The following is a 57671-nucleotide window of genomic DNA, read 5'->3' on the forward strand; positions in this document are numbered from 1 at the left end:
CGGATTTACGGGGAGTTCATTTTTATTGAGGGAATAAGGTACTTGGTTTTCTTTATACGGAATTAACCATTTTAAATGCTTTAAAGATATATATACCGTTTTGTAAACTGGGCTATAAAAAACGATATAATCGTTCATTACACTTGTAACGTATCCATGTATCGGAGCACTTCCCGCCACATAAATTTCTGTAAAGATCCCTTTAGAAGTACTTAACACTTTTCTCAAAGAAATTGAAGGGGATTCCCTCTTAATTACAGAATCAACATCTGGTTTTGATATCTCTTCATCATATGGTCTTAAAAACTTATAATATTGTACATGATATAAAGATATATATACGTAGTCTTGTCCATTGTAAAGAACAACGATATCATTTCCTACATCAATTAATACACCTTTAAATCTTTTTTCACCGATTAATTTAACATATATATTTTCTCCAATACTTTTGTTTAACTCGTTCATCGTTATCCTCCTTTCTATGAATTTCTAAAAAATAATCAGGGGCAATGTTCTATCTTAATAGTAAGGAATTCCTTTTCATAATATCGCAATATAATTGTATCGATATAAGAAATCGTTCTTCCCTTCCAATCATAATGCCCCTCTTATTTATCAAACATTATTCTTCTTCATTCTTTTTACATTTAACTACTTGACTCACACTCTTAATATGATAAACAACCACATAAATAACTTCATCACCATTTACTAGTGTTATACATTCATCATGTACTTCACTTAATAAGCCTTCCACACACTCTGGTCCACCACGGTTAATTTTTACCCACTTATACTTCAAGTCACGTAATACATCGACAAAATTATCATCATCAGAGTAGAAACATGAGATATAGCAATCGCCACATTTACTTTCTTTCACTTTCTTAACTAGACTCTTCACATGTTTCAATTGGTAATATACTAATTCTCCATGAGGTAGTTGTAGTGTAAGGTAATCTCTCCCTAACGATACAAGTATTCCCACTCGACTTTCTGGTCCGCGAAGATTCACTTTTACATTCTCACCAACTAAACTTTTAATCTGCTCACAGCATAATACACTCTCCAAGTTTGTATCCTCCTTTCTTATTATCATTATCTTCTTGATTGTCTTTGTGCACGAGCTCGACTTGAATTATTGCTACTTTCATCACTTTTCTCATCGCTCTCTTCGCATACTGGTTCGTTATAACTAACACTTTTAATATGAGCTAGTGCTATTAATACAACTTCTTCTTTTATAATTAACGTTACGTAATCGTAAGAAACGTCTTGTAAAATCCCTTCAACTTTCTCTGGGCCACCACGATTAATTTTTACCCACCGGTATTTGAAGCTTAGAAGTAATTTTTCAAAATCTTCTGCGTAATCATATTCCAACCATCCACTATCCTCTTCCACACAATCTTTCGTATTTTTTGTAACACTTTTCAGATGACGAAGCTGATAGTAATAGTGCTCTCCTTTTTCATTCTTTAATACGAAGTAGTCCGTATATACTGATACTATTGTCCCTTTTTGAGATTCTGGTCCACCTCTGTTTACTCTTACATAAGATCCAATTAAATCTTTCAAAAAATCACAATGAAGTAAACTCACGAGAAAACCCCTTCCATTAATTTATAAGCTTTTGCACTGATAGTATATGTATCTGTACAGGTTACGTTCGCTATGTTTGTCCTAGGTAGAAAAAATATGCTTTTAACATGGTAGACTGCTACCTATCAAAATTTTACGGAACTCTAAGGGCTCTTTAGATTTTTGATAGCTTTAGACAAAAAAATCCCGTATGAAGTTACATTTCTGCATATCTTCATACGGGATTTCCCAAAGTTTAGTCTTCGTCTTTAACATCCATATCTTCTGGAATTGGTTCGTTTAATATTTCTTCCACTAATTGCTTATATTTCTCCATTTGTTCTAAATGTGTATTGAATTGTTCTTTATTTAACAAATATTGCTCTCCATCGAATAGCGCACGAACTTTCTTTTGCTGAATTAACTCTTCAACATACGATTTTGGTAAATTCAAATACTCCGCAGCCTCTTCTACTGTTATATACAATGTGTTCATTCCTTTATTATTTTTTCATATATACTGTATCTTACTTTACTTTATTTTTGTAAACAACTTAAAAAGATTTTGTAAATACCATTTAAAAAGCAGGTAGATGCATTCCATATATTGTATAATAATATAGTAAGTATTTTTTTAAATATATAATGGTATCACCCATTTACACAAAGGAGAGTTAACATTATGGCTACTCGTCACATCATTACAATGTTAGAAAAAACATTACAAGTTGAAACAGAAAACACAATTTCTCATTTAACAGCATCTTTATCTGATCGTATTCTTTCTCAAAGCGCAGCAATACACGAAAACAATTGTTATCATACAATTGGTGAATGGTACAAAAATCATTTCTTATTCCAACAAGATGATTTTCTGTGGGCTAAATATGCTTTCTACGACGCATATTGTGAGGCTATAAAAAAACAAGGTCATCTTACAAAACGCGTCCGTCAAATATTAGAATCATTAGCTCGAAAACATGGCAAACAATACATTGCTTCTATACTAAATATGCCATTTCCTAACGAACGAGCTACAGGAACAGCGTAATTTAATCATGTTCCGCATAAGCGAAGCATAGATTCATTGTTTTCTAGAATGATTTACAAATAAAATGTTCGTGTCATATGAACTGATGAAAACGGTGTCATTAAAATGATTGAAAATATAGTAAACAGGAAAAACCCCACTTACATCTCTCGTCATTCCAATAGAGAAGTAAATGGGGGTATACTTGTTCCTTTATCCAGCTATTTGTGGGCTGATAATCAGCGGGTGATAGCCTCCCACTGATTAAAGTTTCACTTTATTATTTCATCATCTGCTTAATCAATTCGCGATTTCTCTTCTTAAATACTTCATTATGAGAAGAAACCATTCCGTACTCACTTGCATCTGGCTGAATAAATTGTTTCGCTTTATTCACAGCATTTCCAGCATCTTGGAATGCTCCTGCAATTAAGTGCAATTTCCCTTCATGCTTTAAAATATCCCCAGCAGCATATAATCCATCTACAGAAGACTCACTATTTGCATTCCCTGCAATATAAAAATTATCTATAATCGCAACGTCTAACTCACTATTTTCTAATAATGTAATGTCACGTTCATATCCATGATTAATAATCACTTCATCAATAGGTAAATGAGAAACTTCACCTGTCTCATGATTCGTTAATTCTACATATTCAATCGTTTCATGATTATCACCAGCAATTAATTTTGTAATCGATGTATTAAAGAAACACTCCGCTGAGCTGTTCATTAGTTGTTTTACTTGTGCTTCATGACCAGATAATTCTTCTTTTCTATATGTTACATACACTTGTTTCGCGATCGGTTCTAATTCATTTGCCCAATCAACGGCAGAATTTCCTCCGCCGGAAATAATGACTGTTTTACCTTTGAAACGTTTCAAAGATTTAACTGTATAATTTAAATTTGATACTTCAAACCGCTCAGCACCTTCAATTGATAACTTTTGCGGTTTCAATATACCACTGCCAGTTGCAACAATAACAGTTCTTGAAAAATGTTCTTTTCCATCGCTTGTTTTTAACGTAAAAGTGCCATCTTGATTACGAATAATCGATTCTACTTTTGTATTTAATACAACTTCTGGCTTAAATGTTAGTCCTTGCTGTACAAGTTGTTCAATTAATTTATCACCTGTAACTGGCAATAGCCCTCCTACATCCCAAATCATCTTCTCGGGATAAACATGTATTTTTCCACCTAACTGTGGTTGAAATTCTATTATTTTCGTTTTCATCTCTCTAAGTCCACTATAAAAAGCTGAATAAAGCCCTGCAGGCCCTCCGCCTATCACAGTTACATCAAATAATTCTTCTCGATTCATTCGTGCTCACTCCTCAGCTACTAGTTATTGATTATCATTCTCGATAAAATATAACCTGTTTCCGCAAAATTTACAATCAAAATTGCTATTGACAATACATCTATATAAAATTATATTATTTAAAGAATCAATAGTGATAATCATTATCAATTTGCTAATTATTAACAAATTATTGTATACACATACCATTTATTTAAAGGAGACAGACGATGAAAAAGTTATTTATTTCACTAACAGTTCTTTTCGTTCTTGTTATGAGTGCTTGTAGCAATGGCTCTACGGACAAAAAGAACGATGCAAAAGATAGTAAATCAGAAACAATTACATACCAATCTGAAAATGGTAAAGTAGAAGTTCCCGCCAATCCAAAACGCGTTGTTGTATTATCATCATTCGCTGGTAACGTAATGTCATTAGGTGTAAATCTTGTTGGGGTAGATTCATGGTCTAAACAAAATCCGCGCTTTGATAGCAAGCTTAAAGACGTTGCTGAAGTATCAGATGAAAATATTGAAAAGATTGCAGAACTAAATCCAGATTTAATCATTGGTTTAGACAATGTTAAAAATGTTGATAAGTTAAAGAAAATTGCTCCTACCGTAACATACACTTACGGAAAAGTTGATTACTTAACACAACATATTGAAATCGGTAAATTATTAAATAAAGAAAAAGAAGCAAAAACTTGGGTAGATGATTTCAAGAAACGTGCAGATGCAGCTGGTAAAGAAATTAAAGCAAAAATCGGTGAAGATGCAACAGTATCGGTTGTTGAAAACTTCAACAAACAGCTTTATGTTTACGGCGATAACTGGGGCCGTGGAACAGAAATTCTATACCAAGAAATGAAATTAAAAATGCCTGAAAAAGTAAAAGAAAACGCATTAAAAGACGGTTACTACGCATTATCTACTGAGGTATTACCTGAGTTTGCTGGTGATTACTTAATCGTAAGTAAAAACAAAGATACTGATAACTCATTCCAAGAGACAGAATCATATAAAAACATCCCGGCAGTAAAAAATAATCGCGTATATGAAGCAAATATGATGGAATTCTATTTCAATGATCCACTTACATTAGATTTCCAACTAGACTTCTTCAAGAAGAGCTTTCTTGGTCAATAATACAAACATGAGGAATTCTTAATTTAAGAATTCCTCTTCCTTTATTCTATGAAAAGAAAAGATGTGAAACGAATGACAAAAGGTCACGACAATCCACGTTCCACGGCTTTTACATACAAACTAATTTTGAGCATAATGGCATTCTTTCTAATTTTTATGGTGGCAATGGTACTAGGGGCTGCAGATACTTCAATAAAAGATGTATGGTTAGCACTCACTTCCTCTGCTAAAGGAGACAAAATATCCATTATTCGTGAAATCCGTTTACCACGTGAAGTTGCTGCTATTTTTGTAGGGGCTGGACTTGCTGTTTCTGGGGCGATCATGCAAGGATTAACACGAAATCCACTTGCAGACCCTGGCTTACTTGGATTAACTGGCGGAGCGAATGCTGCGCTTGCATTGACACTTGCTTTCAATCCTTCCATAAGCTATCTTTACTTAACATTAGCTTGCTTTATCGGTGCTGCAATTGGCGCCATTATGGTATTTGGAATTGGTATGGTGAAAAAGGGTGGTCTTTCTCCTCTTCGAATTGTATTAGCCGGTGCTGCCGTTTCAGCATTTCTACTCGCAATTTCAGAAGGAATCGGCATTTACTTCAAAATTTCACAAGATGTATCACTTTGGACTGCTGGGGGCGTAATTGGAACAACTTGGAGTCAATTGAAGATTATTATTCCGGTTATTTCAATCAGTATATTTATCGCTATATTACTAGCCAAAAAATTGACAGTCCTTAGTTTCAGTGAAGAAGTTGCCATTGGACTCGGTCAAAAAATTATCTTTATTAAAACGATTTTATTTATCATTATTATCTTGCTTGCCGGCGCTTCTGTAGCACTTGTCGGAAATATGGCATTTATCGGTTTAATGGTACCGCATATGGTACGCCCAATTGTCGGTCCAGATTACCGCTTTGTTATACCGATGTCAGCAATTGCTGGCGCTTCCTTTATGCTGCTTGCAGATACAATTGGACGTACCATTAACGCTCCGTACGAAACGCCAGTTGCAGCTATCGTCGCAATTGTAGGATTACCATTCTTCCTATTCATTGTACGTAAAGGAGGAAGAACATTCTCATGATGCCATCTATTTTAAGAAAACAACGTCTTATCATACTCGCATTACTTATATTAACCGTTGCAACCATTGTAATTGGTATGGGACTCGGTTCAGCATCTTTATCTTATGACCGCCTCCTTCCAACACTAATGGGACAAGGAACTTTTAAAGAGGAATTTGTTTTATACTCTTTAAGATTACCTAGAATTGTCATTACATTATTAGCTGGTATGGCACTCGCTTTATCAGGTGCTATCCTGCAAGGAATTACCCGAAATGATTTAGCTGAACCTGGTATTCTCGGAATAAACTCTGGGGCCGGTGTTGCTGTTGCTATTTTCTTTTTATACTTCCCAATAGACGTAGGTTCGTTTCTTTACTTACTGCCAGTCGTTGGATTTATCGGTGCTTTCCTTACAGCCGTTCTAATTTACGTCTTCTCATATAGCAAATCAACAGGACTTCAGCCAATACGATTAACATTAACCGGTATCGGTTTTTCATTTGCATTATCTGGAGCGATGATTGTACTCATTTCATCTGCGGATCGTATGAAAGTGGACTTTATTGCAAAATGGATAGCTGGAAACATTTGGGGCGATGACTGGACATTTGTTTTAGCAATGCTTCCATGGCTAATCGTATTAATCCCATTTGTCTTCTACAAAGCAAATCGATTAAACATTCTAGCATTAAACGAACCGGTCGCAATCGGCGTTGGAATTGAAATTGAAAAAGAACGCAGATACTTATTGATTGCAGCCGTTGCACTTGCTGCTGCAGCTGTTTCCGTAACAGGAGGAATTAGCTTTATTGGGCTGATGGCTCCTCACATCGCAAAATCTTTAGTAGGTCCAAGACATCAAATCTTCATGCCAATCGCCGTTTTAATAGGCGGATGGTTATTACTACTGGCAGACACAATTGGACGGAATATCGTTGAACCTAGCGGTATTCCAGCAGGTATTGTCGTTGCTTTAATTGGTGCACCTTACTTTATGTATTTGTTGCTTAAGAAAGCGTAAAAACATCCTCACTTGTGAGGATGTTTTTTCCTTTCGTTTCCTTCTCCTAATCCTCTATTCACCATTCATATTTCCTTACCTCAATACAATTCCTAAACAAAATATTTTTGATTATAAACTCTATTAATGTTATATTATTACATATAATTATTACATTTTAAGGAGTATCATATAATGAAAGCTATTTCTATTATTCTTATCTTAATTGGAGTTCTCGGCATCTTTATGGGTGGAATGATGTTCGGAGATATCGGTATTGCTGCAATTATTGGCTCATTAGCAGCATTATTTTCAGGAATCGGTTTTTGGAAATTGGATTCGCAACTCAAAAATATATCTAAATAATAAAAATCCTAAAATGGCCGTGAAAGAATATATATTCTTTCACGGCCATTTTAATACACATTGAATAACATTTCCGTTAGATTTCTACTGCTGCCCATACCCTTCAAACTTCTTCGCCAAATTCTCCATCTCATCTTCTGGCAATAGCTTCGGTTCTCCGACGCTTTTCGTTTGATAATAAATTTGCGCACAGAACTCAATTTCTTCCGCAACAGTAAACGCCATTTTTATATTATTTGCACCAGCAATTAAACCGTGATTGGCAAGTAACACAGCACGGCGATCCATCATACCTTCAAAAGCAGCTTCTGCTAATTGCTTCGTACCAAATGTTTCATACGGCGCACAGCGAACATTCGGACCTGCAAAGGCAATTAAATACGATACCGCAGGAAGTTCCCATCCTAGTGATGCAATTGTCTTCGCATAAGGAGAATGTGTGTGTACAAGCGCATTTATGTCTTCACGCTTTCGATAATAAATAAGGTGCATATCTAGTTCACTTGATGGCTTTCTCGCTCCTTCTACCACTTCACCATCTAAGTTTAATACGACTACATCTTCAGGCTTTGTTTCATAATACTCTAAACCACTTGGACTAATTGCAACAAGTCCTTGTTCACGATTAAAGATACTAATATTACCGCCAGTCCCCTTTGTTAAACCGCTAGAAATCATTTTCTTTCCGTATGCTACAATTTCTTCTCTTTCTTTTTGTAATAACATATACATCCCCCTAAGTATGAAGCTTATGATGACTGGCTTTTTATCTATCTACTTATTGAAATAGCTTTTTTAAATTCTCCGTAAACGGTGCTTTCACAATTCCTTTTTCCGTAATAATCGCTGTTACATTTTCATGTGGCGTCACATCAAATGCCGGATTATATACTTTACTTTCTTTCGGAGCCGAATATTGTCCGAAACGATTAATCACCTCAGAAGCATCTCTTTCTTCGATTGGAATTTCTTTTCCTGTCAGTGTTTTCAAATCAATTGTTGGTGTTGGTGCCGCTACATAAAACGGAATGTTGTAGTATTTAGCTAAAATAGATACGCCTAATGTTCCAATTTTATTTGCTACATCACCGTTTGCTGCCACACGATCACATCCAACGATTACCGCATCAATTTTCCCTTGCGACATGACCATAGCTGCCATATTATCTGTAATGACCGTTACATCAATTCCCGCTCGCTGCAGTTCTAATGCTGTTAACGTTGAACCTTGTAATCTAGGGCGTGTTTCATCCGAATAGATTTTTAAGTCCCATCCTTTTTCTTTCGCTAAGTACATTGGAGCTGTCGCAGTACCATACTTAGTCGTTGCTAAAGCACCTGCATTACAATGCGTTAATACTCCCATTCCATCTTGGAATAGTGTTAATGCATGTTCTCCAATTTGACGGTTAATTTCTTCATCTTCTCTATGAATCTCTTTTGCTTCTTCTAATAATCTATCTTTCAACTGCGAGATTGATAGGTGCGCATTCTCTTCCGCTATACTTTCCATTCTTTCAAGCGCCCAAAATAGGTTTACTGCCGTCGGTCTTGATGTCGCTAAGTATGCACATACTTTTTTTACTTCAGCCATAAAACTTTCTACCGTACTTTCAGCAAATTCCTTTACCCCTAAATACACACCGTAGGCTGCTGAAACACCTATTGCCGGTGCTCCTCGTACTTTCATTACTTGAATTGCATCCCAAACACCCTCAGCCGTTTTAAAAGACTCATAGACTACTTCGTTCGGTAATACTGTTTGATCTAATAACACTAAAGCATCATCTTTCCACTGAATGGGTATTAATTGTTCTGCCATCATCTTCTCCCCTTACTTCGCACTATGCATTTGTTGTTTTAACGTTTCTACAAAACTGCTACCTGTTTTATATTGACTCGCTTGTAAAATAAATTTCTTCGCGGCCTGAAGACAAATTCGCTCCGCTCTAGCACGTGCTTCATCATCCTCAATACAAGTAATATCCTTTACTTTCGCTAATCCAACAATACGACGAATTAACTCAAGACCTGTCACTGCAGCTGTATCCTCTAATACAGATTGTAAATAAACTTCGTTAAAGCCTTCTTCCTTCGCCATAATCTCTGTCACATGAATATACCAAACATCTAAGAACTTCTTCTTAAATAAATCAATTACCTCTATCATTGTAGTTTGTAGCCAATCCATATACGTATCTTTCTCAGCTCCAGGCGGCATCGTTGCATCTGCATTCACCCAAGCGAACATTAAATTCGCCATTACATTCCCAACGTCATATCCCATCGGTCCATAAAAAGCAAACTCAGGATCAATAACCTTTGTAGAATCACTTTTCACAAAAACAGAACCGGTATGTAAATCACCGTGAATAAGCGCCTGCGCATTCGTCATAAAAGAAAATTTAAGTTTCGCTACTTCCATACGAAGCTCTTTGTCACTATAAATATGCTCTCTAATCCATCCTTCATTAAATTGAAACAATTCATTGCGCTTATTATGGTTTGTAAATGGCTCTGAATATACGAGATCCTCTGTAATCTCACATAACTCAGGATTTATATAACTCTTCACAAGTTCCTTCTTCTCTTTATGATTCATTACAACATCCGATGTTAATAGAAGAGTATTTACCATAAAAGTAGTTAAATCATCCGCCAGATTTGGAAACATTTGATGATTTATAAGTGCTGTACGTAATATTGTATGATCTGATAAATCTTCCATCACGCAGCAATTCATTACATTATCAAACAAATATACATCTGGTACAAGTTCAGGTGCTAACTCTCCCTCTAATCGTAAAACATCTGATTCTATACGAATTCGATTCGTGGACAACTTAAACTCATCTGAAATACGTGCTGTATCCCCAGCTTGCTTTACAATGACAGAAATGTTCTTCTGTTCATCCCAAACACGGAATACATAATTTAAATTACCATCACCTATTTCTTTGCACTGTAACCCCTTTGCATCCTCAAACTTAGATAATTTCTCTTTCACATATGCAATCACATCTGTAGCTTCCATTAAAAAATACTTCGTGAACTTAGACATGGTTTCCCCTCCACACTAATTGTAGGCGTTTTCTAAAAGCTATAAAAAAATAATAGGTTGAATTTTTTCATCCTATATTATGTATTCTTCTTTTTAAAAGATATATCTAGGTTTTATTATATCTTGTTAGCACTTTGAGTCAACGTTTCTAATTATCATTGCACTATACTTCCTGATTATATATTTGAGATGACAAAAATTGTTCACAAAGATTCCGATTCATTTTATTTTATTTATCACACAATTCTTTGTAAAATAGAAATAAGCAGTTCCTTTTCAAAACTACAACTTCTAAGAAATATTTCCTTCCTAAGAATTTATACTTACACCATATCTCTAACATACACACTACCGTTTCAAACACTCATTGAAAATTTATGACATAAAAATTACCTTTTTATTCCCTAACCACCTTAATTGAGAATAAATATTAATTAAATTGGTATAAAGTTGGTTTATTCTCTTGACAAAATAACCACTTCTATATGATAATTAATATCGAATTAGAATTATTATAGTTAATTAAAAAATATATTTTATGAGCACACTATTTTTTGATGCTCAAAACCAACATTTAGGAGGAATTTTAATATGTTATTAATCGGCACAGAAGTAAAACCGTTTAAAGCTAATGCTTACCATAATGGAGAATTTATCCAAGTTACTGACGAAAGTTTAAAAGGAAAATGGAGCGTAGTTTGTTTCTACCCAGCAGACTTCACATTCGTTTGCCCAACTGAACTTGAAGACTTACAAAACCAATATGCAACTCTAAAAGAGTTAGGCGTTGAAGTATACTCTGTATCTACAGACACTCACTTCACTCACAAAGCATGGCATGATAGCTCAGAAACTATCGGCAAAATCGAATACATTATGATTGGTGACCCAACTCGCACAATCACTACAAACTTCAACGTTTTAATGGAAGAAGAAGGTCTTGCTGCTCGTGGTACATTCATCATCGATCCAGACGGTGTTATCCAATCTATGGAAATCAATGCTGACGGTATCGGCCGTGACGCAAGCATTCTTGTTAACAAAATTAAAGCAGCTCAATACGTACGTAACAACCCAGGTGAAGTTTGCCCAGCTAAATGGCAAGAGGGTTCTGCAACACTTAAACCAAGCCTTGACCTTGTAGGCAAAATCTAAGGAGTTCGATCAAAATGATACTAGATGCAGATATAAAAACACAACTATCCCAATACCTTCAGTTAATGGAGAACCATATTTTACTTAAAGTAAGCGCAGGAGACGATAACGTATCTAAAGATATGTTATCTCTAGTAGACGAATTAGCTACTATGTCATCTAAGATTACAGTAGAAAAAGTTGAATTAGAGAGAACACCAAGCTTTAGCGTAAATCGCCCTGGTGAAGACACTGGCGTTGTATTCGCTGGTATTCCATTAGGACACGAATTTACTTCATTAGTGTTAGCTTTACTACAAGTAAGTGGACGCGCTCCAAAAGTTGAACAAAAATTAATCGATCAAATTAAAAACATTCAAGGCGAATATCATTTTGAATCTTATATCAGCCTAAGTTGTCATAACTGTCCTGATGTTGTACAAGCTCTTAACGTAATGAGCGTTCTAAACTCTGGTATTACACATACTATGATTGATGGCGCTGCATTCAAAGAGGAAGTAGAAAGCAAAGACATCATGGCAGTACCAACAGTTTTCCTAAATGGCGAATCTTTCGGAAGCGGTCGTATGACACTTGAAGAAATTTTAGCTAAAATGGGTAACGGTCCAGATGCATCAGAGCTTTCTGATAAAGATCCATACGATGTTCTTGTTGTTGGTGGCGGCCCTGCTGGTGCAAGTGCAGCAATTTATGCAGCACGTAAAGGCATCCGCACTGGTATCGTTGCTGAGCGCTTCGGTGGTCAAGTAATGGATACTATGGGCATTGAGAACTTCATCAGCGTAAAACGCACTGAAGGTCCTAAGCTAGTAGCAAGTCTTGAAGAGCACGTAAAAGAGTACGACATCGATGTAATGAATCTACAACGTGCGAAACGTTTAGAGAAAAAAGAACTTATTGAAGTGGAACTTGAAAACGGCGCTATTCTGAAAAGTAAGAGCGTAATCGTTTCTACAGGTGCTCGCTGGCGTAACGTTGGCGTACCAGGTGAAGCTGAGTTCAAAAACAAAGGTGTAGCATACTGCCCACACTGTGACGGTCCATTATTCACTGGAAAAGACGTAGCAGTTATCGGCGGAGGTAACTCTGGTATTGAAGCAGCTATCGACTTAGCTGGTATCGTTAAGCACGTAACTGTTCTTGAATTCATGCCAGAATTAAAAGCTGATGCTGTATTACAAGAGCGTCTTAACAGCTTACCTAACGTAACTGTTCTGAAAAACGTTCAAACGAAAGAAATCACTGGTACTGACAAAGTAAACGGTATTTCTTACATCGATCGTGAAACTGAAGAAGTTCATCACGTTGAATTACAAGGTGTATTCGTTCAAATCGGTCTTGTACCAAACACAGACTGGTTAGGCGAAACTGTTGAACGCGCTCGCGGTGAAATCGTAACAGATAAGCACGGAGCTACAAACGTACCAGGAGTGTTTGCTGCAGGCGACTGTACAAATAATCCGTACAAACAAATCATCATCTCTATGGGTTCAGGTGCAAACGCAGCTTTAGGTGCATTTGATTACTTAATCCGTAACTAATTATAAAAAAGCAGGTGCCTTAGCACCTGCTTTTTTATAATCCTAACGTATAAACTAAGAACCTCTCATTCCCATTCTTCTCATAAGCACCTGGCAATCTAACTTCTCTCTTCAACTCAAATGCAGTTTGATTCTCCAAGAAGAAAATATAATCTTCAGAAGGGTAGTATAAAATAATATCCACTTCTCTCTCCGCTTCTTCTACCGAACGTAAAATATTATTAACTACGTTCATAAACACTTGTATAGAAAATGGATTAAAGAAATAAAACCGGTTATCACGTGGATCAATCTCATATTCCTGTGCTAAACAACACTCAAATTGAATTTTATCCTTACTGTTTCTTACCTTGCGTGCATAGCGCTCACGGTTTTCCATTGCCTCTTTATAAAACTCTTCATTCATTTCAATTCCAACTGCTGAAGCACCGCACTTATGATGCATGTAAAAGTTTAATCGTCCTTTCCCGCATCCGAAATCTACAATTCGATCGCCACTTTTAATTTCGTATTGATTCAATAACTCATCCAATCCGCTATACGGCGTCGGTTCATAACGGTGGTAATGCATAGACTTATTAAACCCTTTTTGCTCGCCGACTGTTTTTATATGTAAAACTGCATCGTAATATTGTTCGTTCATTAATTTTCTCCTATTAAGAAATGGTACTTATTATTATACACCATGTACTGAATGCCCATTTCTTGTGGAATTAATTGATACGTGAAATGATATCGACTTAACGATAAATCACAACAAAAAAACAGGAGCTCTCTAGCCCCTGTCCTCTATTACTTTCAATACTGTTTGCTTCAATATCTCTACCCCATCCATAATACAACTATGATCAAACTTCATATACGGATGGTGTAATCCTGGTTGTAGGTTTGCCCCTAGTCCAAGCATGACCGCTTTTAAATGCGGTCTCTTCACTGTGTAATAATGGAAATCATCACTTCCTGTCGTGTAAAGCGGTCCTGTACATCCCTCTTCTCCATACACTTCAAGAATCCCTTTACGCATATAACGCTCCGCCTCTTCTGACACCTCTGCTCCTGGAGCGAGATCAATCCACTCATAAGAAAGCCTAGATCCCATTGATTCAGCTGACTTAATTACTTGTTCTATTTTTTGCTTTAATTCATCTAGTAATATGTTATTTTCTGCTCTTACATCTAAACTAAAATGCCCGTTACCTGGAATAATGTTTAGATTATCGCCACCAGCTTGGCATCTCGTCATCTTAACAGAATACGACGTCTGCGGCGGTAGCCATATATTTTTCAATCCAATATTGATCATCGAGATGACATCAATTGCATTTATCCCTTGATGTGGGCGTGCCCCATGTGCATCATCTCCGTGAATCATCCCCTCTAAAAATCCTGCTGCTCCGTGACGAATAGATGGGGCTGCTTGTTTCAATGATAATTCTTCAATCGGCCTTAAATGAACTCCGAATAGGAAATCTGCATCATCTACAGCACCTTTCTCTACCATCTTTAAGGAACCATTCCCTTTTTCTTCTGCTGGCTGAAAAATAAATCTAACTGTACCGCTTTTCCATCTCATATTTTTCAATTGTAAAATAAGTCCCATTACAATAGTCATATGAGCATCATGACCACACGAATGGTTCGCTTTAAACTCTCCATTTACCTCTTGCCATAGTGCATCCATATCAGCACGAATTGCGATAACTGGATTCCCACTTCCGATTTCAGCAATCACGCCCGGGCAATCATCAAATGTTTTATATGAAATTCCTTCCTCTTTCAAAAAGTCAGTAATATACGCTGTCGTTTCATACTCTTTCCAACTCACTTCTGGGTTTTCATGTAAATGCTGAAAAATTTCCGTTAAACGCTCTTGTAGTTCTAATGTTTTCAAAGCTTCATTCTCCTTCCCAAATTACAAACCATTCAGGTTAATTATACTTATGAAAAACAGATGTTTTTATGAACATATTGAATTTTAAGAAAAAAGTCAATTATTTATTTTAAAACACTTTAAAAGCTGATTCTGTATCTATATTGAAATTAAACGAACAACTAGAAGATTCCTTATTTTCTGTTTTTTAATTGACGCTTACACACCTTTTTAGTTATTATAACTTAATAAACGTCTATTTTACGACAATTCTAAAAATACAAACAAACATACGTAACAAGGAGGAGTTTTATGAAAAAAGAAATACCTTTTGGAATAGCGATTATCCCTATTATCATTACCGTTGCAGTTATGATGGTTACAATTGTTGTATTAAAACAAAGTCCTCACGTTCCACTTATTATTGGTACAACCGTCGCTTCTATTGTCGCTTGGCGTTATGGTTACAAATGGAATGATATTGAAGAGGCAATGTATAAAGGGATTCGTCTTGCATTACCTGCTATTGTCATTATTATTCTTGTTGGCTTAACAATCGGTGCTTGGATTGGCGGTGGAATCGTCGCTACAATGATTTTTTACGGTTTAAAACTTTTAACTCCATCACTATTTTTAGTATCCATTACCGTTATCTGTTCGATCGTTGCATTAGCAATTGGTAGCTCATGGTCTACAATGGGAACAATTGGTGTTGCCGGAATGGGCATTGGCCTAAGTATGGGAATCCCAGCTCCGATGGTTGCTGGTGCCATTATTTCAGGCTCTTATTTTGGCGATAAAATGTCACCGCTTTCAGACACGACTAACTTAGCCGCAGGGTTAACAAATACAGATTTATTCACACATATTCGTCATATGTTATTTACTACAGTTCCAGGTTTAATTATTACTCTTATCGTCTATGCTTTCTTAGGAAGAAACTTTGGCGCTAACAATATTGATGCGAAAAGCATCGATCAAACGTTACAAGTATTGCAACAAAACTTTGTTATTTCACCTTTCCTATTAATTATACCCGTAATCGTTATGGTATTGGTCGCTAAAAAAGTACCAGCTATACCAGCTATTCTCGCAGGTATTATTTTAGGATTTCTATCACAAGTCTTTATTCAAGGTGGTTCTGTCTCAGCATCTGTCGGTGCACTCCAAAATGGATTTGTCATAGACACTGGAAACAAGCTAGTAGACGAACTATTTAACCGCGGTGGCTTAGATTCGATGATGAACACAGTTTCTATGACAATTGTCGCTATGACTTTCGGTGGAGTGTTAGAACACACCGGCATCCTTCGCGCAATTGTAAATCAAATTTTAAAATTAGCGACATCATCAAAAGGGCTTATCGCTTCTACTATTGCTTCATGTTTTGCAACAAACCTTACTTGCTCTGAACAATATATTTCAATTGTTGTCCCTTCCAGAATGTATGCAAATGCATACACTGAAAAAGGACTACATTCTAAAAATTTATCCAGAGCGTTAGAAGATGGCGGAACATTAACTTCTGTCTTCGTTCCTTGGAATACGTGTGGTGTATTCATTCTAGCAACGCTTGGCGTAAGTGCATTTGAATATGCTCCTTATGCTATCTTGAATTTCATCGTACCTATTATCTCAATCATTTACGGCATAACTGGCTTCACAATTGTAAAACTATCAGACATTGAAAAAGCAGAACTACTAAAGAAACAAAAAGCTCAACTAGAAGCTTAAAAATAGCGGTAAATTCAGTTCATACATTGCGCGAGGACGCCCTTGTTGATAGGGCATTTCCTCGCCGCAAATATGAGCATACTCGTAATCAACTAATTTCTTTAACAACCTTTCTGTTGATCGGCGCGTCACTTGTAAGTACTCAGAAAGGTCAGCCGCTGTGAATTTCAATGATGGATGTGATTGACTAAACTGAATAATTTTTGACAAGTTGGCTGGACTAAGCTTCGTTTCCTTCGCTATTTTAACGAGTTCAGGATGATCATTTCTCAAACTTTGTACTCTCTGGTCTTTTGGGAACGGACCAAATAATTCTTTATCACTCGTTAGTATATAAAAACAACGGTCTATTGGATTATTTTTTGCGAAGCCTTGAGCGATTTTTGCATTTTGCTCCGCTTCTTTCACGGTTTTTCCGTAACCAAATCCAATAGCTATCCTGCCTTCTATACTCGTAAATACATTATCTATCATATTTGTTTTTATAATCGATTCGATATCACCGCGAGTTGTATACAAAATGAACGTCATGTCATCCACTTGTTTGAATGAACCACGTAATTCTTTTGAAATAACATCTAATTGTTCAATTAAACTCTTACGTAGTTCTAAAGAAGAAATCATACAAGCACCAACAGTAGCTGAATGGCTTTTTGCTAACTCAGCTTTTATTTTTGCATCTTTTAGCCCTTGTATAATGGATTGTGTCGGATCTATCATACGCTCTGAAGGAATACCTATTTTTTGAAGTTCATCGTAGACAGCATGAATACTAGTTAGAGCTAAATCAGCCTCTCCGGCTTGATATTTATCTACATGAAAATCGATGATTCTACTTATTTCATCTTTACTCCATAACATATTTTCATAATCCAACACTTGTGGATTTTCTTTTATACCGATATCGTGGAATACATTTGTAATAAATGAACGATCTACTAAATCAATTGAAATTTTATGTGGTTGAATCCCTTGATGATATATGATAGAAAGTAGTGAAGAGGCAATAGTTGTCTCACCTTGTTGTAAGTACGTACTTGGAATTCGTAATTGTTCTCTTATTTCTTTTGCCATATAATAAGGTAAAGCACCTGAGAAAAAGATGGCATCACAAGGCTTTAAACGCTTTAATAGTTCAGAAGATTCTGCCGGATGAAGGTAAATATATGGATCAATTTCTATTTCTTCTAGCTTATGCGCAATAGGTAAAAGATTCTTTATAAACTCTTTTGAACCGACAACTGCAATTTTTATCATCATTTTCTCTAACTCCTTATTATTAATTAACGACTATTTAACGTCAACTATATCAAATGTACAAAACTATTGTAAACAGGAAGGGGTCTTTATTCAATGAAAATTACAGCTATTCATCTTTACGCAATTCGTTTACCACTTCGCAATCCGTTTGTTATTAGTTATGGTTCTTACTCTGATATGCCTTCTATTATCGTCAAAATGGAAACAGACGAAGGCATTATCGGTTACGGTGAAGGCGTTGCTGATGATCACGTTACAGGTGAATCATGGGAAAGTACTTTTCATACTTTAAAACATACGCTAGCTCCTACTCTTATCGGACAAAATCCAATGAATATCGAAAAAATACACGATATGATGGACAATACAATTTACGGTGTTCCAACAGCGAAAGCTGCAATTGATATCGCTTGTTTTGATATAATGGGCAAAAAATTAAATCAACCTGTATATCAATTAATTGGCGGGCGCTACCATGAAGAGTTCCCTGTCACTCACGTTTTAAGTATCGCCGATCCTGAAGACATGGCTGAGGAAGCTGCCTCTATGATTCAGAAAGGTTACCAATCTTTCAAAATGAAAGTCGGTACAAATGTAAAAGAAGATGTAAAACGAATTGAAGCTGTACGTGAACGTGTAGGAAATGATATCGCGATTCGCGTCGATGTAAACCAAGGCTGGAAAAATAGCGCAAACACATTAACAGCACTTCGTTCATTAGGTCATTTAAACATCGACTGGATTGAACAACCTGTTGTCGCGGATGATATTGACGCAATGGCTCATATTCGTTCTAAAACAGACCTTCCACTCATGATTGATGAAGGATTAAAAAGTTCTCGTGAAATGCGCCAAATCATTAAATTAGATGCGGCTGATAAAGTGAATATAAAACTAATGAAATGCGGCGGCATATATCCGGCCGTAAAACTTGCTCATCAAGCAGAGATGGTAGGTATTGAATGCCAAGTTGGATCGATGGTTGAATCATCTGTTGCCTCTTCTGCAGGATTCCATGTCGCTTTCTCAAAAAAAATCATTACTAGCGTCGAGCTAACAGGACCATTAAAATTCACGAAAGACATAGGAAACTTACATTACGACGTACCATTTATTCGCTTAAACGAAAAACCAGGACTAGGCATTGAAATAAATGAAGATACATTACAAGAACTAACCGTTTTTCAAGACAGTGTACGCTAAAGGAGGACTCCTACATGACAGTTCTATATGAAGGTTCATTAAAACAAAATAACGAGTCATTTCACGTTACATTACTAACAAGAGAGCATATCGAACAAATTTTATCATTACAAAACGTTGTAGTTGAGGCATTAGAAGATAAAGATCGTTTACAACCACTTTCCCAAGAAGAATTTCAATACATTCTAGAAGGAAACGGCATGATGATCGGCGCTTTTATCGAAAACGAACTCATCGCATTCCGTGCCCTACTCGTCCCTCCTATCGACGACGAACATTTAGGACTTGATATTGGTCTATCAGAAAACGAACTACACCGCGTCATCTATCAAGAAATCTCAAACGTTCATCCGAACTGCCGAGGAAATGGTATGCAAAAAATATTAGCAAACGTCATCATGGACGAACTACAAAAAGAAGATGGCAAATACGATTACGTTTGCTGCACCGTAGCTCCTTTTAACATTCCAAGTTTAAAAGATAAGTTTGCACAAGGGATGGAGATTGCTGCACTGAAGGAGAAATATGGCGGTAGTATGCGGTATGTTTTTGTGAAGGAATTGCGTGGGGATAAGGAAAATGATTGGGTTGATATTAAAACGGTTCCGATGATTGATGCTGGTGGACAGCAGGCGTTGCTTTCGGAGGGTTATCGTGGGTATGAGATGGAGAAAACAGACGATACTTTCATCGTGAAATTTAGACGATGATTGCTACGCTCGAACAAGAGGAGATGTCACAAGGGACACCTCCTTTTTTCGAGCCGTTGAACAATTCTGCAGTAAATAAAATTATATCAACGATACTCCTTCCTAAACCGTCATCTTCCAACTAGATAAAGCTAACCAGTTCTCCATTTCCTTATAATCAGGCATTATCTTCCCGACAAGGCGCCAAAACGATCGATCATGATTTAAATGAACCATATGGCACATTTCGTGAACGACTACATAGTCAATTACCCGCTGTGGTGCCATGGCTAACTTCCAATTGAATGTTAGCTGTAAATTCGAATCACAAGTTCCCCACGTACGACTACTATCTGTAATACGAATAGAACGCGGTTTTGTTTTAAAGTTATTTTGATGTACTTTAATACTCTTCTCCACTAACGCCTTACACTGCTTATAGTAAAATCGTTTTAAAGCCTGCTGTATTTTCTCATCCTTAAGCTCTTTCACATAAATGTGGAGCTTATCTCCTTCAAAAATCGCATTGTCTTGTTCAATACTTGCATCTTGAGAAATCTGTATCGGATACGTGTTTCCTAAATACAGAAACCCCTCTCCTTGATCATAAGCCTTTTCCTGTGGACCACGCACTCTCTCCTGCATTTCCTTACGTGTTTTCTGAATCCAATCCCATTTCTCCTCTAGCAACTGGACTAAGTATTCAACAGGCGTCCCTTTCGGAGCTTGCACTTCCACATTTCCGTACGAATCTACAAAAAGACGCACAGACTTTTTCTTCTTATAAGTTATATGAAAATTAATTGTCTCACCTAAATATGTATGTACCATTTCATCACCTAGCGTATTATTTTTACAAATAAAAAAGAGTAGGATACGAACGTCCTACTCTATCTATTATATCATTTACTGCTTTAACGAACTTATTATCCTCTATACTTTACACCTAATCCCTTAATGAAATTCCTTGCGTATCTATCGCCGCACTCTTTGTAATTTTTATGGCCTTTTTTTCTTAACAGAGCTCCTAACTCTCCTTTTGTTACCGTAACGCCTACGCTATCTAATATATCAAGTACATCTTCACTCGTTAAAGATAGTGCGATTTTCATTTTCTTTAAAAGAAGGTTATTGGCACTCTCCTTACTCTGTACAGGTGCCGGTTGTCCTGGTTTTGGATCTTGCTTTCCTCTTTTTAAAGTAATAAATCCGTTTAAAAATGCCTCTAACATCATCATATCGCATGTTAGTACGTACTCATCTTCGATTACATCGTCATTTTCAGCTTCATGTTGCGGCGCTCTCTTTATTTTTGTAAGCATATCAACTACGTCTTCTTTCGTTACTTCCATCCCGCCAAGTTTAAAGATTTCCACCATATCTATATCTTTTATATCTAAAGCATATCTTACTCTTTTTAATATATCGTTGTTGCTCATTGCCATTATTTTGCCTCCTGAAATGTTGATTATAGTAATGCTTTTAGCATGTGTAAATTAATGTCGTTAAGTTACTACTTTAACATTTTAGGGGGAGGTTTTGTAGTCTTAGGTGGATTAATGCTTATGGGGATGATTTTCAAACAGCAACATATGTTGTTTAGGTACTTCGAATTATCCATTTTAACCCAATTAAATTATAATGATAATAGAATTAATATGGGAGGGAATCAATATTGAATTATCTAATTGGTTATAAAGATGCTGAACGAAACTTCGGACATGAGGACCCAATGCTAAGAGAATATACATATGGAGAGTCCGGATCTAATACCGAAAAGCTCCTAAAAGTACAAAAGGGAGATTTTCTATTCTTTCATAAAACAATACATAACAAGCGCTATATAACCGCATATTATGTGGTCGAAGAGGTCGCGCTTATAAAAGAGATCAAACAGAATCGGCTAATAATGAATAAATATGATAATCCTCACCTAAAGAAAGAGATAAAGCAACTGACACCAAGCGAATGTATTGCGTTTGGAAATCCTATTCAATCTAAAGTCCTTCAAGTTCCTTTGGAAATTACACCTGAATTACTAAGTAAATTATCAAGGCCCGCAAATCTTAATCCTAGTCAAACCTTGTTAAGTGCAATTTCTTCTGCTCTTCGCACTTGGAAAGAATTGAATCAATCTAATATTAATTTATTGTTAGATTTAATTGAACAAAATGAGTCTAAAGGTAGACTCACTAATAGAATTTTAACCGCTGAAGAAGTATTTCAAATTTTAGAAAGAGATATCGAAAAATTTATCATTTCTAACCCTGCAATACTTGGTGCAAACTATATAATTGAAAAATCACAGCATATCTTCTCAGATGAATCACGTTTAGATTTGTTACTAAGAGATACCTCTAATAACGAATTTATTGTAGTAGAAATTAAGAAAGGGCCTATTGATCGAAATGCTTTAAATCAAATTAAACATTATATCAAACTATGTAAAAAAGAGTTAAAATTACATACTGTAAAAGGTATTTTAGTTGGTAATGGGATAGCTCCTTCCTTTGAAGATGATATTAATAAAGCAAAAAAGGATGGGATAATCGTGCGAAATTACGGATGGGGATTTACGATTAATTAACACACTTGAAAATGGACTAGCCTGATATAGGTTAGTCCATTTCTTGTTATGCACCACTAATTTAGTGGGCAACTCAAACATGAATGTTACGCAAAATTCAGGTGAAATATATTGATTATGTTTACTTAGGTTTTACTTTTTATTTGTGGTACGGTTCACCGTAACTAATCTAAATAAGGTTATTGTTTATTATTTTCATAATTAAATTTAACAAAAAAGGTAGTGCCTTCCGATCCTGTTTGAATTTCTATTTTTGCATTATGACGGGCAGCAATGGCATAACATATGCCTAACCCCAATCCAGTTCCATTATCTTTGGTCGTGTAAAATGGAGTACCCAGTTTCTCTAATACTTCAGGCCTGATACCTTTTCCTTGATCCCGCACTGCAAGCACCACACAATTTTGACCTTCCTTGTAGGTGCTAATGGTTAGAACTTTCCCTGTGCTCATCGCTTCTAAGCCATTACGGTATAGGTTTATTAATAATTGTCGTATCTCATTACGATTTAAAAGTAATTCCGGAATGTCATTTGTATCGACTTGAATATATTTATTTTGATTCTGCGTATCAATCTTTATTAAAGGAATAATATCGTGAATAATTAAATTTAAATCTAACATCTGTAAATCCGATTTCCTTGTATTACCGATTGAGAGAAATTCAGTAATAATAGAATTGGCACGGTCAAGTTCTTCAATCATTAAATTAAAGTACTTATTATGTTCCTCATAGGTGTTCTCTTCTTTTAATAACTGCAAGAATCCTCGTACTGTTGTCATTGGATTTCTAATCTCATGGCTGATACCTGCTGCCATTTGCCCTATTAAATCTATGTTGGATAACCTTTTCAATTCCTGCTCATATTGCTTTTTTTCCGTTATGTTTTTAAAAATACAACAAATACCATCATCATACGGGTACGCAATAACTTCGTGCCAATATTCATCAGGGGTAGAAAGAAATTCGAAATGCACTGTAGTTCGCTCTGACATTGCACGATGAAGTTCCTTATACATAACTGTGTCGACGCTGCTCAGGAAAACCTCCCATATATTCTTGCCTAATACATCTTTTGCTGTTTTTCTTTGTAGAAAATATTGATGCTTATTTACGTACGTAAATTCCCATTTATTATTCAAAGTAAAGAATCCATCCGTAATACTTTCAATCACACTTGTAACTTTTTCATTAGCAGCAGCTAGTTCTCTCGTTCGCTCTTCCACCATGCTTTCAAGTTGATCCATATATAACAAGTTTGAAAACGTAGGAGCTGTTGCATCAACGATAGATTTTGCCAGTTGAATTTGAGAATTATCGTAATTGTGAGCTTTTCCCCCTTCGCCAACGACGATTGCCCCTAATACTTCTCCCATTGAAACCAATGGAATCATTAGTAAACCCTTACTATCTATATTTTTTGTTTGAATAACCTCTTGGATCTTGGCTTCATAGCTTTTCTCCATCCAATCTGCTTCTGTCCAATCACAGTCCGTGCTTAACTTCGTTGTCTTAATCGTTGTTTTGTCTAGCGGGTCGAAAAGGTGAGCAGCCATGTTTTTACTCTCTAAAACCTGTCCTAAGTAAAAAAAACATTTATCAAAACTCTCCTGTATCGAGGAACACATTGATAAATCACGGGTAACATTTAGTAACAGCTGCTTCTCGGCAATAAGGTTTTCCTTTTGTGTTAAATTATTTGCGTTTTGAATTGCGACCGCAGCCATATTTACATAAGCTTCAACACTTTGAATTTCTGAATCTGTTAAGTTCATTGGAATTCCATAATCAAATAAAAAAACCAGACCAAATAACTCTTGTCCAAATGAAATAGGCAGAGCTAATAAGGACTTAATTTTGAACGCATCAACTGGTCTCGGATCCGGCCGATGGTCCTTTGAGGTATCGGGGATATAGATGGTTTTTTTGGTTTCAATAACTTCTTTTGCCAGTAAGTCTATTTCAGGATCAATTACCTGCGTATCGAGCGTTACGCCATTTATGGTCTCTGGTTTTCCTGCAAACCCTCTAAATGTTCCATCTTCCTGGGGTAAATAGATTCCAACAGCCTCGCACCTAACAAGCTCCTCTGATATCGCCATTGTTACACGCTGCAATACTTCACGTAGTTCTAATTTTGTATTTATTATTTTTGTTATATTCGCGAGCCTAGAATATCTCGTCTGATCACTTAACATTCACATAGCCTCCAATTATAGGCATAATCAAATAAAGTGAAACTTTAATCAGTGGGGGTTTTCTTCTTCCCCCACTGATTATCAGCCCTCACCAATCGGGCGTTTACGGGCAGTGGATCCACCTAACTTCTTTGCCCCAGCCGAATCTTGAGGTGGGAGTTTTACTGCCCACAAATAGCGGGATAAACATGATAATATGAGTGAAAATCAAGACCAACCTGCCATTTTCAATTTTCTCCTGTATTCTTGTCTTGTCCTTATTTTACATAGAATACCTCACTTACTTATGATACGGCTCACCTTAATTAAAATGAAACAAACGCTCATAAAATCGCTATCTCCTATCCCCTCTAACTTTCAAAAGTTACACTGTTTCACTATCTCCATCCTTATCAACACTAGCCTCAAACTTATCAAGCAACGCACGCACCTCATCTGTTGATTTCGTGCTCATCAATTGATTTCTTAGTTCAGCAGCTCCAGGGAATCCTTTTACATAAATTTTGAAGAAGCGGTGAAGCCCTGTGATTGAACGTGGTAGTACTTCTGCATATTGATCTTGAAGATCAAGTTGTAGTCTTAAAAGATCTAGATGCTCTTTACTGCTATGTTCTCTTGGCTCTTTTTCAAAAGCAAATGGATTTTTAAAAATACCTCTTCCAATCATAACGCCATCAATGCCGTATTTTTCAGCAAGTTCCAGCCCCATTTTACGATCAAGGATGTCTCCATTGATTGTTATTAACGTATTTGGTGCGATACTGTCACGTAATTTTTTGATCTCAGGAATTAGTTCCCAGTGCGCATCTACTTGGCTCATTTCTTCTCTTGTGCGTAAATGAATAGAAAGGTTTGCAATATCTTGTTTGAAAATATGCGTTAACCAATCTTCCCACTCACTTAACTCTTTAAAGCCAAGTCGTGTTTTTACGCTGACAGGTAGTCCGCCCGCTTTTGCTGCTTGGATAAGTTCTGCCGCAACGTCTGGACGCAGAATAAGTCCACTACCTTTTCCTCTTGATGCCACATTCGGTACTGGGCAGCCCATATTAATATCGATGCCTTTAAATCCTAGTTCAGCCATGCCAATACTCATTTGACGGAAGTATTCGGGATTGTCTCCCCAAATATGTGCCACCATTGGCTGTTCATCTTCTGTAAAAATTAAACGGCCACGTACACTTTTCATACCTTCTGGATGGCAATAGCTATCCGAGTTTGTAAACTCTGTGAAGAATACATCTGGGCGACCAGCTTCACTTACTACGTGACGGAAAACAACATCTGTCACATCTTCCATTGGTGCAAGTACGAAAAATGGTCGTGGTAAATCACGCCAAAAATTATCTATCATTTCAAATTCAAATCCTCTCACTATGAATACAATTTCAAACTCTCGATTAAAAAATATAAGGCCAAATAACAACAGCACATTTGGACATTTATAATTTGTGAAAATCAGCAATATTTATTTTAACTAAAATCGTTGCTGAATGGTATTTTTATAAACTAAAAAGCAGGTGGTATAGATTTTTCTATATCAACTGCTTTTTTATTATACCAACTTAAGCCAAGCCACACACTCCACATGAGTCGTATGCGGGAACATATCAACAGGTTGCACTTCCTGCGTTTTATATCCGCCTTCTTCTAGTACTTTTAAGTCACGTGCTAATGTTGCTGGGTTACATGATACGTATACGACGCGTTTTGGCTTCATGTCGATGATTGTGTTTAGTAATGCTTCGTCACAGCCTTTACGCGGTGGATCTACGACCATTGTGTCAGCAATTACGCCTTCTTTGTACCATTTTGGAATGACTACTTCTGCTTCTCCTACGCCAAATTCAGCGTTTGTCATGTTGTTTAGTGCTGCGTTTCGGTTTGCGTCTTCGATTGCTTCTGGGACGATTTCAACGCCGTACACTTTCTTCGCTTTTTGCGCTAGGAATAAGGAGATTGATCCGATTCCGCAATAGGCATCAATTACTGTTTCGTTACCATCTAGCTTTGCGTATTCTAACGTTTTATCGTATAGCACTTTCGTTTGTTCTGGGTTTACTTGATAGAATGAACGTGCTGAAATCGCAAATTTGATGTCACCGATAAAGTCATAAATATATTCTGATCCGTACAGTACTGTCGTTGTGTCTCCGAAGATTACGTTTGTACGCTTCGTGTTTACGTTTTGTACAATCGATTTTACTTCAGGGAATTTCGCTGCGATTTCTTCAATGATTGCTTTTTTGTTTGGTAGTTCAGCTGTGCGTGTAATAAAGACAAGCATAATTTCCCCTGTTACTTGTCCGTAGCGAGCCATTACGTGGCGAAGTGTTCCTTTGTTACGCTCTTCGTTGTACGCCGAGATACCATGTTTCTCACAAATACGTTTCACTTCTTGAATTAATGTATCGTTTTCTTCCGCCTGAATTAAGCATGATTCCATATTAATGATGTCATGTGTTCCTTGGCGATAGAAACCAGCTACAAGCCCGCCTTCACGTTCTCCAATTGGTACTTGCGCTTTATTACGATATACCCACGGGTTTTTCATACCAAGTACAGGATGAACAGGAACATCGTTTAGTCCTCCGATGCGCTGCATAACGTCACGTACTTGTTTTTCTTTCGCTTGTAATTGTCCTTCATACGTTAAATGCTGAAGCTGACAACCTCCGCACTCGTTGTACACGGGGCATTCTGCATCTTTACGATATGGGCTTGCTTTATGAAGCTTCATTAAACGACCGAATGCGAAGTTTTTCTTCACTTTAATAATTTTAATTTGCGCTTCTTCACCTGGTAATCCGTTTTTAACGAAAATAGGATAGCCTTTTACTTTCGCAACACCGGCACCATCATGTGTTAAATCTTCAAACACTACATCTATAAATTCGTTTTTTTCAACTGGTGGCGTCATTTTTGTACTCATTTTCCGACCTCTCTTTTTCATAACACTGCGTTACATTTTATCATACTTATATGGTCTATTTCTATTGGAAGAAAAAAAGCTATTGACGATAGTTCTCTAGTAATGTTACGCTACTACTAATTTAATACGGACGATGTTACCTCATATATACTCGATAATATGGATCGAGAGTTTCTACCCGGCAACCTTAAATTGCTGGACTATGGGGAAAACTAATGAATATTAGCCTATGTGCAAAAAAGGACTCATATTGATTAGCTTTCTCTCATAGATGAAAGTGAATCCATATGGGTCTTTTTTTATTTTCATTTTTCTAAAAGGTCAGACATCTTACGTATGACATAAAACCTCTTCCTTTATTTTTAGTAATATAACGAGCGTTTTATGTACAAACTTTATACGAACTTCTGAAAGGGGCAACTACATGCAATATGTAATGAGCATTATCGGTATTCTTGTCGTTTTAGGTCTATGTTTTGCTTTGTCAAACAACAAAAGTAAAATCAACTTCCGTGCAATTGCTATTATGATTGGTTTCCAAATTTTAATTGGTTGGTTTATGTTTGGCACAAAGATCGGACAGCAAATTATCATCTTCATTAGTAAAGTTTTCAACAAACTAATTAAACTTGGTACGACAGGTGTCGATTTTCTCTTTAATGGAATTCAAAGAGATTTTGTCTTTTTCTTAAATGTATTATTAATTATCGTATTTTTCTCAGCACTACTTTCTATCTTTAGTTATTTAGGTGTTTTACCATTCATCGTTCGTGTTATCGGCGGTGCACTTTCAAAAGTTACTGGTTTACCACGCGTTGAATCATTCCACGCAGTAAACTCTGTATTCTTCGGTTCAAGTGAAGCGTTAATCGTTATTAAAAATGATTTACAACATTTCAATAAAAACCGTATGTTTATCATTTGTTGTTCTGCGATGAGCTCAGTTTCTGCCTCTGTAACAGCATCATACGTTATGATGTTAGATGCAAAATATGTATTAGCTGCTCTTCCGCTAAACTTATTCTCAAGCTTAATCGTTTGTTCATTATTAACACCAGTTGATACGAAAAAAGAAGATGAAGTGATTCAAAAATTTGATAGAACTTTATTCGGTGACAGCTTTATCGGTGCAATGATTAACGGTGCGCTTGATGGTTTAAAAGTAGCTGGTATCGTCGCTGCATTAATGATCGCCTTCATTGGTGTGATGGAAGTTGTGAACTATGTAATTAGCGCTGCTTCAGGTGCAATGGGACATGCTGTTACATTACAACAAATCTTCGGTTATATCCTTTCTCCATTCGCATTTTTAATGGGTATTCCAGCTCAAGATATTATCCCAGCTGGTGGTATTATGGGTACGAAGATTGTCTTAAACGAGTTTGTAGCAATCCTTGACTTAAAAAGCGCTGCTGCAACATTAGCTCCACGTACAGTTGGAATCGTTACAGTATTCTTAATTAGCTTCGCAAGTATTAGCCAAATCGGTGCAATCGTTGGTACAATCCGTGCCCTTTCTGAAAAACAAGGAAGCGTCGTATCTAAATTTGGTTGGAAAATGCTATTTGCATCAACACTTGCTTCTATTTTATCTGCGACAATCGCTGGATTGTTTATTTAATAAAAAATCACCTTACTCTTTTAAGTAAGGTGATTTTTTTGATTCTTTATGAAATCGAACGGAATTCAACTACTTCCTCTTTACTAATAAGCTTTCCTTCGTGTATACCTTTTACTGAAATATCAATAATGGATTTATTTTCTCCTTCAAGCTTACCTAAAGAAAATAAATAAATTAAATTTTGTTCTTTTAGCACCCATTGCTTACCATGCCAGGGCCCTGTTATCTTTTGGTCCAAAGATGTTTTTTCTTCTCCAACATACTGACATTCTCCAAACGGGGTTTTTACTATATTTTTCTCCGTATCAATTACTATATTTTGAAATAGCTCTAAGTTTTTACTTGAAACAATTTCTATCTCATGGTTACTTTTTTGCTTAAATTGAAGTTTCCCATAACTTGTATTAGATAAACTACTATTCTCAACGGCATTTCTAAAAAAATTATATTCTTCTTCTGTAATACCAAAATTCGGATGATAAGGCTTCACCTGCTTATCTATATGCCCCGATATATAGTTTACATACCACTCTTTATCATTTTTCACATGATCACTCATTTTTTTAGTAATAACCTCTACTTTTTTACGGGTATCACGATCCATTTCAATCGTCATAATATCCGCCGTAACTTCCGCATTCATAAGATGCGATGGAATATACTCTTCCACACTATTCGCTTTACTCGCTTCACTTTGACACCCGACTGCAAATAGCAGGGTGAGAAGAATATATACTAGTTTTTTATATTTCATTTCTGTTCTCCACTCCGTACATCATTCTCACTTAATTTGATGGCGGTTCTTATTATAAGCCAAAATCCTTATATTTTAATAAAAACTACTACCATATGCAAAATTGCATATTTACAAGCCTTTCTCTTACTTTAAAATTAGCTTAAAACATTTACCAAAATATACAAATTAGAAGTTTGGAATGTTATAATTTGTAAAAAAACATTGGAGGACTTTATGAAATTTCACGCCCTTTTCGATTTTTTACATTTACTAGTCTTGAGCATGAAAAGCTATTATGTATGGGGAATGCCTATCTATGTCTTCATTATTCCTCTTATTTTTGTAGTCGGTTATATTATTATCAATTCTAATAAAAAACGAAAGAACACACCGATTCAAAGTCACTAATCTATCCCCCTAATGGCTCCCCTAAAAATCATATTCCCCTCATTTTCTTCAAATGATATGATGATCAAGGGTATATCCCCACCACTCTTATAGCGGTGGGGATTTTGATGCAAATATGTAACATACTACACAATAGAAGGTGATTTTATGAGAAAATACGCAGCCATTGCTTTATGTACGTCTGCCATTCTAGCAGGGTGTAACACTAGCAATGTAAGTCAAGAACCTAAAAAAGAGAAACAGGTTCAAGAAGTTAAGAAACAAGAAGAGACTGTGCAAGAACAAGGGAAGATTTCTTATAATCCAATTACATACGAATCTACAAACACAATTATTCATATAACAGATATAAAAGATTCTTTAACCGAAGTACAATATACAATTTGGCGTACAGCTGATGGAAAGGAAAGTGCTAAATCTTTTTCTTCTAAAGAAAAGGAGAAACAATTTACACTTCCTTTTGATATAAAAGAATTTGAAGGAAAACGTGGTGAGTTCCAAATTGAAGCAACAGGAATAAAAGGAGATGGGAAAACGCTCCCGCTCACAAAAGCTACTATTACCTTCGAGCAAAAAGTCCCTGTTCTTATGTATCATGCAATTGACGATTATCACGGACAAGGCATTAAAGACTTATTCGTATCACCTGCTAACTTTGAAGCGCAAATGAAATATTTAAAAGACAACGGTTATACATTGTTAACGTTTGAACACTGGGGCGATATAAATAAAGTGAATAAACCTATTTTCGTTACATTCGATGATGGTATGAAAAATAATATGAATGCATTTCGTGTTTTACAAAATCTAAAAGATGATACTTTTAAACCAACAGCAATGGAATATATGATTGTTGATAACGTTGATGTAGAAGGCGCTCTTTCTACATCTGAAATAAAAGAAATGGTTGATTCCGGTATTTTCTCCGTGCAGTCTCACACAGCAACACATGCAGACTTACCGAAAATTACAAACTATGAAGAAGAATTAAAAGGCTCGAAAGAAAAGTTAGAAAAAATAACGGGTAAGCCTGTTATCGCAATTGCTTATCCATTCGGTCATGTAGATGATAAGGTTGTCGCAGAAACGAAGAAATACTATCAATTTGCAACGACAACGAAGCCTGGACAATTCATTACGAAAGGTGAACCGGATGAGTTGTTACAAATGAAACGTGTTCGTATACACCATACAACGACTGTAGAGCAATTTGCTTCTTCGATTAAATAACTAAGAGAGCTCAATATATTTTGGGCTCTCTTTTTACGCTATATTTATATATATTTTTTGAATTTTCTTGTATTATATATAGTAAGAAATCTTTTAAATTAAAGGAGATTATACATATGTCATTTGAACAAACGTTAGAGAAATATGCTGCCCTTGCAGTTAATGTTGGTGTTAATATTCAACCTGGACAAACTTTATCAATTAGCGCACCTCTTGAAGCTGTACAATTCGTACGCCTCGTTACAGAAAAAGCATATAAATCTGGTGCAAAACACGTATATGTGGATTGGAATGACGAGACGTTAACACGCTTAAAGTTCGATCTAGCTCCTGAAGAAGCTTTCTCTGAATTCCCTTCTTGGAAAGCACATGCTCGTGAAGAATTAGCAAAAGAAGGCGCTGCATTTATGTCTATTTATGCAGAAAATCCTGATTTATTAAAAGGTGTAGAACCAACGCGTATCGCAACAGCTCATAAAGTAGCTGGAGAAGCGATGAAAGTATACCGTGATTATGTACAAGCAGATAAAGTAAGCTGGTGTGTCATTTCTGTTCCTACGAAAGAATGGGCTGCGAAAGTATTCCCTGACGTAGCGCCAGAAGAACAAGAAGCAAAACTATGGGACGCTATCTTCAAAGCTACTCGTGCTGATTTAGAAAATCCTGTAGAAGCATGGAAAGAACATGATGAGACGCTACATACAAAAGTGGATTACTTAAATGAAAAACATTATAAAGCTCTTCACTATACAGGTCCTGGAACAGATTTAACGATTGAACTTCCAGAGAAACATGTATGGGCTGGTGCTGGTAGCTTAAATGAAAAGAACGTACCATTTATGGCTAACATTCCAACTGAAGAAGTATTTACAATGCCTCTTAAAACAGGTGTAAACGGCCAAGTATCTAGCACAAAACCGTTAGCATTTGCAGGTAACATTATCGATAACTTCACGTTAACATTTGAAAACGGACGTATCGTAGACTACAAAGCTGAAGCTGGTGAAGAAGCTTTAAAACATTTAGTAGAAACAGATGAAGGTTCTCACTTCTTAGGAGAAGTTGCTTTAGTACCTCATGACTCACCAATTTCAAACACAAACATTTTATTCTACAATACACTATTTGACGAAAATGCATCTTGCCACCTTGCAATCGGAAATGCTTATGCATTTAACTTAGATGGCGGTAAAACAATGTCTAAAGAAGAACTTGCTGAAAATGGTGCAAACGCTAGTATTACTCACGAAGACTTCATGATTGGTTCAGCTGAACTTGATATCGACGGTATTACTGCTGATGGCAGACATGAACCTATCTTCCGTAAAGGTAACTGGGCGTTTTAATAAAAATAAAAGGCTATCTTCCACGCTGGAAGATAGCCTTTTATGATGCTGATGACACTTTCAGTCCGATTACTCCTAAAACGATAAAGAGAATACAAAATACTTGGAATAAACTAATGTGTTCTTTAAAAAAGTACACACTAATAATTGTAATAAGTAATGTTCCAACGCCAGACCAAATTGCATAAGCAATGCTTAAGTTAATCTTTTTCACAACGATAGCAAAGACGCTAAAACAAATACCATAGCACACGAAGATAAGTACACTTGGAACGAGCTTTGTTAAGCCGTTCGATAATTTCATCGCAATCGTTCCAGCTACTTCAAAAATAATTGTTACGAGTAATAAGAGCCAATATACCATACTAGAATCTCCTTCTCTGTTACCTTATAGAGATTCTAGTATACTACTTATAGTCCTAACGAAATATATTTAATTTCTAAATATTCCTCGATACCGAAATGGCCACCTTCACGACCGATACCACTCTCTTTAAAGCCACCAAATGGTGCTTGTGCAACTGACGGAAGTCCGTCATTTAAACCGATAATACCGTACTCTAGCGCTTCGCTAATTTGGAATGCTTGACTAATATCTTTTGTGAAAATATATGCTGCCAAGCCGTATGGTGTATTATTTGCTCGCTCAATTACTTCTTCAACTGTTTTAAATTTCGCAACTGGTGCAACTGGTCCAAATGTTTCTTCAGTCATACAAAGCATCGTATCATTCGCCAACCCAATTACAGTTGGTTGAATGAAATGTCCATCTAGCTCTGTAACCTGTTGGCCTCCATATAAGAGTTCTCCACCTTTTTGAACTGCATCTTCAATATGTTCTTGTACTTTTGAAACTGCATTCTCATCGATAAGTGGTCCTACAGTAGTTCCGTCACCGAATCCGTCTCCGACTTTCAGTTGTCCTACTGCCTTTTGGAACTTCTCTACAAATACTTCGTATACCTCTTCTTGAACGAATACGCGGTTTGTACATATACACGTTTGCCCTGCATTACGGAATTTCGAACCAATTACCGCTTCTACCGCCTTATCTAAATCTGCATCATTCATTACGATAAATGGAGCGTGACCACCTAATTCTAATGAAACTTTTTTCATCGTTTGTGCAGCGCTAGCCATTAATTCTTTCCCAATTTCCGTTGATCCTGTAAAGGATACTTTTCGAACGCGGTCATCTTCCATCCACGTATCAGCAATTGCTTTTGCACTACCTGTTACAATATTTATTACACCTTTTGGAATGTCTGCTTCATGTGCTAATTCAACTAACTTCAATGCTGTTAACGGTGTTTGACTTGCAGGTTTTACAACTGCCGTACAACCTGCTGCAAGCGCTGGAGCTACCTTTCTCGTAATCATTGCAGCTGGGAAGTTCCAAGGTGTAATAGCTGCCATAACGCCAACTGGTTGCTTCATAACTAAAATACGTTTATTCGGGTGAGAAGCAGGAATCATTTCACCATATACGCGCTTTCCTTCTTCTGCATACCATTCAACGAAGCTATTTGCATAATTCACTTCACCAAGTGCTTCTGCAAATGGCTTTCCTTGTTCTTTCGTCATGATTGCCGCAATCTCTTCTTTATTTTCATCAATAAGCGTAAACCATCGTTTTAACTTCACTGCACGATCTGCTGCTGTTAATTTTGACCATGTTTTAAATGCCTCATGTGCAGCATCAACAGCTTGCTTTGCCTCTGTTACTCCGCCCTTTGGTACAGTTGCAAATATTTCCTTCGTCGCTGGATTATTTACTTCAATTTGTTCCTGTAGTGTAATCCACTCACCATTTATATACATTGCCTTTTTCTCCACATTTACGAAAGTCGCTTTTTTATCCAATGTTCTCTTCCTCCTCTATATCATCGTTCTCTTTAGAATCTCTCTTATACTTATTAAATAGCATTCTCATAAAGAAATATCCACCTAATAACGTCCATCCTAATACCATAAGCCATTCATAAGGCCAAACTAATGCTGCTGGCATACCAGGCATATATAGTAAAATAAAACCGATACTTAATACTACGGCAATACTTCCTATTACTTTTCCATTCTTCACTCGAAACGGCCTAGCCATATTAGGTTCTGTTTTGCGTAACTTTAAAAAGGATAAACTAACTAGTAAGTACGAAACAACAATCCCAAGTCCACCTGCATTTACAATCCATACAAGTGCTGGTCTTCCAAGTAACGGAGCAAAAAATGATAGTATCCCCAGGAACATAATCGCATTCGTAGGTGTTTTATATTTCGAGTGTACTTTTCCAAACCAAGCTGGAATCATTTCATTTTTCGCCATCGCATATAGTACACGGCTACCACCAATGATAAAGGCATTCCAACTTGTAATAATTCCAGCTAATCCACCAAAGATTAAAACATTCGCAAATATTTTTGATCCAAAAACTGCCCCCATCGCATCAGCAGTTGCCAATTTTGTATTCAAGAGTGCGTTTTGATCCAATGCCATCGAAACCCCTACCGTAATAAGTAGATAGAATATGACCGCGCAAACGACAGAGAATATTAAAAGTTTTCCGATTTCTTTAAACGGAAGATTTACCTCTTCTGCGACTTGAGGAATAACATCAAATCCAACAAATAAAAATGGCACCATGATCAGAACAGCCATAACACCGCCCGCACCATTTATAAATAGCGGCTCTAAGTTTTTTGTATCCCCATTAAACGCAGAACCAAACACAAGCATAATACCTGTCGCTACAATAAACACTGTAAATATGCTTTGAAATACAGCAGCTGTTTTCACACCAAAATAGTTAATGATTGTAATAATGAGTGCCCCACCCATTCCAATCATCGCCCACGTCAAGTATACATCCCAGCCCCCTATCGTCCACAAATAAATGCTCTGATAGTCTGGTAATATATAATCGACTACTGTTGGTAACGCAACTGCTTCAAAAGTAACAACCGATACATATCCAAGCACCATTGCCCATGATGCAATAAAGGAAATCCTTTTACCATAGGCCTTATTTACATATAACAAACCGCCGCCTGTTTCCGGCATAGCAGAAGCAAGCTCCGCATATGTTAATCCAACAAAAATAACGAGCAAACCACCTATAATAAAAGCAATAACTGCTCCTAAAGAACCAGCAGATGTAACCCAATCCCCTGAGAGTACAACCCAACCCCATCCAAGCATTGCACCTATCGCAAGGAAAAGAACATCAAAACGTGATAGCACCTTTTTAAGTTCCTTCTTCTCCTCCAACATAATCCTCCTCTATAAAACGTTTAATTTTCCTAGTAGCTGCAGACTGGCTTATTTTCAAGAATTCTGCGACTTTATAGCTTGATCCATGTGTTTTATACGCTTTTAAAATAATGTTGCGTTCCACTTCTTCCAACATTTTATAGAGACTTTGACCTGACTGTTCAACTGTTGATTCCTGCATCGCTATTGGTAAATCTTCTATCGTAACGATATCGTCAGCAGTTATAACAATTCGTTCAATTACATTTTCAATCTCCCTATTATTTCCTTCCCAAGGGTACCCAACAAACATTTGCAATGTGCTAGGTGCTAATTTAACATTCCGCCCATATTTTTCATTAAAGTGCTGCAAATAATGATAAATGAGTGGCAAAATGTCTTCTGTTCTTTCCCGAAGTGGCGGAATTGAAATGGGAATGACATTCAAACGATAGTATAAATCCTTCCTAAATGTTCCTTGTTTCACCATCGCACTTAAATCTCTATTTGTTGCCGCTACAATTCTAACGTCCACCTTCTTTAATTCTCTTCCGCCTATAGGGCGAAACGTTTTTTCTTGCAACACTTGCAGAAGCTTCGCTTGAATTTCAAGCGGCATTTCACCGATTTCATCTAAAAAAAGGGTTCCTTTATGCGCTGATTCTAATAGACCCTTCTTCCCTTCACGATTTGCACCTGTAAAAGATCCACCTGAATATCCGAAAAGCTCCGATTCAATTAAATTTGTTGGCAATGCTGCACAATTAATTTCATAGAAACTTTCATTCTTCCGGTGACTCACTTCATGTAAATGACGTACCAAACGGCTTTTTCCCACCCCAGTTTCACCTAAAACGAGAACAGTACTATCTACCACCGATACTTTTTTGATTGTTTCGACTATTTTTTGCATAGCAATGCTTTTAAAAATAAGTCCTTCATGCTCATACGTTTCTCTTAATTCTTTTTTATATGTTTTTAACTGATTATCCATTTCCTCTACCTTTTGGCGTAATTGATAGAGTTCAGTAAGATCTCGAGAATAACTAATCACTCTTCTTAAATTGCCCTCGTCATCGAAAACAGGCCTTGTACGAACGTGTAAATACTCTCCTGATTTTGTCGTTTGAACGAGTTCAATTGGTTTCTTTTTTTCAATCACTTCTACTGTCGCTGATGGATAAAAGATCCCATCCTTTTGCAATTCTTTCACATGCTTACCTACTAACTCTTTAGCAGCTAGTTGATAGTGTCTTTCACATGTACTATTTACACGTACAACGATCCCCTTCTCATCAGTAACAAAAATCTCGTCAAACGCATATTCAAATACATCTTGTAAATCCATTAACACTCGTTCCTTTTCTGCAACCATCCTAGCCACCCCTGACTTCAAATCCTTCGATTCACTTCACTACCTTTATTATAAATCGAATTTTCTGGATTTTATATAGAGTCAGCTAGAATGTTTGCGATTTATTATTCAGCTTTTAAACACGAGCGATATTCGCTTGCTCATAACAAGCTTGTAATGATTCTTCAATAATCGTTAATCCTTCTTCAAGTTGCTCATCTGTAATAACTAATGGCATTAACACACGAATAACATTTCCATATGTTCCTGCTGATAATAAAAGCAACCCGCGCTTATTTGCTTCTGCACATAAATTAGCTGTTAATGTTTTGTCAGGTGCTTTCGTCTTACGATCCTGAACGAGCTCGAATGCACACATTGCTCCTAACCCACGCACATCACCGATGCAATTATATTTATTTTTCATCTCTTCGAATCGGTCCATTACGACTTTCCCTAATTCTATCGCTCTATCATTTAATTTCTCTTTTTCTATTACATCAAGTACAGCTAATGCAGCCGCACACCCTAGTGGACTTCCTGCATATGTTCCGCCAAGCTCTCCAGGCGCAGACTCGTTCATAATTTCTTTACGCCCAATGACACCACTTATCGGTACACCAGCACCTAATGATTTAGATACCGTAATTAAATCTGGAACGACATCATAATGCTCAATTGCAAAGTATTTTCCTGTACGGCTAAAGCCCGTTTGAATTTCATCCGCTACAAACAAAATACCGTGTTCTGAGCAAATGCTTCGTACTTCTTGAACAAATTTCTTACTTGGAATGATAAATCCGCCTTCTCCTTGAACAGGTTCCATTACAACAGCTGCAATTGTTTCTGGTGCTACTTCTGATATGAAGAAATTCTTGAACTCTTCAATGATAAAATCATCATACTGCTCTTCCGTTAAGCCTTCTGGACGACGATATTCATATGGGAATGGCGCTTTATATACTTCTGGAGCAAATGGACCAAATCCAAATTTATATGGTTTTACTTTACTTGTCATCGTCATTGTCATTAATGTACGCCCGTGGAAACCTTTTGAAAATGCAATAATACCAGGTCTTTTCGTATATTTGCGAGCAATTTTCACAGCATTTTCAACTGCTTCTGCACCACTGTTTAAAAATAGTACTTGCTTATCAAAACTCCCTGGTGCTAATGCAGCAAGCTTTTCTGCTAATTCAATATACGGCTCATACATCATGACATTAAAGCCAGTGTGAATATATTGATCTACTTGTTTATGAAGTGCTTCTTTAACAGCTGGGTGACAATGTCCTACGTTAATTGTCCCTATTGCCCCTGCGAAATCAATGTACTGATTACCATCAACATCTGTTACAAGAGCTCCATTTGCAGACTGTACAAACGTTGGGATGCCGTTACTTACTCCTTTTGGCACTATATTTTGGCGGCGTTCTAATAAAGCTGCTGCTTTCGGTCCTGGAATTTGTTCATTTACTTTAGCAAATTTTTTTGTGTTCATTGCGTACCCCATCCTTTTCTTTACATTGTTTTCTCTTTCTATTGCAAAATGCATGCCAACTTCTCTTTCTAGCATTCATCCTATATTCTTTGGATTTCGACATAAAAAATAAGTCTATAAAGACNNGTCTTTATAGACTTATTTTTCTTACACATTAGACTTTCCTTACTCCCAAACAAACTCACCAGAAAGAGAAATAAACTCACCAACAGATTGTACTACTAAATCCGCAAGTGGTTCTAAAGTTTGACGGTCTCCCGTACCAGATAGCACCCCAATTGCATAGCAATCGCCACCGTTTTTAGCTAAATGTAAATCAGTTGGCGTATCTCCAACGACTGCCACTTCACACGACTCTAAACGAAACTTTTCACAAAAAGATTCTATAATTCTTTTATCCGGCTTTTGTGCTGGAAATGTATCTGAAGCTACAACATAATCAAAAAAAGACTCTAATTGATATTGTTTTAAAAATAATTCTGTCGGTGCGAAATCATCAGCTGTAACAACACCTAAAATAAACCCTCTATCCTTTAAACTTTGTAAAATTTTCGGTAAATCTGCCGTCATTCTCATATGGGAACGGTGCTCGTACATAAGGGAAAATAACTTTTCACTTACCCACTCATGCATCTCCTCTTCCTTACATGACGTAATATACTTACAAAGCCCCTTTGCTACATCAAAGCTTGTTCCAGCCGCTATTGCGCTACGCGGATGAACAAATAACCCGTCCACACCAATTTCTTTTAATAAGGCCTGCTGCATTGACTCTGGGAGTTGATATAATTTTACACATTCCGCTACAAGTTCTTCAGCTACTTTTATCCAAATTGAATGAAAATCCATTAATGTCCCATCTTTATCAAATAGTATTGCTTTTACCTTCTCCATAGCATCCTACCTCTCGTTTCTTATCTCCTCCAGTGTATCAATAAAATATGGATGTAAAATAAACGAATTGTAAAAATACCATAAAAATCAAACTAACTTCCAATTTACAATTCCTCTACACAAAGAAAAAGGATGCCTTTACAGGGCATCCTCTTGCTGTTCAGGAACAAATAGTTCAAGACAATGATATATATTTTCGAATTCCATCGGTGCATCTCCACCATATTCGCCATCTAAATTAATCATTAGTTTATCTGGTGAATGCACTTTAATTCGGTTCGCTTGTGTGTATAGCACTTTTGGATTGTTAATATGTTCACCACGTTGCGCTTGCGTTGCTGCTTTAATTAAGTCAGCAATAGAACCTTTTTTCAGTACTAATAAATCAAATAATCCATCGTTAATCGATGCATATGGTGCTACCTTTTCAAATCCACCGACTGAACGAGTATTCGTAATTAAAAACATCGTAATTTCTTCTTGGAGTAATTTCCCATCATACTCAATTTCAACGTATGTTGGATGTAAGGACGGTAACATTTCGATACCTTTTAAATAATAAGCAAGTTGGCCTAATACTGTCTTTAACTTACTTGGTACTTCATATGTTAATTCTGTAATACGTCCGCCACCAGCAATATTAATGAAATATGTATCATTTGCTCTCCCAAGATCTAAAGGAACTGTTTTCCCTTCACAAATAATATCCGCTGCCTCTTCAATAGCACGCGGAACACCGATTGCACGTGCAAAGTCATTTGTCGTTCCAACTGGAATAATTCCAAATTTCGGGCGATGTTCATGTCCCACTAAACCATTTACTACTTCATTTAGCGTACCGTCACCACCAGCCGCAATAACAACATCAAACTTGCGATCCGCAGCTTGCCTCGCCGCCACAGTTGCGTCTCCAGGACCAGTTGTCGCATGACAAGATGCTTCATATCCAGCTTGTTCTAATTTTTGCAATACTTCCGGTAAGCTCTTCTTAAATAGCTCACGCCCAGAAGTAGGATTATAAATAATTCTTGCTCGCTTCATCATTTATTAGCATAGGAAATTTCTTTATTCATTGAAAAAGAACATACCGAAACTCTATTCAGTATTCCTATGCCTACCTCCTCTCATCTTCCTATCCTTCTTTTATCCCGCTCAAACAGGCAGTAAGAACCCGATTCGTGTAGTCCATCAAAAGTAAATATTCATTTCAATGGTTTTGTTTTATTTTACAAAAATTTACATATAACGAATAATAATTATCTATTATTTCATGAGATGAAAAAAAACCTCTATGTCTAGATTTATCATTATTCCCACCTTTTTGCAACTATCATACCATAGTTGCTATACAAATATTTTTCCACTTTTGACAGTTAATCAAACGTTTGTTTAAACGATTTTTTTCATTTAAACAAACGTTTGATTAACCTAGAAAAACACCCATATACGGGTGTTTTTCTGTTTAATCTTTAAAAGTTACTACTATTATTATCGCTTATTAATCTCTTCAAGTAAGATTTTGTTAACAAGCGGTGGATTTGCTTGTCCTTTTGTAGCTTTCATAATTTGACCAACTAAGAAGCCAATTGCACGGTCTTTACCGTTTTTAAAGTCTTCGATAGATTGCTCATTATTATCAAGAATTTCTGTTACAACCTTACGAAGTGTACCTTCGTCAGAAATTTGAACAAGACCTTTCGCCTTAACGATTTCTTCTGGGTCTCCACCTTTTTCAATTAATTCATTAAATACTTTCTTCGCGATTTTAGAAGAAATTGTACCTTTTTCAATTAATTGAACCATTTTAGATAAACCAGCAGGCGTTAATGCAACGTCTTTTAATTCTTTTTGTTGTTTGTTTAAGTATGCAAGTACTTCACCCATTAACCAGTTCGATGTTAATTTCGCATCAGCACCGTCTGCAACTGTTGCTTCGAAGAAATCTGACATCTCTTTCGTTAATGTTAATACGTGTGCATCATAAGCTGGTAAGCCAATTTCTGCAACGTAGCGAGCTTTACGTGCATCTGGAAGTTCTGGAATAGTAGCACGAACAGCTTCTTTCCACTCATCATCGATATAAAGTTCAACTAAGTCTGGTTCTGGGAAGTAACGGTAATCGTCAGATCCTTCTTTTACACGCATTAAGATTGTTTTCTTCGTTGCTTCATCGTAACGACGTGTTTCTTGTTGGATGATACCACCAGATAATAATTCTTTCTCCTGGCGCACTTGCTCATGCTCAAGACCTTTTTGTACGTAAGTGAATGAGTTTAAGTTTTTCAGTTCCGCTTTTGTACCGAACTTCTCTTGTCCAACCGGGCGAAGGGAAATGTTCGCATCACAACGTAGAGAACCTTCTTCCATCTTACAATCAGATACGCCAGTGTATTGAATGATTGATTTTAACTTCTCTAAGTATGCGTATGCTTCTTCTGGCGTACGCATATCTGGCTCAGATACGATTTCGATTAAAGGCATACCTTGACGGTTGTAGTCTACTAATGAACCATCAGCTGTATGCGTTGATTTACCAGCATCTTCTTCTAAATGAAGACGTGTAATACCGATACGTTTCTTTTTACCGTCTACTTCGATTTCAATCCAGCCATTTTCACCAATTGGTTTATCGAATTGAGAAATTTGGTAAGCTTTCGGATTATCTGGGTAGAAATAGTTTTTACGGTCGAACTTCGTTTCCGTTGCGATTTCACAGTTTAATGCCATTGCAGCTTTCATTGCAAAGTTAACTGCCTCTTTATTTAAAGTAGGAAGTACCCCTGGGTATCCTAAGTCAATTACACTTGTTTGTGTATTTGGCTCTGCTCCGAATTCTGTTGGACTCGCAGAGAAAATTTTCGAATTTGTTTTTAACTCAACGTGAACCTCTAAACCAATAATTGTTTCTAAATTCATCTATGCTCGCCTCCTTACAGACTTGCTTTTTTTGTATGATAGTCTGTTGCTTGCTCAAACGCATGTGCAACGCGGTAAATTGTCGCTTCATCGAAGTGTTTACCAATGATTTGTAGACCAAGTGGCATGTTGTTAGCACCGAATCCACATGGAACAGAAATCGCTGGAACACCCGCTAAGTTTACTGGGATTGTTAAAATGTCATTTGCATACATTGTCATTGGATCGTCCACTTTTTCGCCTACTTTAAATGCCGGTGTTGGCGTTGTTGGTCCAATAATAACATCATAGTTAGCAAATACATTTTCAAAGTCATTCTTAATTAATGTACGTACTTGTTGTGCTTTTTTGTAGTATGCATCATAGTAACCAGAGCTAAGAGCAAATGTACCAAGCATAATACGACGTTTTACTTCATCACCGAAACCTTCGCTACGTGTGTTTTTGTATAGATCTAATAAATTATTTACATTATCAGAACGAACACCGTAACGTACGCCATCGAAGCGTGAAAGGTTAGCAGATGCTTCTGAAGAAGATAATAAGTAATACGTTGCTAGAGCGTATTTAGAGTGTGGAAGAGATACTTCCTCCCAAGTTGCGCCCATACCTTCTAATACTTTTAAAGCAGCTAGTACTGACTCACGAGCTTCTTCGCCAACACCTTCTCCTAAGTATTCTTTCGGTACAGCAATGCGTAAACCTTTAACGTCGCCTGTTAAGCCTGCTAAATAGTTTCCAACTTCAACATTTGCAGAAGTTGCATCCATACGGTCAATACCTGAAATAGCTTGTAATAAGTATGCATTGTCTTCTACTGTACGTGTAATCGGTCCGATTTGGTCAAGTGAAGATGCGAATGCTACTAATCCGTAACGAGATACGCGTCCGTAAGTTGGTTTTAAACCTACAACACCGCAATATGCAGCTGGTTGACGGATAGAACCACCCGTATCAGAACCTAGAGAGAATAATACTTCTCCTGCTGCTACAGCTGCCGCAGAACCACCACTAGATCCGCCTGGAACATAATCTAAGTTCCATGGATTTTTCGTAGCGTAGAAACCTGAGTTTTCATTTGAAGAACCCATTGCGAACTCGTCCATATTTAATTTACCGATTGTAACTGTGTCAGCAGCTTTTAGCTTTTGCACAACTGTCGCATCATAAATTGGATCAAAGTTTGCTAACATTTTGCTCGCACAAGTTGTACGAAGACCGTTAGTTACAATGTTATCTTTTACACCGATTGGCATACCGAATAGTAAACCATTATCTTCAGCACCAATCTTAGCGTCTAATTCTTTCGCTTTCGCGCGTGCGTTTTCTTCATCTAATGTAAGAAAAGCTTTTACGTTATCTTCAACATCCGCAATACGTTTGTAAGATTCTTCTACTAAATCCGTAACGGAAATTTCTTTGTTGTTTAACTTCTTATGTAACTCTGATACAGAATGATCAAATAATGACATCGAAATTCCCCTCCTCTATTCTAATACTGCTGGAACACGGATTTGATTATCTTTGTGATCCGGTGCATTTTTTAATACTTCTTCTACTGGTAAACCTTTTTCTGGCACATCTTCACGCATAACGTTTTTCATAGTTAATACATGAGTTGTTGGTTTTACATCAGTTGTATCTAATTCATTTAACTGTTCTGCAAAAGTAACGATTGCATCTAGTTGTTTTTGAAATTTTTCTGCTTCTTGATCAGTAATTGCAAGACGTGCTAAATGCGCAACGTGCTTTACATTCTCAACGGAAATTCTTGACACGGCTAGGCCACCTCCATAATATATCGTTCAATCTACAATACTATTGATGATACCAAATTTTCAGTACTTCAAGCAAGTCAACACACGGCACTTACAGCATTTTTACATAAAAAAAGAAAGGCAAACGCCTTTCTTTACAATTTAGTCTTTATCTAGCGGTTCATTTTTTGGAAATCTCTCGTTATCTTCTTCGTTATCACGAATTGTTTTTTGTAATACAAAACAAGACATCGTTAAAAATAATGTTCCAATTAAATAGTACCCTTTTACACTAAGCGTTTCATCTAACGTATAAATCCCAATTAGCATACCTGAAAGCGCACAAACAAATGAAGTCCATGCTAAAAACGTGAACGCTTGCGTATTTCGTCTTCTCATCGTTCTCCCCCTCGTTAGCTGTACACCCATTATAGATAAATATATTTACTATGATGGATTTTTATGTAAATTATCTTTTTCTATTTATTAATCTATCACAAAAAAATTCTACTTCAAAGATAATTTTCTCTCTAATCAGAAAAAACAATCAAAATCATTGACATTTATTTCAATTCCACATAAAATAAAAACAAATATTACGAACCTCGAAATATACGGGAGTGGAAATAATTGTTGCAATATGAACATTTTTTAGACTTACTGCTAGATAACGCCAAGAAACTTTTTTATCCTGAGGAATGGGTAAGCCTGGATTTAACGCTTTCTAAGACAGAAGTATTTTGTTTACTTTGGATGGAGCGAAATACAGATATTACAATGACCAAAATTGCTGACCTTCTTGATATACCGATGAGTACAACGACAGGCGTTGTAAATCGCCTTGTAAAAAAGGGATATATTGAACGCTACCGTGATGAAAACGACCGACGTATTGTATTAATTCGGTTAACAGAAAACGGCGTAATGCTCATTCAAGAAGTAAAACAAAATGCGGCCCATTACTTTAGCTTAGTGACAGAAGCATTATCAGAAGAAGAAAAGGCATTCTTACTACAAATATTCCAAAAAATCATGAATCACATTGCTGCGTCACAGCAAAAAACAGAAGAAAAGGTTTCTACACCTAAAATGAAAAACATTCCGATTGAATAAAACCCTATTAGGGTTTTTTATTCAAAAAATTATTTCGTCACTCGTAATATTCGACACTCGAAACAAAGGGGATATAATGATGAGAATTATTTTGTATACAGGTAAAGGTGGCGTAGGAAAAACTAGCATTTCAGCAGCAACAGCACTTCAAAGCGCAAAACAAGGATTAAAAACTTTAGTAATGAGTACAGATCCTGCTCATAGTTTAGGAGATTCATTTGGTATAAAACTTTCTTCTGAGCCACTAGAAATCCGTGAAAATTTATGGGCACAAGAAATTAATACCATTTATGAAATGGAAAAGGGATGGGGAAAGTTACAGAAATACATCACCTTGCTATTCACTTCCAAAGCAGCCGATGATATTACAACAGAAGAATTAACGATGTTCCCTGGTATGGAAGATTTAATTAGCTTACTTCGCGTGCTCGATTATTATAAACAAAACACCTATGACGTCATCATCATTGATTGTGCGCCAACAGGCGAAACTTTAGCAATGCTAAGTTTTCCAGACATGCTCGGCTGGTGGATGGAAAAATTATTTCCTATTAAAAGAAAAGTTTTAAAAGTCGTTCGTCCTGTAGCTCAACCACTTCTTGGTGTCCCTCTCCCAACCGATGATATTATGGACGAATTAACAAATACACTTGAACAGCTCGGAGAAATGAGAGACATTTTATCAAACCGAGAAATAACAAGTATCCGCATCGTTGTAAATCCTGAAAAAATGGTCATTAAAGAAGCTCAGCGTAGCTTTACCTATTTAAATTTATACGATTATAACGTAGATGCTATTATGATTAACCGAGTCATTCCTAACACCGTCACCGACCCTTATTTTCAAGCATGGAAAGATACGCAAAAGAAATATAAAACATTAATCCAAGATAGTTTTAATCCACTTCCTATTTACGAAGCTCCAATGTTTGAACAAGAAGTTGTTGGTTTGCCCATGTTAGAGCGTGTAGGGAATGCTTTATTTAAAACTGATCCTTGTCCTACTGAAGTGAAATTTAACGGTCGCACACAATATGTAAAAAAAGATGGCGATGAATATATTTTCGTACTATCCATCCCCTTTTCAAACAAAAATGAACTTGCGTTAAATCAAAAAGGGGATGAGCTGATCATTCGCGCTGGTTCTGTTAAACGGAACATTACATTACCAAAAACATTAACACACCTTTCTATTCAAGGAGCAAAATTTGAAGAAGATGTACTAAACATTCGGTTTGGAGGTGTGGTGCATGCATGATGAAATGCTAAGAAAGGTAATTCGTACAAAAATAAAAGTAGGTATGCATATACTAGAAGAACTACCTAACCCGATCCAGCAATCAGCTAAGCAAATACTAAATATTTTGCAAGAGGAGCTAGCTGCTTATCCGAAAGAACAAACGCAGCACAAAGATAATTTAAAAAGTATCATAATTGAATAAGCATCTCTGTATAGAGGGCCTTTTTAGGCTTTCTATACCTTTATTGGAGTGATGTAAGTTGGTGAAAAAACATTCCACTATTATGCTCTGGATTATTCCTTTATTATTTTTCATTCATAACCTTGAAGAAGCTTTCCAAATGCCACAATATCTTGCTAATCAATTTTCAATTCACCTTATAACTAGCCAACAATTTTTCATTGCCATTTCCATATTAACAATCTTCGTCGTACTTATCGTCTTTCTATATCAACTAAACTTCTTGTCTTCTATATACTGGATTATTTTTATACAAGGAGCCATTTTCTTTAACGCTGTGCAACATATTATTTTGTTTTTGATTTATCGATTCTATAATCCTGGCGTAATATCCTCAGTTTTCATTGTTATCTATTCTTTTTTCTTTTTTTCATCCAAAAAACAATTAATTCATACAAAGCAATTCGTAATTACACTCATTTTCAGCTTACTTTCTTATCCCATTATAATTTGGATTACCTTACTATTCGCTAGCTGCTTTCAGCAATAAAAAAAGACCAAGAAAACTCCTGGTCCATCACTCTACTTAACAAACATTGGATTCTACGTTATACAAAATTAGAAGATAAAGAATTAGGGTTTGTTTGTTAAGTAGATTATATGTTGAATGAGCTAACAGCGGAGGGGTTCCTACTGCTAGTCCGTTACACCCAATCATTACTTTACAATTTTTTCAAGCTCCTCAAGTGAAAGATCTACTGAAATTGAACCATCATTTGTTTCTTTCTTAATTGCATCTGTTACTTCTTTTGAATGATACAATTCAATTACCTTTTTCAGTGTTGGATCATCTTTATCTTTCGTACGAGCTGCGAAAATATTAATATAAGGCTTCGCATTTTCATTTTTTGGATCTTCTAAGAAAATCGGATCCTTCGCTGGATCTAATCCAGCTTGACCAGCAACACCGTTATTAATAACTGAAGCTGCTACATCTTTTAACACACGAGGTGTTTGTTGTGCGATAACCGGTGTAATTTTTAACTTCTTCGGATTTTCAGCGATACCACTTGGATCTCCAAATAGACCAAAATCTTTCTTAAGCTTTAATAATCCAGCTGCATCAAGTAGTTTTAATGCACGCGCTTGGTTCGTTGGATCGTTGGGAATAGCAATTTCTGAACCATCTGGAATTTCATTTGCTTTCTTATATTTTTCAGAGTATAAGCCCATTGGTGCAATTTGTGTTGTACCAACAGCTGTAATATCTAACTTATGCTCCTTCTTAAATTGCTCTAAGAAAGCAATGTGCTGAAATGAGTTTAATTCAATATCTCCATCAGCTAACGCTTTATTTGGCGTTGTGTAATCAGAGAACTCAACCAGTTTAATTTTAATTCCTTCTTTTTCAGCTTTCTTCTTTAAAATTTCCCAAGCGTCTCCATCCGTTCCTGTTACGCCGACGCGAACTACTTTCTCTTTCGCCCCTGCACCCGTGTCTCCACTTGAGCAGCCGCTTAATGCTGAAATCCCTACAATCGCTGATAATGCAAATGCTAAAATTTTCTTCATTTTCTTTCCCCTCTTCCTTTTTTATGATCTGCGTAAAAAGACTTTCGCAAAGTAGTTTCCTAAATTTTGAGCTATCTGTACAAGAATAATAAGTAAAACGACCGTTACAAACATAACTGATGTATCAAAACGTTGATAACCATATGTCATCGCTAAGTCACCAAGACCGCCACCACCGACAAGTCCAGCCACTGCTGAAAATTCAATTAAACCAACCGTCATAAACGTGACACCTAATATCAATGGTGCTAACGCTTCTGGCACGAGTATTTCAAAGACAATTCTAAGTGGTGAAGCTCCCATCGCTTGCGCTGCTTCAATTACCCCTTTCGGAACAGAAACAAGATTTGTTTCAACCATTCTAGCAATACCAATTGATGCAACTAACGTCATTGGAAAGATTGCTGCCGCTGTTCCAATTGTCGTTCCGATAACACTTCTTGTTATTGGACTTAAAGCTACTAAAAAGATAATGAACGGAACCGGACGAATTGTATTAATAATGACATTAAGAATTGAAAAGACCCATTTATTTTCTAAAAAGTTTCCTTTACGTGTTACATACAAAAGTAAACCTAGAGGTATACCAAGAATTGCAGCAAATATAAGGGTTACAATTACCATTAAGAGGGTATCCCCCGTCGCATCTAGTATGCGAGGCCAAAATATACTCCAATCAACTCGCATGAGCTTCTACCTCCTTCAGCTGCACTTGCAGTCTTAGATGTTGTAATGCTTTTTGAATTTCTCTCTGTTCACCTTGCAATTCTACAAGAAGATTTCCAAATAAAACATTTTGAAGTTCAATAATATTTCCGTACAGTACATTTACATCGACGTTATAGTTTTTTGCGATATATGATAGTACCGGCTGCCCTGTCTCCTCACCAGTAAAAGTTAGTCGATAAATCTGACCTCCGTTTTGAATTTTCGCTAGAACACTTTCTGGTAAATGATCATTAATAACAGAACGTACAAAATTTTGAGTCGTCTTTGTTTTTGGTTGTGTGAAAACATCAAACAGTTTTCCTTCTTCAATAACTTTTCCCTTCTCCATTACAGCTACACGGTGACAAATTTCTTTCACAACATGCATTTCATGTGTAATAAGAAGAATTGTTAAATTATATTCTCGATTTACTTTCCTCAATAAGTTCAAAATTTCTGTCGTTGTTTCTGGATCTAAAGCTGATGTCGCCTCATCACATATAAGAATATCCGGCGATGTTGCAAGTGCTCTTGCAATCCCAACACGTTGCTTTTGTCCGCCTGATAGCTGCTCTGGATAATAGTTTGCTTTATCTTCTAATCCTACAAACTTCAGCAGTTCATTTACCCTTTCTTCGATCTCATTCTTTGGTACTTTCGCTAACTTTAATGGATAAGCAATATTTCCAAACACTGTTCTTGAATTAAATAAATTAAAACTTTGAAAAATCATCCCGATTCTTTGTCTTAATTTACGTAATTCTTTCGTCGACAATGATGTAATATCTTTATCATCTATTGAAATAGTTCCCGCAGTTGGTCTTTCCAACATGTTTACTAGGCGTAATAACGTACTCTTTCCGGCGCCACTAAAACCGATAATGCCAAAAATTTCACCCTCCTCAACTGATAACGTTACATCCTCCACCGCATGAACAGATTGCCCACCTGATTCATATACTTTACTTACATTGTTAAAAGAAATCATTTTCTTCCCTCCTATATGCTGTAAAAACTTGAAGTAGAGCTTTTGAAGTAAAATAAAAAGTGCTCTCCTTCTTATCAACCATAAAGATAAGAAGGAGAGCACTTATATGTACTCATTCACATCTTCTCATCTTCCAAGCCTTTATAGGCTTGCTGGAGTTAGCACGGTATTAAAAAAACCCGTTGCTGAGGTATCGTAGGGCCAGTCCCTCCACCTCTCTGGATAAGAATGTATCGATTTAATTGTCGTTTAATTAATTCTCATTATAGAACTCTGAATAATAAGAGTCAATATATTTTTTCAGAAAAATACTAATTATTTCTTTATTTAAATTTCCAAATGAAAATTCACAATACAATAGTGATTTTTATAGTTATGTTAAATTCTCATCCCTCATATTTTTTAAAAGGAGATTCATCTCTACGAATTGAATACCATTATTTGAATATGAAATCGGAGGAAGATAAATATATGAAAACAGCCCTTTTGCTCGTTGATATTCAAAATGATTATTTTCCAAATGGAAAGATGGAATTACGTAATCCAGTAGAAGCAAGCGAATATGCTAACCAACTACTACAACACTTTAGAGTGAACAACGAACCTATTTTTCATATCCAACATGTAGCTATAAAAGATGACGCTACTTTTTTCCTACCAAATACAGAAGGTGTCCATATTCACGAAAATGTCCGTCCACTTAGAGAAGAAACAGTTATACTCAAACATTATCCAAATAGCTTCAGAGAAACTGACCTCCTAGAGCAATTACAGCGTTTAGACATTGAACACGTCGTAATATGCGGGATGATGACTCATATGTGTATTGATGCTACCGTAAGGGCTGCTTTCGATTTTGGCTTTCATTGTACCGTTATACATGATGCTTGTGCTACAAAAGATCTTTCCTTTAAAAATGCTACTATATCGGCTGTTTATATCCATAATGCAATTTTAGCAAGCTTGAATACAACATATGCTGAAATACTTAGCACAAAAGAGTTTGTACAACGAAAAAAATCCTTTTGAATTTTCAAAAGGATTTTTTTCTGACTATATCATATTTACCATCTGTTTATTCTCTATCTTTGGAAATTCATATACTACCTATAACAATCTCATTAATTATTTACAATGGTACCTTATCATTTTTACTACCTTTTGATTGAGTCCAAGTTTTCCATAAAAACTGAATATTACACGTACGAGAAGCTTCCGAGAAACTCATTCCTGTTAATGGATAACATGTGATTTTCATACTTGCAAAAATTATAATTGCTATCATTGTTATAGCCGTAATTATTATGAAAGTAACATTTTTTTGATACCTTCTTCTCATACGTCATTAAATAATAACCTAAGAGAAAATAATTAATATTAAAACAAAACAACTTAAAATCTTGATATTCGACTATAAAAACACTGAATATACTATACAAGATTTTGACCATAATTTAAATTTATTTCTTATATACCAAACATCATCAAAATCTACCACTTAACTAAGGAGTTTTCTTCCATCTACTAACTATTGAACATTCTTACGACAAGACTTTTAATCTATCTCAATTAAAACAAAAAAACACTCCTTTCAGTGAGCAATACCAAAAGGAGTGTTCCCTTGTCGAACCATAGATTTTCTTTCAAATTGTATTATACAGGAAATTCTTAAAATGAATACTAAAAAATGTGACTAATAAATCAATTTTTCTCGTCATTTTATTTCTATTTACACGTTTATCCCGCTATTAATAGGGTTTAGCTCGTACTTTTCGAGTAAAGGTAATATATGACAATCACTTCTTCACTCTAATTTAAAAGAAGAGTTCTTCACGGGATGTGAAGAACTCCTCTACTATTTCTTATAAAGTTTCAGAAGTAGTTTTTGCTTGCATGTGAAGTGCTAAGTAATCAGGGCCACCAGCTTTAGAGTCTGTACCAGACATGTTAAAGCCACCGAATGGTTGGTATCCTACGATTGCACCAGTACATCCACGGTTGAAGTATAAGTTACCTACGTGGAAGTCTTCACGTGCTTTTTCAATATTTTCACGGTTGTTAGAAACAACTGCTCCTGTTAAACCGTATTCTGTATTGTTTGCAATTGCAAGTGCATGATCAAAGTCTTTTGCTTTACAGAATGCTACTACTGGTCCGAAGATTTCTTCTTTCATTAGACGAGCATCTTCTGCAACGTCAGCAACGATTGTTGGTTGGATGAACCAGCCTTTAGAATCGTCTCCTTCGCCACCTGCCAAGATTCTACCTTCTTCTTTACCAATTGCAACATAGCTCATTACTTTATCGAATGCAGCTTGGTCATTAACAGGACCCATGTTTGTACCTAATACAGCTGGGTTAGCAACTGTTAATTCTTTTGTTAATTCAACTGCACGATTTAATACGTGATCGTATACATCTTCGTGGATTACTGCACGAGAACATGCAGAACATTTTTGTCCTGAGAATCCGAATGCTGATGCAACGATAGATTTAGCAGCTAATTCAAGATCTGCTTCTTTATCAACAACGATTGTATCTTTACCGCCCATTTCAGCGATAACACGTTTTAACCAGATTTGTCCTGGATTTACTTTTGCTGCACGCTCATAAATACGAATACCTACATCGCGTGATCCAGTGAAGCTAACAAAGCGTGTACGAGGGTGATCTACTAAGTAGTCACCAACTTCAGAACCGTTACCTGGAACGAAGTTAACTACGCCAGCTGGTAAGCCAGCTTCTTCTAATACTTCCATGAATTTCGCTGCTACTACAGGAGTTGTACTAGCTGGTTTTAGTAATACTGTGTTACCAGAAACTAAAGCAGCTGTTGTCATACCTGCCATAATTGCGAATGGGAAGTTCCAAGGAGAAATGATAACACCTACTCCTAATGGAATGTAAGAGAAACGATTATATTCAATTGGACGGCTTTCTACTGGAATACCGTCTTTTAATTTCAACATTTGACGAGCATAATATTCCATAAAGTCAATTGCTTCTGCTGTATCAGCATCTGCCTCATTCCATGGTTTACCTGCTTCTTTTACAAGAATAGCAGAGAACTCATGTTTTCTACGACGAACGATTGCTGCAGCACGGAATAAAATGTCTGCACGCATTTCTGGTTTTGACTTTCTCCAAGTTTGGAATGTTGCATCCGCTACTTGCATTGCTTTTTCAGCTAATTCACGGCTTGCTTTTGAAACGCGACCAACAAGTTCCTCTTTATTTGCAGGGTTTACAGAAACAATTTTGTCTTCTGTAGTGATTTTTTCTCCCCCGATAATTAATGGATAGTCTTGTCCAAGATAAGATTCTACTTTCTTTAAACCCTCTTCAAACGCTAATTTGTTAGCCTCTACTGAAAAATCTGTAAATGGCTCATGTTTGTATGCTACTACCATTTTTTTAGCCTCCCCTTAGAAAAACGTTTACATTTTACAACATTATTCTACACGATAATTTAGATTTATTCAAATATTCCTAGACTTATATTTTAAAAATTAATTAATTTTTAAAATATAATAAAAAAAATAGATTCATACATACGTATGAATCTACAAAACATGAGTATATTCCAAAATGTTTTTCCCTATCAATAAAATAGTAACTAATAAAAATAAAGTCCTTACATATCCAACACCTTTTTGAATAGCAAACTTCGATCCAAAATAAGCACCTAAAATCATTGATAACCCCATAATAATACCGTATTCAAAATGAATTACATCTAAAAATAAAAAAGTAATTAAAGATACTATATTACTAACAAAATTCAAAAGTTTTCCAGATGCTGCCGCTTGAATAAAATCCAAACCAATTAATAAAAATGCAAAAATTAAAAAGGATCCTGTCCCCGGTCCAAAAAAACCATCATAAAACCCTATCATTAAAATAGCTAAGAAAAATATTAATGTTTTTCCTTTTGTCATCTTTTTATAGGTAGATACACTTCCCCAATCTTTTTTTGAAATAATAAAAATAGCAATAAACACTAACATTACGAGTACTAATGGACGTAAAATATCCGGCGGAATAAATTTTACTACTAAAGCACCTGCAACTGCTCCAATAATAGTTAACGGGATTAACTTTCCTACAATTTTAAAATCGACCTTTCCTGATCGAATAAAATAAACGGCACTCGTAAACGTCCCCATTGTTGCAGCTAATTTATTCGTTGCAATTGCCGAAGCTGGTGACAAACCAACAAACATAAGCGCAGGAAGCGAAATTAATCCTCCACCTCCAACAACGGAATCAATAAAAGCTGCTAAAAAACCAAATGCAATTAATAAAATAATGACTTGAAGACTTAGTTCGTCCATGACCTTACCCCTTATTCCCTTATTTGTAACATTTTAAATTATAACAAAATTCCTCAAGAAAAAAAGCTGTTCCATAAAGGAACAGCTCTCATATTTAATCTAAAATTTTCACAAGCGGTTCATCTTGCTTCGCTTCACGTATAATAATAGCTTCTGGGCCTTCTACAGATTTAATCGTTACTTGTACTTTCATGTAATTCGGGAAGTATTCCATAACAAGTCCTGCTACATATTGTGTAAAACCAATTATTTCTGCTTTCCCATTAAACTGGACAGGAATTTCAAGTTTCATTTCTTTCAATTCATCATCTTTATACATACCAGTACCGATAACAGCTGTATAATCGCCTTGGAAATAATCACTTAGTTTGGCTTTAAAGTTTGATACCCTTGCAAGGTCTTCACGCTTATTATCTGTTTTTGCTTGTTCAGATGGGAACAAATAATATTTTTCATTAATTTGTTTCCAATCTTCAACCGTTTCACTACCTTTGTCCACATTCGCATAAGAAACAAAATTACCTGGCACAAGTGAAGATTTTGGAGCTTGACGGTAAATCGCAAATGTAATCGGAACATTTTTTATTTCAGGCTTTTTTTGTTGCATGACTTTCAAGATTTCTTGCGCCATTTTTTTCCCTTCAGCTAACATTTTTTCGTCCTCGATTTTAGCCTCACGCGGATAACCATGCTCTTCATTAAAATATTGAACAGAATTCATCGCTAAACCGACTACAATGCCACCAAGTTCAACATCTTTCTCGCCTTTTTTCACATAATAATCATGCTCTAAAATATTTGAAATATATATTGGATTTTTTTTATTTTTCACTTCTAGTGACTCCGGTCCTTCACCTAACGCTGGATTTAACCCTATGTTCGGAAATTTAACCGCATCTTTTTTTAATTTGTCCTCTAGTTCCTTTTGTTCAGCATCTGTACGCTTTCTTTTAACAAGCATTTGTACAGTTTGAGCATCTAGAACGCTGCCGCCTTTAAAGAAATAATCTTTCGTATTAAATGATTCTTTCGCAATACGCATTAATCCTGTTTCAAATTCATCTACATCAAGGCGACTATTTAATCCTTGCACAACTAAGCCACGTGCAGATCCTGCGTCAAATGGAACAGTCGTCTTATAATATTCATCCGAAATAGAGTACTTCGGGACGACTGCTTGCTCTTTTGCTTTCCCCGATTTCTCAACTGTTTTTTCATCTTTGTTAGAACCCATGCTACACCCACTTACAAGTAGGCTTAGACTTAATACCGCTAACGCTATTTTTTTCATCGTAAGTTTGCACCTCTTACTTATTCAGCTCTTGTAAGAACCTCTCTTCATTCCAAACTTCCACATTGTGCTTCTCTGCTTGTGCTAATTTCGAGCCAGCAGCTTCACCAGCAACAACTAAATCCGTACTTTTACTAACACTTCCTGTTACTTTTCCACCAAGTGCTTCAATCTTTTTCTTCGCTTCACTTCGCCCCATAACTTCTAGCTTACCTGTTAAGACAACCGTTTTTCCTGCAAAGTAAGATTCAACATTTTGTAAATCTGCACTTTTTATACCTTTGTATGTCATGTTCACGCCATACTCTTTAAACTGTTGTAATAGCTCTAATACGTCTTCATTATCAAAATATGTTACAACGGATTGAGCCATTTTTTCACCAATTTCATTAATTGCTTTTAGTTCTTCTTCCGTTGCTTTCACAAGCGCATCCATCGTTTCGAAATGCTCCGCAAATGTGCGTGCTGCTTTCGCTCCAACGTGGCGAATTCCAAGACCAAATAATAATCGCTCTAATGAATTTTCCTTCGAATTATCAATTGCTTGTACTAAATTTGTTGCTGATTTTTCACCAAAACGCTCTAACTGTAGTAATTGTTCTTTCGTCAATGCATATAAATCTGCAAACGTACGAATATAATCTGCATCAAAGAGCTGTGTAATTACACGCTCTCCCAGTCCATCAATATTCATTGCATTTCTTGAAACGAAATGAATTAACCCTTCACGAATTTGAGCCGGACAAGTTGGATTTATACAACGAAGTGCTACCTCTTCTTCTAAACGAACTAGTTCACTTTCACATGCTGGACAATGCGTTGGCATGCGGTATTCTTCTTCCTCACCAGCACGCTTATCAAAAATAACGTTCACAACTTCAGGAATAATATCTCCAGCCTTTTTCACAACAACGTAGTCACCAATGCGAATATCTTTTTCACGAATTAAATCCTCATTATGTAAAGAGGCACGGCGAACGATCGTACCAGCCACTCGTACTGGCTCGAGCTCCGCAGTCGGTGTTACGACCCCTGTGCGGCCAACACTTAATTCAATGCCCGTTAATCTCGTTACAACTTCTTCAGCTGGGAATTTATAAGCAATCGCCCATCTTGGACTCTTTGCTGTAGTCCCTAAACTTTCTTGAAGAGCAACATCATCTACTTTTATAACGATTCCATCAATCTCATAATCAAGATGCGGACGTTTCTCCTGCCATTCTTCTACATAAGCTATAACCTCTTCGATTGATTCACACGTACGGCGATTTGGATTTGTTTTAAATCCGAGTTCCCCTAAGAAATCAAGCGATTCACTATGCGATGGAATTGTTTTTTCTTCTACATTCGCAAGACCATACACAAACATAGATAGGTTACGCTTTGCTGCAATTTTTGGATCAAGTTGGCGTATCGAACCTGCTGCCGCATTACGCGGATTCGCAAATACATCTTCACCGTTTTGCTCTTTCTCTTCATTTAACTTAACGAATGA

Annotated in this window: 54 protein-coding genes and 2 riboswitches (2 of these 56 cut by a window edge); of the genes, 19 read left to right on the plus strand and 35 right to left on the minus strand. The window is 36.3% G+C overall.

Annotated features, from left to right (window positions below):
- From COI75_RS03610 to COI75_RS03625, 4 genes are all read right to left on the minus strand, one after another.
- Positions 1-468, minus strand: partial view of a hypothetical protein gene (locus COI75_RS03610; RefSeq protein WP_001004277.1) — the 5' portion only. It extends 201 nt beyond the left edge of the window; the window shows 468 of its 669 coding nt (coding positions 1-468); it begins with the start codon at positions 466-468; the stop codon falls past the left edge of the window.
- A gap of 157 nt (positions 469-625) precedes the next feature.
- Positions 626-1075 carry a hypothetical protein gene (locus COI75_RS03615; protein WP_000446706.1) on the minus strand — a complete coding sequence of 150 codons (450 nt, stop codon included), beginning with the start codon at positions 1073-1075 and terminating at the stop codon, positions 626-628.
- A gap of 26 nt (positions 1076-1101) precedes the next feature.
- Positions 1102-1605: a hypothetical protein gene (locus COI75_RS03620; RefSeq protein WP_000054593.1), complete on the minus strand. Its 504-nt coding sequence runs from the start codon at positions 1603-1605 to the stop codon at positions 1102-1104.
- A gap of 235 nt (positions 1606-1840) precedes the next feature.
- Entirely contained in the window at positions 1841-2080 is a 240-nt protein-coding gene (locus COI75_RS03625) for a helix-turn-helix domain-containing protein (RefSeq protein ID WP_080013301.1), read from the minus strand.
- Positions 2081-2266: 186 nt separating this feature from the next.
- Here COI75_RS03625 and COI75_RS03630 point away from each other — a divergent pair, with 186 nt between their 5' ends.
- Entirely contained in the window at positions 2267-2635 is a 369-nt protein-coding gene (locus COI75_RS03630) for a hypothetical protein (RefSeq protein ID WP_000235478.1), read from the plus strand.
- Between the two features lie 259 nt (positions 2636-2894).
- Here the strand turns inward: COI75_RS03630 and COI75_RS03640 are convergent, their stop codons facing one another.
- Entirely contained in the window at positions 2895-3944 is a 1050-nt protein-coding gene (locus tag COI75_RS03640) for an NAD(P)/FAD-dependent oxidoreductase (RefSeq protein ID WP_001078290.1), read from the minus strand.
- A 209-nt stretch (positions 3945-4153) separates the two neighbouring features.
- On the opposite strand from COI75_RS03640, the gene COI75_RS03645 reads away from it, so the two are divergent.
- The 4 genes from COI75_RS03645 (at position 4154) to COI75_RS26765 (ending at position 7509) form a co-directional block, all read left to right on the plus strand.
- Positions 4154-5071 carry an iron-hydroxamate ABC transporter substrate-binding protein gene (locus tag COI75_RS03645; RefSeq protein ID WP_000732560.1) on the plus strand — a complete coding sequence of 306 codons (918 nt, stop codon included), beginning with the start codon at positions 4154-4156 and terminating at the stop codon, positions 5069-5071.
- Between the two features lie 48 nt (positions 5072-5119).
- Positions 5120-6160 (plus strand): FecCD family ABC transporter permease, encoded by a 1041-nt coding sequence (locus tag COI75_RS03650; RefSeq protein ID WP_000823051.1) that lies wholly within the window; start codon positions 5120-5122, stop codon positions 6158-6160.
- On the plus strand, positions 6157-7164 hold the full coding sequence (locus tag COI75_RS03655) for a FecCD family ABC transporter permease (RefSeq protein ID WP_000982881.1): 1008 nt from the start codon (positions 6157-6159) through the stop codon (positions 7162-7164). The genes COI75_RS03650 and COI75_RS03655 overlap by 4 nt, the downstream gene beginning before the upstream one ends.
- A 174-nt stretch (positions 7165-7338) precedes the next feature.
- Entirely contained in the window at positions 7339-7509 is a 171-nt protein-coding gene (locus COI75_RS26765) for a hypothetical protein (RefSeq protein ID WP_000644467.1), read from the plus strand.
- 84 nt (positions 7510-7593) lie between these two features.
- Here the strand turns inward: COI75_RS26765 and COI75_RS03660 are convergent, their stop codons facing one another.
- The 3 genes from COI75_RS03660 to mtnK are packed head-to-tail and all read right to left on the minus strand — an operon-like array spanning position 7594 to position 10570.
- Positions 7594-8235 carry an L-fuculose-phosphate aldolase gene (locus tag COI75_RS03660; RefSeq protein WP_000926567.1) on the minus strand — a complete coding sequence of 214 codons (642 nt, stop codon included), beginning with the start codon at positions 8233-8235 and terminating at the stop codon, positions 7594-7596.
- A gap of 52 nt (positions 8236-8287) precedes the next feature.
- Positions 8288-9331, minus strand: coding sequence for an S-methyl-5-thioribose-1-phosphate isomerase (gene mtnA / locus COI75_RS03665; RefSeq protein ID WP_000840488.1), 1044 nt, complete (start codon positions 9329-9331; stop codon positions 8288-8290).
- A 12-nt stretch (positions 9332-9343) separates the two neighbouring features.
- Entirely contained in the window at positions 9344-10570 is a 1227-nt protein-coding gene (gene mtnK / locus COI75_RS03670) for an S-methyl-5-thioribose kinase (RefSeq protein WP_000033264.1), read from the minus strand.
- A 591-nt stretch (positions 10571-11161) separates the two neighbouring features.
- Here mtnK and ahpC point away from each other — a divergent pair.
- Together ahpC and ahpF are read left to right on the plus strand one after the other, a co-directional pair.
- Positions 11162-11725, plus strand: coding sequence for an alkyl hydroperoxide reductase subunit C (gene ahpC, locus COI75_RS03675; protein WP_000924422.1), 564 nt, complete (start codon positions 11162-11164; stop codon positions 11723-11725).
- A 14-nt stretch (positions 11726-11739) separates the two neighbouring features.
- The gene (gene ahpF, locus COI75_RS03680) at positions 11740-13266 is read left to right on the plus strand and encodes an alkyl hydroperoxide reductase subunit F (protein WP_000599522.1); all 1527 of its coding nucleotides are present in this window, start codon (positions 11740-11742) and stop codon (positions 13264-13266) included.
- Between the two features lie 34 nt (positions 13267-13300).
- Here the strand turns inward: ahpF and COI75_RS03685 are convergent, their stop codons facing one another.
- Both COI75_RS03685 and COI75_RS03690 read right to left on the minus strand, forming a co-directional pair.
- A complete protein-coding gene (locus COI75_RS03685; protein ID WP_001005609.1) occupies positions 13301-13909 on the minus strand; it encodes an SAM-dependent methyltransferase in 609 nt (202 codons plus the stop codon).
- Positions 13910-14041: 132 nt separating this feature from the next.
- Positions 14042-15157 (minus strand): M20 peptidase aminoacylase family protein, encoded by a 1116-nt coding sequence (locus tag COI75_RS03690; RefSeq protein ID WP_000853505.1) that lies wholly within the window; start codon positions 15155-15157, stop codon positions 14042-14044.
- Positions 15158-15448: 291 nt separating this feature from the next.
- On the opposite strand from COI75_RS03690, the gene nhaC reads away from it, so the two are divergent.
- Positions 15449-16870, plus strand: coding sequence for a Na+/H+ antiporter NhaC (gene nhaC, locus COI75_RS03695; protein ID WP_000711505.1), 1422 nt, complete (start codon positions 15449-15451; stop codon positions 16868-16870).
- Here the strand turns inward: nhaC and COI75_RS03700 are convergent.
- On the minus strand, positions 16859-18130 hold the full coding sequence (locus COI75_RS03700; protein WP_000972795.1) for a hypothetical protein: 1272 nt from the start codon (positions 18128-18130) through the stop codon (positions 16859-16861). The genes nhaC and COI75_RS03700 overlap by 12 nt on opposite strands.
- A 93-nt stretch (positions 18131-18223) precedes the next feature.
- On the opposite strand from COI75_RS03700, the gene COI75_RS03705 reads away from it, so the two are divergent.
- Positions 18224-19333, plus strand: coding sequence for a mandelate racemase/muconate lactonizing enzyme family protein (locus tag COI75_RS03705; RefSeq protein ID WP_000704480.1), 1110 nt, complete (start codon positions 18224-18226; stop codon positions 19331-19333).
- A gap of 14 nt (positions 19334-19347) precedes the next feature.
- Positions 19348-20043, plus strand: coding sequence for an N-acetyltransferase (locus COI75_RS03710; protein ID WP_000217530.1), 696 nt, complete (start codon positions 19348-19350; stop codon positions 20041-20043).
- Between the two features lie 102 nt (positions 20044-20145).
- Here the strand turns inward: COI75_RS03710 and COI75_RS03715 are convergent, their stop codons facing one another.
- On the minus strand, positions 20146-20853 hold the full coding sequence (locus tag COI75_RS03715; RefSeq protein WP_000233750.1) for a M48 family metallopeptidase: 708 nt from the start codon (positions 20851-20853) through the stop codon (positions 20146-20148).
- 95 nt (positions 20854-20948) lie between these two features.
- On the minus strand, positions 20949-21467 hold the full coding sequence (locus tag COI75_RS03720) for a DUF1456 family protein (RefSeq protein WP_001251700.1): 519 nt from the start codon (positions 21465-21467) through the stop codon (positions 20949-20951).
- 230 nt (positions 21468-21697) lie between these two features.
- On the opposite strand from COI75_RS03720, the gene COI75_RS03730 reads away from it, so the two are divergent.
- A complete protein-coding gene (locus COI75_RS03730; protein WP_098448237.1) occupies positions 21698-22609 on the plus strand; it encodes an endonuclease NucS domain-containing protein in 912 nt (303 codons plus the stop codon).
- 179 nt (positions 22610-22788) lie between these two features.
- Here COI75_RS03730 and COI75_RS03735 read toward each other — a convergent pair whose 3' ends face one another.
- The 3 genes from COI75_RS03735 to rlmD form a co-directional block, all read right to left on the minus strand.
- Positions 22789-24807, minus strand: coding sequence for a GAF domain-containing sensor histidine kinase (locus tag COI75_RS03735; protein WP_098448238.1), 2019 nt, complete (start codon positions 24805-24807; stop codon positions 22789-22791).
- 364 nt (positions 24808-25171) lie between these two features.
- Positions 25172-26161, minus strand: coding sequence for a tRNA dihydrouridine synthase (locus tag COI75_RS03740; RefSeq protein WP_000566694.1), 990 nt, complete (start codon positions 26159-26161; stop codon positions 25172-25174).
- Between the two features lie 201 nt (positions 26162-26362).
- Positions 26363-27739, minus strand: a complete 1377-nt coding sequence (gene rlmD / locus COI75_RS03745; RefSeq protein ID WP_000105012.1) for a 23S rRNA (uracil(1939)-C(5))-methyltransferase RlmD — start codon at positions 27737-27739, stop codon at positions 26363-26365.
- Positions 27740-27860: 121 nt separating this feature from the next.
- A riboswitch (purine riboswitch) is annotated at positions 27861-27962 on the plus strand.
- 201 nt (positions 27963-28163) lie between these two features.
- Between rlmD and COI75_RS03750 the strand changes: the two genes are divergently transcribed.
- Complete coding sequence (locus tag COI75_RS03750) at positions 28164-29360, plus strand: NupC/NupG family nucleoside CNT transporter (RefSeq protein ID WP_001200501.1); 1197 nt, start codon at positions 28164-28166, stop codon at positions 29358-29360.
- Positions 29361-29406: 46 nt separating this feature from the next.
- Here COI75_RS03750 and COI75_RS03755 read toward each other — a convergent pair whose 3' ends face one another.
- Positions 29407-30114 carry a hypothetical protein gene (locus tag COI75_RS03755; RefSeq protein WP_000875627.1) on the minus strand — a complete coding sequence of 236 codons (708 nt, stop codon included), beginning with the start codon at positions 30112-30114 and terminating at the stop codon, positions 29407-29409.
- A gap of 537 nt (positions 30115-30651) precedes the next feature.
- On the opposite strand from COI75_RS03755, the gene COI75_RS03760 reads away from it, so the two are divergent.
- Together COI75_RS03760 and COI75_RS03765 are read left to right on the plus strand one after the other, a co-directional pair.
- Entirely contained in the window at positions 30652-31734 is a 1083-nt protein-coding gene (locus tag COI75_RS03760; protein WP_098448239.1) for a polysaccharide deacetylase family protein, read from the plus strand.
- Positions 31735-31850: 116 nt separating this feature from the next.
- On the plus strand, positions 31851-33080 hold the full coding sequence (locus COI75_RS03765; RefSeq protein ID WP_000007376.1) for an aminopeptidase: 1230 nt from the start codon (positions 31851-31853) through the stop codon (positions 33078-33080).
- Between the two features lie 40 nt (positions 33081-33120).
- On the opposite strand, the gene COI75_RS03770 is transcribed toward COI75_RS03765, so the two are convergent.
- From COI75_RS03770 to COI75_RS03820, 11 genes are all read right to left on the minus strand, one after another.
- Positions 33121-33444: a DMT family transporter gene (locus tag COI75_RS03770; protein WP_000263256.1), complete on the minus strand. Its 324-nt coding sequence runs from the start codon at positions 33442-33444 to the stop codon at positions 33121-33123.
- Positions 33445-33491: 47 nt separating this feature from the next.
- Positions 33492-34943, minus strand: a complete 1452-nt coding sequence (gene gabD, locus COI75_RS03775) for an NADP-dependent succinate-semialdehyde dehydrogenase (RefSeq protein ID WP_000358116.1) — start codon at positions 34941-34943, stop codon at positions 33492-33494.
- Positions 34936-36348, minus strand: coding sequence for an APC family permease (locus tag COI75_RS03780; RefSeq protein ID WP_002095935.1), 1413 nt, complete (start codon positions 36346-36348; stop codon positions 34936-34938). Before COI75_RS03780 ends, gabD begins: the two co-directional genes overlap by 8 nt.
- Entirely contained in the window at positions 36323-37702 is a 1380-nt protein-coding gene (locus COI75_RS03785; RefSeq protein ID WP_000225166.1) for a sigma-54 interaction domain-containing protein, read from the minus strand. The genes COI75_RS03780 and COI75_RS03785 overlap by 26 nt, the downstream gene beginning before the upstream one ends.
- A gap of 115 nt (positions 37703-37817) precedes the next feature.
- Entirely contained in the window at positions 37818-39182 is a 1365-nt protein-coding gene (gabT, locus tag COI75_RS03790) for a 4-aminobutyrate--2-oxoglutarate transaminase (RefSeq protein ID WP_033658041.1), read from the minus strand.
- Positions 39183-39347: 165 nt separating this feature from the next.
- Positions 39348-40076 (minus strand): HAD family hydrolase, encoded by a 729-nt coding sequence (locus tag COI75_RS03795; protein WP_000416674.1) that lies wholly within the window; start codon positions 40074-40076, stop codon positions 39348-39350.
- Positions 40077-40214: 138 nt separating this feature from the next.
- Positions 40215-41120 carry a diacylglycerol kinase gene (locus tag COI75_RS03800; RefSeq protein ID WP_000977669.1) on the minus strand — a complete coding sequence of 302 codons (906 nt, stop codon included), beginning with the start codon at positions 41118-41120 and terminating at the stop codon, positions 40215-40217.
- Between the two features lie 444 nt (positions 41121-41564).
- Complete coding sequence (gatB, locus tag COI75_RS03805) at positions 41565-42992, minus strand: Asp-tRNA(Asn)/Glu-tRNA(Gln) amidotransferase subunit GatB (RefSeq protein ID WP_001047686.1); 1428 nt, start codon at positions 42990-42992, stop codon at positions 41565-41567.
- A gap of 14 nt (positions 42993-43006) precedes the next feature.
- Positions 43007-44464, minus strand: coding sequence for an Asp-tRNA(Asn)/Glu-tRNA(Gln) amidotransferase subunit GatA (gene gatA / locus COI75_RS03810; RefSeq protein ID WP_000051449.1), 1458 nt, complete (start codon positions 44462-44464; stop codon positions 43007-43009).
- A gap of 15 nt (positions 44465-44479) precedes the next feature.
- A complete protein-coding gene (gene gatC, locus COI75_RS03815; RefSeq protein WP_000086999.1) occupies positions 44480-44770 on the minus strand; it encodes an Asp-tRNA(Asn)/Glu-tRNA(Gln) amidotransferase subunit GatC in 291 nt (96 codons plus the stop codon).
- Between the two features lie 141 nt (positions 44771-44911).
- Complete coding sequence (locus COI75_RS03820; protein WP_001254392.1) at positions 44912-45148, minus strand: YiaA/YiaB family inner membrane protein; 237 nt, start codon at positions 45146-45148, stop codon at positions 44912-44914.
- A gap of 231 nt (positions 45149-45379) precedes the next feature.
- Between COI75_RS03820 and COI75_RS03825 the strand changes: the two genes are divergently transcribed.
- The 4 genes from COI75_RS03825 (at position 45380) to COI75_RS03840 (ending at position 47833) form a co-directional block, all read left to right on the plus strand.
- Positions 45380-45862, plus strand: coding sequence for a MarR family winged helix-turn-helix transcriptional regulator (locus COI75_RS03825; RefSeq protein WP_000942474.1), 483 nt, complete (start codon positions 45380-45382; stop codon positions 45860-45862).
- Between the two features lie 76 nt (positions 45863-45938).
- Positions 45939-47120 (plus strand): ArsA family ATPase, encoded by a 1182-nt coding sequence (locus COI75_RS03830; RefSeq protein ID WP_002095936.1) that lies wholly within the window; start codon positions 45939-45941, stop codon positions 47118-47120.
- Positions 47113-47304: a DUF3926 domain-containing protein gene (locus tag COI75_RS03835; RefSeq protein WP_000543632.1), complete on the plus strand. Its 192-nt coding sequence runs from the start codon at positions 47113-47115 to the stop codon at positions 47302-47304. The genes COI75_RS03830 and COI75_RS03835 overlap by 8 nt, the downstream gene beginning before the upstream one ends.
- A 58-nt stretch (positions 47305-47362) precedes the next feature.
- Positions 47363-47833, plus strand: coding sequence for an HXXEE domain-containing protein (locus tag COI75_RS03840; protein WP_002095937.1), 471 nt, complete (start codon positions 47363-47365; stop codon positions 47831-47833).
- Between the two features lie 167 nt (positions 47834-48000).
- On the opposite strand, the gene COI75_RS03845 is transcribed toward COI75_RS03840, so the two are convergent.
- Genes COI75_RS03845 through COI75_RS03855 form a run of 3 tightly spaced genes read right to left on the minus strand, consistent with a single transcriptional unit; the run spans position 48001 to position 50551 of the window.
- The gene (locus COI75_RS03845) at positions 48001-48855 is read right to left on the minus strand and encodes a MetQ/NlpA family ABC transporter substrate-binding protein (RefSeq protein ID WP_000721584.1); all 855 of its coding nucleotides are present in this window, start codon (positions 48853-48855) and stop codon (positions 48001-48003) included.
- Positions 48856-48876: 21 nt separating this feature from the next.
- A complete protein-coding gene (locus tag COI75_RS03850) occupies positions 48877-49542 on the minus strand; it encodes a methionine ABC transporter permease (protein WP_001261853.1) in 666 nt (221 codons plus the stop codon).
- Complete coding sequence (locus COI75_RS03855; RefSeq protein WP_098448240.1) at positions 49532-50551, minus strand: methionine ABC transporter ATP-binding protein; 1020 nt, start codon at positions 50549-50551, stop codon at positions 49532-49534. The genes COI75_RS03850 and COI75_RS03855 overlap by 11 nt, the downstream gene beginning before the upstream one ends.
- A gap of 123 nt (positions 50552-50674) precedes the next feature.
- Positions 50675-50780, minus strand: a riboswitch (SAM riboswitch).
- A gap of 218 nt (positions 50781-50998) precedes the next feature.
- Here COI75_RS03855 and COI75_RS03860 point away from each other — a divergent pair.
- On the plus strand, positions 50999-51580 hold the full coding sequence (locus tag COI75_RS03860; protein ID WP_000834171.1) for a cysteine hydrolase family protein: 582 nt from the start codon (positions 50999-51001) through the stop codon (positions 51578-51580).
- 833 nt (positions 51581-52413) lie between these two features.
- Here COI75_RS03860 and pruA read toward each other — a convergent pair.
- From pruA to ligA, 4 genes are all read right to left on the minus strand, one after another.
- Positions 52414-53961: an L-glutamate gamma-semialdehyde dehydrogenase gene (gene pruA / locus COI75_RS03870; RefSeq protein ID WP_000259541.1), complete on the minus strand. Its 1548-nt coding sequence runs from the start codon at positions 53959-53961 to the stop codon at positions 52414-52416.
- Positions 53962-54114: 153 nt separating this feature from the next.
- Entirely contained in the window at positions 54115-54885 is a 771-nt protein-coding gene (locus COI75_RS03875) for a TSUP family transporter (RefSeq protein WP_000343984.1), read from the minus strand.
- Positions 54886-54979: 94 nt separating this feature from the next.
- Positions 54980-56176 carry a CamS family sex pheromone protein gene (locus COI75_RS03880; protein WP_000717055.1) on the minus strand — a complete coding sequence of 399 codons (1197 nt, stop codon included), beginning with the start codon at positions 56174-56176 and terminating at the stop codon, positions 54980-54982.
- A 16-nt stretch (positions 56177-56192) separates the two neighbouring features.
- Positions 56193-57671: the 3' portion of an NAD-dependent DNA ligase LigA gene (gene ligA, locus COI75_RS03885; protein WP_098381056.1), read on the minus strand. It continues 531 nt past the right edge of the window; only the last 1479 of its 2010 coding nucleotides appear in the window; the start codon falls outside the window, past its right edge; the stop codon is at positions 56193-56195.

Source organism: Bacillus cereus, from assembly GCF_002564555.1.
Classification (GTDB): domain Bacteria; phylum Bacillota; class Bacilli; order Bacillales; family Bacillaceae_G; genus Bacillus_A; species Bacillus_A cereus_K.

Excerpts from the sequence above, each read along its gene's own strand:
- COI75_RS03625 (WP_080013301.1), bottom strand. The coding sequence starts at position 2,080 with ATGAACACATTGTATATAACAGTAGAAGAGGCTGCGGAGTATTTGAAT.
- COI75_RS03630 (WP_000235478.1), top strand. The coding sequence starts at position 2,267 with ATGGCTACTCGTCACATCATTACAATGTTAGAAAAAACATTACAAGTT.
- COI75_RS03640 (WP_001078290.1), bottom strand. The coding sequence starts at position 3,944 with ATGAATCGAGAAGAATTATTTGATGTAACTGTGATAGGCGGAGGGCCT.
- COI75_RS03645 (WP_000732560.1), top strand. The coding sequence starts at position 4,154 with ATGAAAAAGTTATTTATTTCACTAACAGTTCTTTTCGTTCTTGTTATG.
- COI75_RS03650 (WP_000823051.1), top strand. The coding sequence starts at position 5,120 with ATGAAAAGAAAAGATGTGAAACGAATGACAAAAGGTCACGACAATCCA.
- COI75_RS03655 (WP_000982881.1), top strand. The coding sequence starts at position 6,157 with ATGATGCCATCTATTTTAAGAAAACAACGTCTTATCATACTCGCATTA.
- COI75_RS26765 (WP_000644467.1), top strand. The coding sequence starts at position 7,339 with ATGAAAGCTATTTCTATTATTCTTATCTTAATTGGAGTTCTCGGCATC.
- COI75_RS03660 (WP_000926567.1), bottom strand. The coding sequence starts at position 8,235 with ATGTTATTACAAAAAGAAAGAGAAGAAATTGTAGCATACGGAAAGAAA.
- mtnA (WP_000840488.1), bottom strand. The coding sequence starts at position 9,331 with ATGGCAGAACAATTAATACCCATTCAGTGGAAAGATGATGCTTTAGTG.
- mtnK (WP_000033264.1), bottom strand. The coding sequence starts at position 10,570 with ATGTCTAAGTTCACGAAGTATTTTTTAATGGAAGCTACAGATGTGATT.
- ahpC (WP_000924422.1), top strand. The coding sequence starts at position 11,162 with ATGTTATTAATCGGCACAGAAGTAAAACCGTTTAAAGCTAATGCTTAC.
- ahpF (WP_000599522.1), top strand. The coding sequence starts at position 11,740 with ATGATACTAGATGCAGATATAAAAACACAACTATCCCAATACCTTCAG.
- COI75_RS03685 (WP_001005609.1), bottom strand. The coding sequence starts at position 13,909 with ATGAACGAACAATATTACGATGCAGTTTTACATATAAAAACAGTCGGC.
- nhaC (WP_000711505.1), top strand. The coding sequence starts at position 15,449 with ATGAAAAAAGAAATACCTTTTGGAATAGCGATTATCCCTATTATCATT.
- COI75_RS03700 (WP_000972795.1), bottom strand. The coding sequence starts at position 18,130 with ATGATGATAAAAATTGCAGTTGTCGGTTCAAAAGAGTTTATAAAGAAT.
- COI75_RS03705 (WP_000704480.1), top strand. The coding sequence starts at position 18,224 with ATGAAAATTACAGCTATTCATCTTTACGCAATTCGTTTACCACTTCGC.
- COI75_RS03710 (WP_000217530.1), top strand. The coding sequence starts at position 19,348 with ATGACAGTTCTATATGAAGGTTCATTAAAACAAAATAACGAGTCATTT.
- COI75_RS03715 (WP_000233750.1), bottom strand. The coding sequence starts at position 20,853 with ATGGTACATACATATTTAGGTGAGACAATTAATTTTCATATAACTTAT.
- COI75_RS03720 (WP_001251700.1), bottom strand. The coding sequence starts at position 21,467 with ATGGCAATGAGCAACAACGATATATTAAAAAGAGTAAGATATGCTTTA.
- COI75_RS03735 (WP_098448238.1), bottom strand. The coding sequence starts at position 24,807 with ATGTTAAGTGATCAGACGAGATATTCTAGGCTCGCGAATATAACAAAA.
- COI75_RS03740 (WP_000566694.1), bottom strand. The coding sequence starts at position 26,161 with ATGATAGATAATTTTTGGCGTGATTTACCACGACCATTTTTCGTACTT.
- rlmD (WP_000105012.1), bottom strand. The coding sequence starts at position 27,739 with ATGAGTACAAAAATGACGCCACCAGTTGAAAAAAACGAATTTATAGAT.
- COI75_RS03750 (WP_001200501.1), top strand. The coding sequence starts at position 28,164 with ATGCAATATGTAATGAGCATTATCGGTATTCTTGTCGTTTTAGGTCTA.
- COI75_RS03755 (WP_000875627.1), bottom strand. The coding sequence starts at position 30,114 with ATGAAATATAAAAAACTAGTATATATTCTTCTCACCCTGCTATTTGCA.
- COI75_RS03760 (WP_098448239.1), top strand. The coding sequence starts at position 30,652 with ATGAGAAAATACGCAGCCATTGCTTTATGTACGTCTGCCATTCTAGCA.
- COI75_RS03765 (WP_000007376.1), top strand. The coding sequence starts at position 31,851 with ATGTCATTTGAACAAACGTTAGAGAAATATGCTGCCCTTGCAGTTAAT.
- COI75_RS03770 (WP_000263256.1), bottom strand. The coding sequence starts at position 33,444 with ATGGTATATTGGCTCTTATTACTCGTAACAATTATTTTTGAAGTAGCT.
- COI75_RS03780 (WP_002095935.1), bottom strand. The coding sequence starts at position 36,348 with ATGTTGGAGGAGAAGAAGGAACTTAAAAAGGTGCTATCACGTTTTGAT.
- COI75_RS03785 (WP_000225166.1), bottom strand. The coding sequence starts at position 37,702 with ATGGTTGCAGAAAAGGAACGAGTGTTAATGGATTTACAAGATGTATTT.
- gabT (WP_033658041.1), bottom strand. The coding sequence starts at position 39,182 with ATGAACACAAAAAAATTTGCTAAAGTAAATGAACAAATTCCAGGACCG.
- COI75_RS03795 (WP_000416674.1), bottom strand. The coding sequence starts at position 40,076 with ATGGAGAAGGTAAAAGCAATACTATTTGATAAAGATGGGACATTAATG.
- COI75_RS03800 (WP_000977669.1), bottom strand. The coding sequence starts at position 41,120 with ATGATGAAGCGAGCAAGAATTATTTATAATCCTACTTCTGGGCGTGAG.
- gatB (WP_001047686.1), bottom strand. The coding sequence starts at position 42,992 with ATGAATTTAGAAACAATTATTGGTTTAGAGGTTCACGTTGAGTTAAAA.
- gatA (WP_000051449.1), bottom strand. The coding sequence starts at position 44,464 with ATGTCATTATTTGATCATTCTGTATCAGAGTTACATAAGAAGTTAAAC.
- COI75_RS03820 (WP_001254392.1), bottom strand. The coding sequence starts at position 45,148 with ATGAGAAGACGAAATACGCAAGCGTTCACGTTTTTAGCATGGACTTCA.
- COI75_RS03830 (WP_002095936.1), top strand. The coding sequence starts at position 45,939 with ATGATGAGAATTATTTTGTATACAGGTAAAGGTGGCGTAGGAAAAACT.
- COI75_RS03835 (WP_000543632.1), top strand. The coding sequence starts at position 47,113 with ATGCATGATGAAATGCTAAGAAAGGTAATTCGTACAAAAATAAAAGTA.
- COI75_RS03845 (WP_000721584.1), bottom strand. The coding sequence starts at position 48,855 with ATGAAGAAAATTTTAGCATTTGCATTATCAGCGATTGTAGGGATTTCA.
- COI75_RS03850 (WP_001261853.1), bottom strand. The coding sequence starts at position 49,542 with ATGCGAGTTGATTGGAGTATATTTTGGCCTCGCATACTAGATGCGACG.
- COI75_RS03855 (WP_098448240.1), bottom strand. The coding sequence starts at position 50,551 with ATGATTTCTTTTAACAATGTAAGTAAAGTATATGAATCAGGTGGGCAA.
- COI75_RS03860 (WP_000834171.1), top strand. The coding sequence starts at position 50,999 with ATGAAATCGGAGGAAGATAAATATATGAAAACAGCCCTTTTGCTCGTT.
- pruA (WP_000259541.1), bottom strand. The coding sequence starts at position 53,961 with ATGGTAGTAGCATACAAACATGAGCCATTTACAGATTTTTCAGTAGAG.
- COI75_RS03875 (WP_000343984.1), bottom strand. The coding sequence starts at position 54,885 with ATGGACGAACTAAGTCTTCAAGTCATTATTTTATTAATTGCATTTGGT.
- COI75_RS03880 (WP_000717055.1), bottom strand. The coding sequence starts at position 56,176 with ATGAAAAAAATAGCGTTAGCGGTATTAAGTCTAAGCCTACTTGTAAGT.